The following is a 57,671-nucleotide window of genomic DNA, read 5'->3' as shown; positions in this document are numbered from 1 at the left end:
TTCTGAAACGGTTTTTGGTTAAAGTTTGCATACGATTCCCTCCATAAATGTAATGGTCTAGACTAAACGAAGATCAAAAATTCCGGATTACGTAGGCATCACCCCTCTCAAGAAGCAACGTTTACATCTCTTTACTCTGATATGCGAGAGTTCGACCTACGGAGCTGTTCCTTACGTTCCAGAGATGAGAGAGTACGAGAGTGAGGAGCAGAATCAGACAAAATGCGGCCAATATCCAGATCGTGTTCACTACAGGCCAAGCACTCATGCTCCATCCGGTTACATACTGCAGGATGGCGCCACCGATACCGCCTGATGCAATCAGGATGCTGGTTGTGCGCTCAGTCATGCCCGGGATCAGAATGTTGGCATAGACCAGTGCGATACAGAACAGTCCCGACATGAACAATCCGGTTCCGAAGATTAGAAGATATGTTGCCCATTGGCCTGTTACGAACACCATGGCAACGGCGAACAGAAGTGTACCTACCGTACTCCAGATCAGGAAAGGCATGTAGTTGACGGCCTCAGCAATTTTTCCGGAAAAAAGACGTCCGATAATCATGGCAATCCATAGGATGGATACGCTGAGTGAAGCGACAGACTCCTGTAATTGCAATCGTTCAACCAGGATGGAAGGCAAGAAGTTCATTAGGCCTAACTCGAGACCCATGTAAACGAAGAAAAAGATGACGAAGATTGTGAGCAGTCCCAGATATTTTCTGGAATACTGGGCCCTGCCCGTTGCATGGCCAACTGTGTTCTCACCAGCTTGTTTCAGATAAGAAGCAGCGGAGGTGGGCATGGTTACCCATAGCAGCATGAGAATAAGGGATAATGCGGAGACGGTATAAAACGTAAGATGCCAAAGATCCAGCCATATGTATAAGGCAGCGACTGCCGGAATGAGAAGTGCTCCTAGGGCAAAAAACACATCAAGCTTGGACATTGCGACTGCTTTCTGATTTTCCGTAAATTCTATCGTAAACGCACCTACGGATGGCTCAATGATGCCAGACCCAAACCCGACAATAATGGTTAGAAGAAGAACAACTGTCCAGGATGGCAAAAATCCGAGAATGGTATAGGCGGCCACAATACAGATCAGTGCGATGGTTAACATGGATTTTCTGCCGATGCGAGCAGTCATGGAAGGAGCAACGAGCACCCCGACAAGAAAACCGAGGAACTGCAAAAACAACAAAAACCCGCCATCACTATAACCACGCTCATAATGTGTCAATAAAACAGGTAAAAGAGCACCGAGTACAACGCTGGTTATGCCGATTAGTAGATAGAATCCGCAACTTAAGGCGAAAATTCTTCTCATGAGTTGCCCTCCTAATATGTGTATAAAATTTATATTATGTAAAAAAATGTTTCTTCCATATATAACTTATACCATAATTATGCAATTGTACATGCTTTTTATTGTGAAATAATGTTAGTTTTTGGCGGATGAATGATCTTCATTCTAATACGATTTCATGTCGAAGCTATACCTCCCTTTCCCTATATTTTTTTTGATTGTTGCTATACACTTTGATTTTGTTCTCAAAATTATAAATGCCTGTCAGTTTATCGAGTAATCAGAAAGTAGCTAAACCAGTAAGAAATAAATAAAAAAAGTCGCTAAAATAGCGACCTTCAATGGAACTATGTTCTTGTCCACCGACACCATTGTTCTAGCCTTACGTTCTTTGTATTTCATTCAATTAATAGCTATTGATTCCTGAATTAGTTGTGGTGTTATTTCTGGTCTTCCCTCGAAATTTTCCATTTATATCACTCCATTCTCTGAACGGTATACTTCCCAGTGTAACGTACTGAAATATTAGCAAAACTTGATGAACTATTGAAATACGCAATAGGATCCAAGAGAAAATGCCGACCAACACTGACGTCTCAGATTAAACACCCTCATTTTGAGTTTACTCTAATTAAATTCCTTTTTAACAAAGTCAATGAGCTTGGACTTTAATGCATCACCGTGCTCTCCCTTATGGTACATATCTGTTCCGTGATAACCGCTCTCATCCACAACTAGCTCTTTTTCAGTTGCTCCAGATGCTTGATATAATTTGCGCACTTCTTTTTCAATTGAGCCTCCATAATCACCAGGTGAAAAAACAAACAGGGATGGCGCTTTAATCTTTTTGACACCTGGAATTGCATCATGGGGCCCACATTGTGCAGGAGAAGAAAGAATGATTAGCCCCTCAATAGGCAGCTCTTGACGAACGCCTGCAATGATTGCTGTACTACCGCCACATGATGCTCCTGCCAAAAATACTTTCTTTGCACCCAATCGTTTGAGTTCGCTTAAGGCTGCATCTGCATCACGATCTATATGTTGATTATCCTCTTGAATATTCTGTGAGGCACCGTGATTACGATATTCAGGAATAACGACTAGATATCCACTGTCTGCCAGTTCAGTTCCCATGTCAAGAAAAGAGCAAATGTTATAGCCTTGCTCGTGTGCAAGCAAGATTCCTTTATCTCCGCTACCAAGCACAAGTGCCGACAGATACACCCCATCACTGGTTGTCAATGTAGTTGCTTTATCGCGTAGCTCACCTGGAACACAACTATTCACAAGATGCCCGTTAGAAGACCTCGCCGTTCGATCCGGCCAGGCAGGATCATACTCAACCGGTGGGTTTGATGGTATGTTCGTCACTTCGGCAAGTGGTGTTTCATTCCCGGTCTCGGTTGTGGGGGATGTATTTTGAGGTAGACTAGTTGAAGAATGATCTTCATTTGACGATACAGGCATTTCTGCGGAGCATCCTGTAATGGTTACTAACAAAACGAGCAAGACAAGTACCATTTTTGTTTCTTTAAAAGATACAATCATAGATTTTCCATACCTCCAACTTTCACTGAATTTACAACAGAGTGTTCTATTATCACTTTGAATTAACGTCTGGTTGTACTTCGATTGTGGGGATCGACACCGTTTCTTCCAGCTCGTTATAACAAAAATGTCTATCAACATACTTTCTCAGTACAGACTTTAGCAGAAGTTTTTTTGCGAGATAAGGATGCCAAGCCTCGGATGTTTATACTTTCTTCTACACGTTTAGAGTCTGGGAATGAACAGCGATTTTTCTTCTCCAAAACAATACGAAAATCAATTTTTAGTTTCATATATTTAATATAGTCCAGAGATATCATCGTTTATTGAACAAATTGTCAACAAATTGTCTCCGAGTTTCAATCAGTTAGATATTTATCTAATCGGTAATCGGACCATGTTCTTGCCCCTCGACAATAATTCCCCAACTGCAACTTCTCGTATCCTCTGGCTTAACTTGGAACTACTGCAGCGAAGCAACTGGCATGAAAAAGGAGAAGGTCAATTGACCCTCTCCTACGTAATCTAGACACCTTCTTCAAAATCGTCACCATCTTTTATGGAGATGACTTGAACATTTCCTCAGCTCCATCAAAGCACAGTCATCATTTTCCCCATCCACAACACAGTGGGGAAGTATTTATTACATGGAATCCATTCTCTCTAGAACCTGTCCACTGCCGTACTCCACAAATTCGTCCACGGTAACAATCTGGCCGGGCCAATACAATGCGGACGCCAGTTGACTTACAGGCGGGGCCTGGATATGGCTTTCCTGCATCAGCGCAGGCTGCCAAAAGATTTCTTTCGCGGTACTGTCCGAAAGGACATGTCCATTCGCCATGACAACAACCCGTTCGAAATGATTCGCCACATAAGTCATATCATGTGTAATCGTAATGACGGTTTTATCTTTTCCTGTCAGATAATCAATGATACGAGTCAGCCGGTCCAATGAACGGGCATCCTGCCCTGCTGTCGGCTCGTCCAGAATAATGACCTTGCTCTGCATTGCAATAACCGCTGCAATGGTCACAAACTTACGCATCGAATAAGGAAGACTGTAAGGATGCAGAGTCGCATATTCCGTCAGTTCTGTCAGTTCCAGTGCCGTGGCGATTATTTTCTTGGCCTCTGCAGCATCAACGTTGAGGTGCCGCGTGCTGAAAGCAACCTCTTCGTAAATGGTCTCATGGAACAGCTGATCATCGGGATTTTGAAAAACGTATCCGACCTTCGCAGAAATTTGAGCCGTTGTGTGCTCTTTCGTATCCCATCCATCAACGGTGACGGTCCCTAATGAAGGCTTCAAAAGTCCGTTCATCAGCTTCACGGCGGTTGTCTTGCCGGCTCCGTTTTGTCCAATAATGGCTGCCTTTTCCCCTGCCTGGAAGGACATCGAAATATGATCAACCGCGTTTGTACCGTTCGGATAACGGAAAGAAACCTGATCCAAGGTTAATATAGCCATTATTCAGTCCCCCCTTTTTTTAGCTGAGAAAATACATGTTCTGCTTGCTTCCGGGTAATGGGAACCTGATTGGTGCCCCCCTCCCCGAGCAGTCTCAGTCCCACCTCGGCATATTGAGGCAGTGAACCCCCGTGCTCCATGACTTTCGGATTGCTTAGGATCGACTGGGTGTCTCCCTGCATAACGACTTGTCCGTCTTCCATCACGATGATCTGATCTGCATATTCTGCAATCCATTCCATCTTATGCTCCACAAGAATGATGGTCTTTCCCCGTTGCTTCATAAGATCGATAATACGGAAGATTTCCTCGGTGCCCTGTGGATCAAGCTGAGATGTCGGTTCATCGATAATGATCACCTCAGGGTCCATGACGATCACAGAGGCAAAAGCCACCCGCTGCTTCTGCCCGCCGGATAGTTCCGTTGGATTAGACTCCGCGATCTTCTCCAGCTTCAGCAATGCAATCACGTCTTCAACTTTCTTGCGGATTTCAGCGGGTTCCACCCCTAAATTTTCCAACCCATAGGCAATTTCCTCGAACACTGTCTCTTTGGCGCCACTAATCTGTGTAAAGGGATTCTGAAATAGGTAGCCGATCCGGGAGGCAATGTCCGCCAACTCGTATTGCAGCAGATTTTTCCCGTAAAGCTGCACTTCCCCTTCCAGCTCTCCATTATAGAAATGGGGAATAAAACCTCTGAACACGCTGCACAGCGTCGTTTTCCCTGCTCCGTTTGCACCGATGACAGCGTAAAAAACGCCAGCTTCAATGTTCAGCGTCACCTGCTTCAAGGATTTCCAATTGTTAATGGGGTATCTGTACGATACATTTTTCATGGACAACAGGCTCATCCTATAACCCCCTTCCAGATGATCAATACAAGCATCAGCAGCAGCACGATCCTTACAATCGTATCCAGCGGCCCTTTGGGCAATACAGTAACATTCGTTTTTTTACGCTGGGTCGTAAACGCACGGGATTCCAGTGTAATTACGCGTTCCTGTGTATTCTCAAAAGACGAGATGATCAAGGTGCCAAGCACGGGGACGATGGCTTTGGCCCGGATCTTCAGGCTTCCTTCCGTCTCCACCCCGCGCGAACGTTGGGCATCCATAATGACATTCAGCTGTTTCCGCATCTGCGGAATGATTTGCAGAGTAGACATAATCACGTAAGTGACCTTCTTCGGCGTTCCCATTTTTTCCAGGGCGATAATCAGATCTTTCGTCTTTGTGATTTGGAAGAACAAGATAATCGAAGCTGTGATGGCAACGATCTTGGATGTTAATAGCAGACTGTAGTTCAAACCCTCCAGTTTCAGACTGAATATCCAGCCTGCCCAGAGAACCGTTTCACCAGGGTAGAAGAAGCCTTGAATAATAAAAATAAAGAGCACGATCAGTGTAACACCTTTAAAAAACAGACTGCAAAAGCCTTGGAAGACGCCAGCCAGCAAGGCAATGACCATACATATCGGAAGAATGGCATATTGATAAGCATACCCCGGTACGATCAGAATGGAGATGATTACAAAAAGTACACCCAGCAGCTTGGTTGTCGGATAGAGTTCAAGAATGGACTTTTTCACTTCACCTGATCTCCCTTCCGGTTCATTTTTTTGGAACGCATATAAATGTCGCCGTAATGCATCTTAGATAGGAACTGTGGAGTCATTTTATATACAATCAAGGAGCTTGCCAGGATAGCCAGCACTTTATCTACAACACCGAGCAGCAGAGTTTGCGAAAATACGGCGGTCCAAATCTGCTTGCCCGTGGCCAGCAATGTGGCCATCACGATATCACCACTTTGGCCCGTTACTCCTCCAAACAAAATGACTTGAATCGGACTGGACGTTGCCGAAGAGACGACGGCAATCAATAGGCCGGAAACGATGATTCTCCAGGGCTTGACTAGCATCCGATACTTGGACAGGTAACCTGCGGTCAATCCGATCGCCATCGATGTGATGGCAAAAGGGATCGACACCGGATTCAGCATCCCATTCACGACGTTGCCAAGTCCCCCTGTCACCAATCCCACCCACGGCCCTGCGACCATAGCTACAATACATGTCCCAATTACATCCAAATAAATCGGCATTTTCAAAATGGTCATTAACTGATAAGCCACAACATTAATCGCAACCCCAATAGGAATCATTGTAATCGCCAGCAGTGTAAAATCTTTTTTCAGACCCCGTTTCATAGTTACCCTTCTTTCTATCGTCTATTGGGATGGATGTGGTAATCGACATAAGCGGTTCGGCTGCTGTCCATCGTTATGAATCCAACTTGACCGCTCACATACGGGTTCTCATGGTCGGTATAGTCCAGCAGAAGTTCTCCGTCTACAGAAATGGAATAACGATTTCCTGCTGCGATGACTGAAATCCGATAATCTGCACCGTGCTGCCAAATGAAAGGAGCCTCCTGCAAAGGACGCCAATTCGTTCCTTCTTTTTTCATCAGAGCCAGCTGGCCTTGCTTGAGCACCGCTGCATAACTTCGAGCTGCCCCCTGAACCCGGAACAGTATCCCGTGGGACAAGCCGATGACCGGACGAATTGCAGCCTCATACGTGTAATCCCTAAAATAATGGGCCCCTGTGTAGGCTTCTGCAGATTCTCCAGCCCCGCTTCCCGTTAGAAGCCCGTTCTCCAATGTCCATAAGCCGCGGAGATGGGTCAGCTGTCTGACCTCCTGACGTAATGTCGGCCATACCTCCAGCTGTTCGGAAGCAAAAGAAATGTCGATCTCAGGCTCGCCCCATAATTGAACATCATCGATATAAGCCGTTAATGACTTCGGTTGCCCAAAAATTTCAGCCAGCGGAATCCATTCCACGCCAACCTCCGACAATATGGCCCCCGGGATCCGCGGAACCTTCCAGGTTAGCGTCGTCCATTTCTCAACTGGCAATACCGTCCGCTCCCCATATACCCGGGTTCCATCCTGAAGGTTGTGCGCATAAAGACGTACGGCGACCAGCTCCTCATCTCCCTGCGAAATGTACACACTCATGGAAACGCTTTGCCCTGGATAAAATACCGGTGTAAAGCTTGGGTCATAACGGCTGTCATTAAAATCCTCCGGTGTGTAGTACGTCTTGAGATAGGTCCGGTAGCTCTCTCCCCCTACTAACGAGCTTATAGTCACCTGAAGAGAACGTTTTCCACTGAAGGCGATCCTGTCCGTATTTTTACATACCATCGTCACAGGCAATCCTTGCGGATAATGATTACGGAAGGCATGCGTGGAGCCAGGAAGTTCGAAATCAAAATGCGCGTGTACCCCCGGCTTGTCCGGCAGTTCCTGTCCCAGAAAATACCTTTTGGAAATCGCAGCCGTCTGCCCGGCAACAGAAGCAATGTCCTGAATGTTTCGGGAGCCCACAACACTGGAAGCGCATACAAAGTCATTGATCGGTGCTGTCCACTGCTCACCAATACCGGTTAATCCCGTTAAAATTCCCACGATGGCTCCGACATTGCCGACATTGCAATCTGTGTCCCATCCGCACATGTTGGTGATATTTATAGAATTGGAAAAATCGCCATCCCCATATAGCAGCCCCAACACAACTACAGCTGTGTTCGGAATGATGTGGCATATGCCCGGATAACGATCATACCCGTAATGGCTTTGAATATAGCGGAAGCATGCCCGCCAGTCCTGAGGTTGTTCGTTATGAAAACGGATAATACCCTTGACAACCTCACTGTAACTGCTGTCTTCAGGAATCGCTGTGAGTGCCCGCTGAATGACTTCTTTTACCGAGGAAGACTCAAATGCTGCAGCACAGCAGGCTGCCACAAATCGCCCTCCATAAATCCCGTTGCGGTCATGGGATACGGATGACATCTTCTCGGCCAGATCCGCTGCTGCCTCTGTGTCACCCGGGGCCAGAAAACCCCAGATATCACTAAAAATTTGACCGCCGATCTGCTCCGCCACCGCTTGCGAATTCTGCTCCTGTGATCCCGATTGCGGAGCTGTCATTCCATGCTTCAAATTAAGGTAAGCGGTATGCTCTGTGGATATACCATAACCTCCCCACCAGAAAAAACCGTGACCATCCGCAATGTAGTTCAACCATACCTTGGCCATGTCCTCTGCGGTGACTTTTTGATGAAGAGGTAAATCTGCCAAAGCGTTCATAAAAAAAAGCGGTCCATTAATGTCATCGTCAGCCGCAAAATTTTTAAAATCATATAAATAATCCGTGATCTCTCCAAAAGCCCTTTCAATCCGTTCATACGTCCAATTTTCAATATTCGCACCATGACGTACGCCAATCACTTTACCAAGCCATCCTGCATACACGCGTTCTATATAATCCGCATGGTAAGCAACCATCCCCAAGCCCTCCTTGATCTTAAAAGTTTCATATCCTGCTACTGTTCGGTGAATGGTGGTTCCTATCACCATCATCCTTAGAATTATGATAGTAAAGCCTGTCTCCTTATTATAAGTAAGCGTTTTTATTTTGACTTCTCATTAGCGTCCCCTAACTTCTCAAAATCCTCACTTAAGCCGTTCATTTCTCGATATTCTTTCGGAGATGTACCCGTATTTGCATGAAAAGCACGATAAAACGAAGCCATACTCTGAAATCCGCAGTCAAAGCAAATATTCGCGATCAGATCATCGGTGGTGACTAGCCGTTTTTTTACCTCACTCAGCCGAAGCTGAGCGAGATAATCCCGCAAACTTTTTCCCGTGTACTCTCGAAATAAACGGGATGTCCGGGCCTGCGACCAACCTACTGTCTGTGCTACATCCGCAAGCTGAATATTACTGCCAAAATGCCGGTGCACAAATTCGAGCATCTGTCTCAGTTCCCGATACGAATGATTCATTCGTCTCCACTGCTCGCTTGAAATGGAGCCGATGTAATTTCTAAGCAGCAACACACTAATATCAATTAATATGCTGCGTGCCCTTGACAGGTAGCCAACATCCTGCTGTGACAGCTCTTCATGGATGGTCATGATGCGGGGCTGCAGCTGACAGGCAAGGCTTGTCTCCGCCGGAATATGATTCTGGAATTTCTCAGACTGATAGCTATAGGGGAGAAGCAGCTTTTCATCTTCAAGGAGCAGTATACTGGGGTCAAAATTAATGAAGATAAACGTACTGGGATCGACTTCATCGGATTGCGCGATATGCAGCTCCGTCTGGTTCACAATGAAAATATCTCCGGGGCGCACGGTATAGCATTTTTGCTCAAAGTAAAAAACACCGCTGCCTGAAATGCAGCAGCCGATTTCCAGGCTGGTATGCGTATGGAATGGCTCCAGCGTGGTTTCCGGTGTCCACTGGAACGCATCAATCGGAATATCATGGGGATAGTCAATATGTAATTTCAAGTTAGTCACCCTTTGGTTAAAGCTTATGTACGATTTTATTTAATATTTTACCGAATTATACCGTAGTTCTATTCTTTAGTGTAAGAAGAGTCTTAGACACTTTGTTCCACTAACCTGCCCGTTCGTTTAATGAAAGAGCTGTCGAATTTTAATTGGATATGTGTCTAATCGGTAATCGGATCAAGTTCTTGTCCATTACGGTAAATTGTACACGAAAATAAGGTTAAATAATCCCAACTTGTATACTTGTCAGTGAAATATATCAGCTTCATAACCAAAGGACATTCTAAAAACCTATAGGTACAAGTTCTTGTCCTCGACTCGGGACAAAAACTTGTACCGTTAAATCAAAGAAGCCGCTGAAATAGCGACTTTCAATGGGACAATCTTATTGCCCTGTACCTAGAGCTCCATTATATAGAAAGCTATCGGAAGGAAAAAAATAATAGTCTTTATTCCGTTAAAGGGCCATATTGTAGGGGCATGCTGAAGACGACACATATTTCCTCCGCGTTTTTTGCCCTACAGTACACACGTTAACTATACCCTACCAAGTTGGAAACAGAGATGCTTCTCGTGATATAAACGAAGCAGCCGACAAATGTTTGCCGGCTACATCTTGTGCACGTATATATTTGTCTGGCAGTGTCAAGCCACGGTGATCAGCCAGGCAGTTAACGAACGGGCGTGTAGCGGAGCACCACGACGCCGGAGCCGAAAGGTTTGGTCTCGGTCAGCTTCAGATTCAGTCGGTCACGAACTCCCCCCAATAATTGGGGGCCACGTCCGGCAACGATTGGCTGTACCAGGAAGTGATACTCATCCACCAAGCCTAGTTGTGCCAGGGTGGAACCGAGGCCGGGACCGCCGTTAACGACTAGGTTCTTCCCTTCTGCCGTAAGCTGTGGCACCTCCTCGGAAACAGGCCCCTTCAACAAGAAAGAGTTCTGCCACGACACGTGATCCAGCGTCCGCGAAAAGACGTACTTGGGTTTCCGATCGAGATTGCGTGCGAAGTCGACCAAGAACTGAGGTCCGTCGCCGCTACTGGCAATGGCTGGCCAAGTACTTTCCATCAACTGGTAGATTTCACGTCCAAAAAGCAGACCATCAGACTGGTCCATCAGGTCCACCGTATACTGGTGGAGATCCTCATCCGCAATCACCTGCGTGTGGTCACAGCAACCGTCAAGTGTCACATTCATCATCAGGATTATACGTCCCATATGCAGCCTCCTTTTGTCTACATTTTATCATCCAAAAGCAGGCCCAGTTTCTCATGGATTGCTAATGTGCACAGTCCAGGCCGGACCGAATACAAGCAATTTTTAATGCATCTTCTGGTTTGAACAGCCCTCTTCCGTTTGTTTCATAAGTATTTTGAAAATCATCAAGCTGATTCTTGCAGAATAAAAGACCATGTAGCTCTCTGAATATGGGCACTTACTTCATAACAATGCGTCTTCATGAAATGCAAGTACAAACGAGCACGGTATTAATTCTAGGACGAGGAATAACTTCAGACAATACTAACTGTGTTTCGTAAGGCAACGGGAGACGGTGCCAACCGGCAAACTGCTCCATGCCATTTTCATCTAACGTTACCCGTTAGTTTAATGAAAGGATGAATAAAACTACATAATAGAGACCTTCTTTAAGACAAGTGATTGAAAATGAGTGAACTATTTTTTATAGGATATAGCATTTAAATTAACCTATTCAGAAAACGATGTTTTAGCGTCGTTTAATCATACCGGGGTCTACTCTCCTTTTATTTGGCGGATTTGATGTATTGTTTCACTTGCTGCTCCAATATCGGAAAAGGCATATTACCGTTTCGAAGAAGAACGGAATGAAATGCCTTGATATCGAAGCGATCCCCGAGTTCGCTTTCCGCCTTCTCTCGAAGAGATTCAAATTGATCATATCCGATGGTGTAGGGAATTGTTTTTCCGGGAAAAGCAATGACACTGTCGATAAAAGCATCGTCCCCCCTTCCGATGACCCTCACCAGATACTCATTAGCCTGTTCTCTTGTCCACTTCAGCCCATGGATACCCGTATCTATCACGGTGTTTATGGAAAGATTCCCCAAACGGATTAGTACCGTGTTCCGATCAAGCACGCTCTTCTCCGCGCATAAGCTTTCCATATAGACCGCCCATCCCTCTACGTATCCAGGCGTCATCGTTATTTTGCGGATAAATGGAATGGTTGGTTGATCATATTGAATCGAAAATTGAAAGTGATGTCCTGGAATACCCTCATGCAACGCAAGCATTTTAACCATTTCTTCGGAAGTAGGGTTTTCGAGCGGAATGACAAATCTCCCGCTCCTATCACCATCTATAGATAAGGGGATATACATTCCACCTGCCGATGCGATAAGAGCCGAATACGACCGCACGTCCACTGGATGGTTCGGGATAAGCTCCTCTTCAAACCAATCGGACAAGTAGGGCGTGGCATCCGACAGACTGCTATTTAACGCTTGCAGCAATTCATCTCCGGTTAGGAATCTGGCTGCAGATGTAGTCTGTACTTGACCCGAAGCCCCGCTTCTTAGCTCCTTCACAATCTCTTCTACCTTGCGTTTAGCGATTTCGTGAATTTCCTGAGGACTGAGGTCCGTACCCGTAGTAAGTTTGAGCCTTGCAGAATAATACTCGCTGCCGCCCGGCTGACTCCAGATTCCTTGGCTCACGGATTCTTGCTTCAGAAGATCATTTTGGATCAAATCGGCAAGTTTGCCGTAAGAAGCCAGTACATGATCGGTTAGGGTTTGCGCTAACGCTTTTTTCAGCTTCTCATCTTCGGAGGGATCGAGTTTTAACTCGGTTAATTTCTCTGCATATAAACTGTACAAAATCGTTTCTTCCGGTTTCGTATTCCGCAAATTGCTGTAACTCGTAAGCATTTCCTTAAGAAATTCAGAAGCAGGGACAATACCTTTCTCCCGTCTGTCTTGAATTCTATCTATGACATGCGCGACTTTATCCGAAAACCCGTTCAGCGCAACGATATAATTTTTTGCATCTGCTTGATTGCGAATCGAATAATTGTTCGCGAAAAACGCCGGAAAAGTGGATAGAGAAAGGTAATCATTCATGTCCAGATCCCAATATTTATATACTTGCTGCTCCGCGCTTAGGTTCCATTTGAGGATATCGTAGGTGAGTTTGTCTTCCGGGGAAAGTTTGGCAGCATCATAGTCATTCAATTTTTTAAGAAAACCATTTCTCTTTTCGTTTAATTGTTCGTAATCGGCATCCGACAAGTCCGTAAGCTTAGTGGGATCCGATCGGATTCCCTCCACATTTTTCACACCGTAATAAAGCTGTTTCTCAGGGTCATTCTTAAGCGTAACAAACGCCATCTTCTGAAGCAATGTGTCGAAACTCTCAGACTGATGTTGGGTCTGCCATAACAAACCACATACAGTCAGCAAAACAAGTAGCCCTGCTGCCAATAAAATAGTCAATCTAGTGTTCTTAAACAGCTGTCTCTCAAGGTTCATGCATTAATCTCCCCTTTGAAAAACTACTCGTTTATTCTGAGTATGTAGCCCAAACCTCTTACGGTTTGGATATATTGATCGGCATGCCATGAAGACAGCTTCTTCCGAAGATAATGGACATAGAGCTCAACGATGCCAATTCCCGCTTCCGAATCTAGGCCCCAAATTCGGTAATAGAATAGCAATCGGGCCGTAGCTAATCTGCTCTTCTTGATTAACCTTGCCATAACGACGCAGCAGCACTTTAGCTCTGACGATCAGCTATGGAATCTCGAATGGCTTCACCACATAATCATCCGCTCCGAACGTTAACCCCTTTACCCGGTCGTCCATCCGTCTTTTGCCGTCAGACAAATAATCGGGGTATCCACTCTTTGCTTCCTCAGCTCTTGGATGAACGTAAATCCATCAACCTTAGGCAGCATAATATCCAAAATAATTAAATCGAACTCGCCATACAATGCGTGATGCAAGCCCTCTTCTCCGTTATGACACTCCGTAACCTTATGCCCTTCATCCTGCATAACTCTTGCATTTGTATACGATATCCCAATATCGTCCTCTACGATCAACAGCTTCATAAGTCTATCCATGGATGAACAAATATGGGATAGTATAACATATTTTGATAGGTTTGTGAGTCCGTCGTGGGTAATATCTCCATTTATACTTGCCGGTCTAGCAATCATATGCTTAGCCAGGAGTATTTTTTTCATATACAACTAGATAATACAAATAATTATTTCGAATACCATTAAAAGCAAGCAAACCATCACGAGCCCTTCTAATTATCCTGCCCGTTAGCTTAATTCATAGCTGTAAACTTCAGTAGATATTTATCTATAAGTTAGATATTTATCTAATCGGTAATCGGACCGTGTTTTTCCTTTTCGGCAATCGGGACAAGAACTTGTTCCGATAAAAAAAAGCTGCTAATTTAACGACTTTCAATGGGACCTTGTTCTTGTCCCTCGACATTGTCACATTATATGCTGTTTTTTCTTTCTTATAATTCTATGTGCCAGTAATGATAAAAACCGTCCCTTAAAAAGAACGGTTAACTGAGGATTTGGGAGCGCACGGCTTCTTGTTTGCATTTAGAAGGGTGGTGCGCTGTTTAGGAGATCCCTTGTACAAGTTGACTTAGGGCTTCGTTCGTTGGCGTTAATGGCCGGCCAAGCAGCTTATCGAAATCGTTGCTTTCCACCTCAAAAGCTCTTTCCCGTATACCTTGCTGAATCCCTACAAGAATCGGAATAACGAAGTCCGGTACGCCAGCCTTTTTCATGATGTCGGCATAGGTGGCATCATCTACTTGCTGGACGAGAACCTCTTTGCCCAAAACGGTTCCGAGTGCGGACGCCAGTTCTTCCTGCGCCAGCAGTTTTCCTGACAACTCATAGATTGTATTTTCATGTCCGTCGCCGGCAAGTACGGCCGCCGCCGCTTCCGCATATTCTTGCTGAAGGACCCCGCCTACCTTGCCGGATCCCGCAGATGTAACCCAAGGCGCTCCAGCCAGTACAGCTTGAATGCTTGCCATCTCGTTCTCCAAATACCAGTTATTACGCAGGAACGAGTAAGGAATGCCGGTTTCCAGAATCGCCTTCTCCGTCGCCTGATGCGTTGCTGCAAGGAATATCTTGCTTTCCATTGCATTCGGTGCACTTGTATAGGCGATGAATCCTACTTTCGCCCGTGCAGCGGCTTCCACCGCATTCGTATGTTGAAGAGTTCTCGTTTCATTGTCCCCATCCGTTGAAATGATCAATAACCGGTCAATCCCTGCAAATGCAGCATCCAGCGTTTCCGGGTGATCAAAATCCCCATACCGAACATCTACGCCGCGAGCGCGAAGGCTTTCCGCCTTCTCAGGTTTGCGGACACTTACAGCGAGTTGACTCGCAGGAACGGTTTTCAACAGCGCATCCAATACTTTTGACCCTAGTTTGCCAGTAGCGCCAGTAACTAAAATTTTCATTCTCGATTCCCCCATAATAATTGTATTGTTTCTTGTATAACACAAATAGTTACAACAAGAGATATAATAAAAGCTCAAATTCGAGCTTTTACTTATTTGAAGTATAGAAAAACGCTACTGACACCATTATGTCAGTAGCGTTTTAACGTTTTTTTCAGTTCGTTTCTAACCCGATGTCGGAAGGATTCCGGCTTCAGCACAACCACTCCGCCTCCTCAGCTGAGCACCCAATGCAGCAATTCCTCAGGCTGCCGAACACGTAAGCTCACCAGCAACCCTTCCGTATGATCCTCTATGGTTTCTATATAGAAGTTGTTCGATTCCCTTACTTATCGAGGACCGAATCTTTGTTGCCAACACAAAAACACCTCCAAGGTTATCCCCATATCTTACGACATGGTTTTGGTTTAGTTCTCTTGAAAGTGTTTTAATTTATCTCACGCTTTGGTGTCAGTCCCCTAAATCAGCAACGAGTTTTTAAAAATTCAAATTCTTAATCTAGAAATTGTATTTTTCAGGATTCGTAAAAAAATCAAGATAATTATATCTTCCAATAGGTTCAAAGGTCTTCCTGTCCTCATTGAACTCTAAAACAATTATATTTCCTCTCAGTCCAGAATTAGTTTCTGTTTCAACTATGGCTATTCTGTTCTCAGCTAGCTGTATAACTGACTCGCTGACGAATGATGGAACAGTATCATAATTACTAGGAGATGAGGGGACTGGCTTAAGAGCGATAATTATAAGACAAATTAAGATTCCAATCAAAATATTTGATTTTCTTTTTTCCTGCATTACTTCTCCTCCGAACTAAGATTTTTACGTATCTAAATATAAAAACACATTACATCAAATAAAGTTTGGTTTTTTATAGGGACGCTGGTCACTCAGGTTTTTCCAGACGGCAGTGATCGTTGTGGAGCATCGTGTAGTGACAGTTCCTCCCTCCCGTCATCATCAGCGTCAGCATTTGAGCAGCTAAAGGGATATAGAAACAGCGGCATTGTAGGACACAAATATCCTAGAATGCCGCTGTATGATTCAACTATAACGTTCCCCATTAGTATAATAATGCTTCATTTTTTCAGTTCCCGAAGGGGTTAATGTACAATGAGGACTGGGCAATTGGATAGCTGTGAAACCTTGTGGCTGACACTTCCAAGCATCATTTCTTTTATGCCCGTTAGCCCACGGCTTCCGATAATAATAAGTTGCTGCTCGGTATCCCTTGCATAATTTAATATTTCATGTGCAGGATCTCCCTTAAGATGAACGGTTTCCGAGTTAATCCCCGCAGATTTTAATTTAGATTTGGCTTGTTGCAGCAGTTCCAAACTCGCTTTCTCCATTTCGTTCAATATTTCTTCCAAGAAATTCTCTGGTACATATGTCATGCCATTCGACACATATTCCTGGCTGACATTAACCAAGATAACTTGAGTTTGTTTGTTTCGGGCTATTTCAATGGTTGCATCGAGGAGTTTGTTCGTTATTTCAGCTTTATCAATGGCCACCATAATTTTGTCAAACATATTTATCATCCTTTCCGTGGCAGCTCGTAGCTATTTCGGCTACCTATAAAACGATTTCTTGCTGCTCCCATACCGACTAAAGAGAGTAAGACCGAAGCGCCAAGCAGAATGAAAAGTGGCAGGTTCCAACTATTTGTCGCATCATGCAGATATCCTATAAGAGCAGGACCCACTGCGGCAAGAAGATATCCGATCGATTGTGCCATGCCAGACAGTTCCGCTGCTTGATGTGCATTTTCAGTACGTAACCCGAAAAACATCATGGCCAAACTAAAGGCGAAGCCTCCACCAATACCGAGCATGATGATCCACAACAGAATGATATTGGAGCTTCCGTAAAGAAGTCCAATCGTTCCCGTCAAAAGCAAAATAGTTGTGATGACCACTAACAACCGTTGGCTAGACATGCGCCCAGCAATAACGGGGACAATAAAGGTAAATGGAAGCATAGCTAACTGCATGATCGATAGGTACCATCCTGATTGATTTGAGTCAATTCCTTGCTGCTTTAAAATTTCAGGCAACCATGCGATCAACACATAGAAAACCATGGACTGTATACCCATAAACATGGTTACTTGCCAGGCAAGCGGGGATCTCCAAACATTCACATCGTTGCTGGCCATCTGTTGACTCGTCGTGGCTGTTTGCTTCGTTTGATTTCTTAATTGGGGTAACCAACAGAGGATCGATACAAAGCTTAGAATCCCCCATATTCCCAATGCTCCCTGCCATTTTAGACCTGCGTTCACGGCTAGAGGCACGCTGATTCCAGATGCGATTGCTCCACATAAATTCATTGAAATGGAGTAAACACCTGTCATGGAGCCAATTTTATTGGGGAAATCCCTTTTGATTATACTTGGCAATAATACATTACATACGGCAATTGCGAATCCAAGAATTGCTGTCCCAATAAACAGATTCGCTGCGCCAGATAAAGAACGTATTACAATACCTACAGTCAGAAAGATGAGGGCGATCATTATGATACGTTCAACCCCATACCTTCGTCCTAATCTTGGTACTAGAGGCGATAATAAAGCAAAGGCAAGCAAGGGTACCGTTGTGATCAGACCTGCTAATGTATTTGAAATATGAACGTCATCCCTTATAAGACTCACTAAAGGACCGACTGAGGTTAAGGGAGTACGTAAATTAGCTGCAATAAAAATAATGCCGAGAATGATCAACCCTATAGAGGATGGTACGGCTTTTTTATTTTGTTTATTCGGCATTCTCCATTTCTCCTTCCTGAATCCTTACGTATTATGTGCTTCCTGCTGATTGAAAAACTTTACTATAACATCCGCGCGAACAACAAAAGTATATTATAATATACTATTTTAAACAAGAAGTATTTTATATCATACTAAAACTCATATAAAAACAAAAATACAACTCTGAATCCCTGTCATGGAATTCGGAGTTGTATTTAATAAGTGGAATTTTCGACTTTTAGAAACCATATTTTAAGGATATATGGAGCACTGTTTCACTATTCGTATGATTGGTATAAGAGTGAGGACAATCTGCACGAAAACTGATCGTATCATATTGATTCAATGTGTAAATCTCTCCATTGACTTGTATCTCAATGGAACCAGTCATTACAGTCGCAATTTCAGTTGTATTCACATGATGACCTTCAGGGTAATAGGAGCTATTTGGCTGTAAGTATGCCCGACACATTTCAATATCGTTGCTTTTAAAGACTGGTTCAATGATCCAATTTTTTTCATCATTAGAAAACCGCAGTCCCTCGCCTGCTCGATACAAATTAACAGGGTCTTCTGATTTGAACAAAGCAAATAGCGGTAAAGATATGCCTTTTGAAATTTTCCATATAATCGCCAAAGTTGGATTTGTTTCACCACGTTCGATATTTCCCAGAGTAAGTTTGCTTACGCCCGTTAATTCCGATAAGTCGTCTAAGGTCATGTTTTTTTCTTTTCTGTACTTTTTCAATGCACCGCCGATTTGTAATACAATTTGTTTTGATTCATCGATTTCATCCATTTGATATTCACCTCAATAAAAAACTATATAGCTAGTATATTGTTTAGCTAGATTCTTTTCCATACGATACGACTTGTAAGCCCAGTGGATTTCAGAAAACAACGTTAGTTGAAACTTCACATATAATAAAAGGCTTGTCTCAATAATTTTGAGACGGTGAAATTTAGTTAGATATTTATCTAATCGGTAATGGGACCATTTTCTTGTCCCTCGACAATGCGTCACATTCCGTAAATCGTGATAATTACATACAACAGGAGCCTCACTAATTCCTTTTGTTCTACGAACATTAATAAATCCCCGTTTGGGGATTAACATAATTTTTTGCGGTCTTCAATACCTTGGTTTTAAATGTTCAATATTGTAGCAAGATCAATTGTTGTGCTCTCAATCCTTCCAACTATTTATTCTTCTGTTTTGCAACTTGCCTACCGCCGATGATAAGCATGATAATCCCAATTACTGCTAGAATAATCCGAACTAAGAATGGACTCAATGAAAACACAGTTTCACCTTGCCAGTGCAATCCGAACAACCTTTCATTCAGCCCCACAATCGCTAATAATGGCTTAAGAAACAAACTCAGCGCTACTAATACTATCCCCCAAATAATATTGCTATTCATTGATTCTAAACCTCTTTTCCAATTAAGATAGTTTGCTTGATTATATCCACAACAGGTCCATAATTCTCAGTAATAAAAAAGTGTTGACAATCTTAGTAGATAGAAATATGTAGCTTTATAGATTGTGTCACAACTAATGATCGACCCCATGGTGGGCGTACAAAATAAAGGGACAGTCGAGGTGAGATCTCAACTGCCCGTCCTTAAATTAAACTATCATGAGAATGACTTACACCATACAAACATATTCCCAAGTTCTTGGAAGCCAACCCTCGTGTAGACGTGCATCGCGGCATCCGGTTCAGGATCCAACGTCCACATTCCCCCATGATTAATGTAGAGCTTGCTGACGCCGAATTCTTTCAACCGGCGCATACATTCGTACAAGAGGTTTGTCGCTAATCCCCTTCTTCGATGCGTGGGAGCCGTTCCGAACGGCTCGATAATCGCGATGTTGTTCTCGTTATCGAGCCAGATATTTGCAAAGCCGACGACTTTATTCGCCTCGTCTAATATAACCAAGTCCAATTCCTGACTGTACGTTGGACAGGACATCAAACGACGGTAAATCTCCATATCCGGCGCAGTCAACCCAGCTGAACCTCTCATGATCATAACCTTTTGCGCAATATTACCAGTCTCAATCGGACGAACCCTGAACCCCTCGGGAAAATGAGGCTCGTGATTGGCAGTTTCCAAATCTATTACCCCGGAAAACATGTACCAAGTATGTTGCTCGTATCCCCTTGCCTTCAGCGTCTCTACTCGGGGATGATCCTCGACATAAGCCCAAATATAAACTTCCAGTCCACTCCGATCTTCAAGCGACGGACCGCAGTAGTGTCTTTCCGTCCAGGCGAATATTTCATCTTCCAGATGAACGTATTCAGGTCTGGTAAAGCAATAAATAATTCGATAATGCCCCGGCCAGATAGCACCGATGATCGTTCCGTCTTCGATTTCGCATACTGTCAGGCTTTGAAGGAACTTATCACCGCCGAAGGCGCGGTTGTAGTCAAAATCTCCAAGACTCGGATAAAACCGGCGGTTCGGATCGACAAACTTTTGGGTGATGACCTTGCGAAGAGTCATGTAATCGCTCTCATCCCTATATGGCCGAAATTGTACTGTCACGTCTTTACACTCTTCCTTTCTCCTTCTCTATAACCAGCCCCATGTTTTCGACATGTAATCAAATTTTGTTTATATAAAATGATTCGAATTCAGCAACAGAGTCGAACTGGTTTAAAGATACACCTTCTGTTCTAAGGTGATTCTCTAATTTTTCTATAAGCTGCAGAACTGCTATTCGCAACGGTTCGAGATCTTTGGGATCCAGAAACGCAGTGAGATCTGGGTACCCAAAGCGATGATAAAATTCCCGATACTCCCCCAAATCGAAAATACCAGGCCAGCGCCCTTTTTCGGCTGCGTACAAAATACGTGCCAAACCATCTTGTACACCTGTAGCAACGAAAAACGCTGTTTCATAGTGGCCATTTTCGCAAGCGGTTAGGAGTTTGTTAAGCATTCCTTTTTCCTCTTCGTAGTATCCCTTCATCCAATCTTGGTAAGAACGTAATCCTTTGAGCTTGTTTCTTCGTTCTGAAATTAGATCAAGAGTGTCTAAAGTCAGTTTCTCGCAAGCAGACTTGATTTCATCTTTAGAATGGCTGAACATCATGGTATCAAGGTAGAGATCCAGTTGGTCTGGCTTCATTGGGAGATTTTTGACTTGCTCGCGATAATGACCCCACATGCGTATATAGTACGTTTGGTTTAACAACGCAAGAGATCTAAAAATGTTAGCGGCAATTTCTTGCGCCAGTATCCGGCAAAAGGGTAAATCCATGGAGTCTTCGGCAAGTCGGAACTTCATCAAGCTAGTAAAACAATCTCGCACGACAACCTCAGCTCTGTTGATCAATGTTAGCGTGTTGGACGGCTCCCCCATGGAAGATATGGTCTCGCGGAGTTTCATGAATTTCGCTAGGTCTTCTTCTGAACGCACATACAGTAGTTCACAGTCCGCAATAATGGTCGTGCTCCAATCTTCAGAGGTTGACATCCTTTCAGCACGATCCCATCCGATAGGCCAGAAATCAAAACTAATACCGTCGATTATAAACTGTAATTCCACTTGATTTCCTCTAGGTGTGGCCGGAATGAAGAAAAAGTCTAAATCCGATCGTTCTGTCGCCCTCCCCTGCAAATATGATCCGTAATATCCGACAATCGCAACATCCTGGGGGTAATGGGTCTTAATATGCTTGACAATGATATCAACTACGGCAAAAACATCAACCATCATGGAACCTCCTTGTTCGTACGTCCTCTATGATTATGTGATAGGGAATACTAGTCATGGCATATGTTGATCGTATCGCTCATTCTAGCGGCTGTACTTTAAGATTAGGTTGTTATCCAGTAAGTGTAAATGGAAAAGATAATTATAAACAAATAGCCCTTGATGTTCTCATATGATATGCCCCGTACTCATCCATGTTCGCGACTCCCTTCGACTTCTTATACCTTTTGTACAAAATCTCAAGCTTAATTCTTCCCAAAGTATAGTGGCTTGATTGAACTAATTTGCCTGTTAGCATAATCAATTTAGAAGGATTTCATCGATTTACATATAGATTTTTCATATGGATTTCAACAATCTTTGAAAAGGCCCAAGAACATGCCAAAAAAGGCTGCTCCTTGGGCCCATAACATGCTCGCATGGACAAATTCTCAATGAGTCATAATACATATTGCTTCCACGCAGCTTCAAGCATTTCGGTTGATTTAACCAAATTCATGGTGTAACTGTCTCGCTCTCCCTCATCACGGAGGGAAGAGGCACGGAATTGCTCAACCTTCTCCCCTTCTTTCAAAACCAGAATATCCGTGCACAATCCAGGTACAAGCGATAGGTCATGAGTAATGAACAGTAGGGACAACCCTTCTTCCTTCTGAATGGACTTAAGCAGTTCAATGATCTGATGTTGTAATAACATATCAAGGTTGGAGACGATTTCATCGCAAATCAATAGTTTTGGATGAATGATCAATGCTTTTGCCAGACATGCCCTTTGATATTGCCCTCCGCTTAGCCTGCCTGGCCGATTTCTAAGTAGGTCCTCATGAAGGCCGACCTTACTCGAATACTCCAAAACTCTCTCTTTACGTTCCTGCTTTTTCAAGCTTGTAAAGTTTATTAATGGCTCTTCCAGGCACTGAAACAAGCTCATCGAAGGATTCAACGTTGAGGCTGAATTTTGAAAAACAATCTGAATGTCACGATACCATTCTTTATACGATTTGATTCGTTTGTTAGGCAAGCATCGCCCATTGAATAGGACTTGGCCTGATGTCGGCTGCTTCAATGCCATGATCAGTTGGGCCAGCGTAGATTTTCCACTACCGCTCTCACCTACAATGGCCAGAGAGCCTCCATCTTTTATAGTAAATTGGATGTCTTTCAGAATTTCCCTTCCATTGATTTCTTTATGCAACTGATACACTTCAAGCATGAGCTCACACGCCTCCTTTGCTAAGAAACCTCTGTGATTGATACATGCATAACCGTTGGGTATATTCATGCTCAGGTTGCCCCAGGACTTTATCCGGGCTTCCCTGCTCGATGATTTCACCGGCACGCATGACACCAATCCGATCCGCAAGATAACCGGCAAGGAGTAAGTCATGCGTAATAAACAGCATACTCATGTCCAGTTCTTGGACTAGAGAATTCATAAGAGATATGATTTCTGCTTGCGTTGTAACATCGAGCGCACTCGTGGGTTCATCGGCAATGATGACTTCGGGTTTTAACAACAGCGCCATCGCGATCATGACACGTTGATTCATTCCGCCGCTCAGTTCATGAGCACAACGTTTCATCACATGTGCCGGTTCTTTCAAGAGCACTTGAGATAGCATCTGCTCGGCTTGCTTCTCAGCTTCATGCCTTGATACGGGCAAGTGGCTCCGCATCAAATCGATCAATTGCCTTCCGATAGGAATAGAAGGGTGCAAGGCTTGTTCGGGATGCTGAAAAATGGCACCTACATGTCTACCCCTGATTCTCTGCCAGTTCCTCTTGGATAACCGATTCAGTTTTTGGCCGCGCAGCAGGACATCACCCGACATTTGTAGATTAGTGGAAAGCATCCCTAACATGGCTTTGCTAGTTAATGTTTTACCACTCCCGCTCTCTCCGATTAAGCAGTACGTCTTTCCCGATTCCAAAGAAAAGCTGATGTTACGCACCAGAGATAGGCCCTCCGCATTTCGAATGTTCAGATGGTTTACTTCGACTATGACCTCCATTTATTTCTCCCTCCTGAGCCGCTCGCCTATAATCTGGAAGGAGCAGGCTGTCAGAAAAATCATGAACCCCGGGAAGAAACCCATCCACGGTGCAACCTGCAAGTAATTTTTTCCATCTAACAGCATAACCCCCCATTCAGGTGACGGAGGTTGCGCGCCAATTCCTAGAAAGGACAAGCCCGATAAAGTCAATATCACCTTACTTACATCAAGGATCAGCATGGTTCCAATCTGAGGCGCGATATTCGGTATCATATGCCTTATCATCGTCCTCATTCCAAAGGATCCGCTTACCCTGCTTGCAATGATATACGGTTCCTTCTTAACGTCATGGATCAACCCCCGTATTAATCTCACGTACTTGGCCCACCAGGACAGTATCACGGCAAAATAGACATGTTCCATGCCGAAGCCAAGAAAACCGACAATCACGATCGTGAGCAGGATATTCGGCAATGCCGTAAATGTATCCGTCACGCTCATCATGAACATATCAAGTTTTTTTCCAAAAAAAGCGCTCGCCGTACCAACCAAAAGCCCGATCAGCATGACGATGCCGAGAACGATGAAAACAGGGAACACCGATTCACTGATGCCGTGGATCACGCGACTGAACAAGTCCCTTCCTAAATAATCCGTTCCAAAGGGATGAGCAAGGCTTGGAGGAACAAGCTTTTGCTCATGATTCGTATGGAGCGGGTCATAAGGTGAAACCCACGAGGCGGTGAGTCCTGTAATCATAAGTATCGAGATAAACAGCAGCGCTGCTGTCGGAAGTTTATTAGCCCGGATGAGTTGCATCATAGTTCCCACCTCTGCTTGTCCAGATGAATGCGTGGATCGGCAAAGAAATACAGCATATCGGTCACAAAATGAAACACAAAGATAAACGCAGCCACTAGAAGCGCACTCCCTTGAATGACTGGAAAATCACGGCGATATATAGCCTCAAGCATATATTTACTGAACCCAGGAAAACTAAAGATCGTTTCCGTTATGATCGAAGCCCCGAAAAAACTTGGCAGACTCGTCGTGATTAACGTCAGGATCGGTACGAGCATTGAGCGAAATAAATAGGATGGATATAAGATCGAGTTACGCAAACCTCTGGCCCTTGCAGCCTCGATATACGAGAATTTGCTGTACTGAACGGTATAGGAACGTACCATTCGAATAAAATAAACGCTTTGTACCAGCGAAATGGCCGTCACCGGAAGTACATAATGCAGCAAGGTAGAACTTCCAATAACCGGAAGGACGGGCCATATGACGCCAAACGCATACATTAGAAGAATAGCGAGCCAATATAAAGGAACGGACAATCCCAAGATGGTTAACGAGTATACGACTCGATCAGGAATCGAACCCTCATTTAGCCCCAACCATATCCCGACCGGTATGGAAATGATGATCGTTAGTACAAAAGAGCCTGCAATGAGTCTATACGTCGGCTCTAAACGACTTATAATTTCATGTAAAACCGGTTCCCCCGACATGAAGGAATGCCCCAGTTCTCCTTGAACAATCTGAAACACCCAGGCCATGTATTGCTGAAGGAACGATTGGTCGAGTCCCCATTGTTCCTGTAGATCAGCCACCAGCGACTGCTCCGGTACCGCTCCGATCTCTAACAGCATCATGGACGCCGGATCTCCCGGCGCCAGTCGCATCAATGCAAACACGAACAACGAAAACAGGACAAAGGTAATCATCAGCATCAGCAGACGATAGATCATAGAACGCAGCATTACTGGGCTTCCTTCTTCAAGCGATGCCATTTCAACGGATCGTCCTCGATTGCATTGAATGCAAAGCCAATCAGTTCGGTCGTATGAACAAAGGTTTGCTTGGTATAGTACATGGGTACAGACATAGCTTCCTCATGCATTCGAAGAAACACTTGGTCGAACAGGGCTTGCTGTTTCTCACCGGAAATCGTAGCCGCAATTTGATCCAGCAAATCCGACAAAGGGCGATCTTGAAAGGCAACCCCCGGCGTAGATGGCGAGCTGTAGAATAACGAGGATAAGAATCGATACGGCAGTTGAGCATCCGTATAGGTCCGGTACATCAGCAGGTCAAAATCCTTGCTGCCCCACAGCGTATCGTAGTATGCCGCCCTTTCCTGATTCACAATGCGGATTTGGATTCCGATCTGCTTCATGTTGTCTTGGAAAACCTCCGCCATCTCTTTCCATTCCGGATATTCTTCCGTTTGAATGACCAACCGCAGCTGCAGGACTTGCCCGCCTTTCTCGTAAAGACGCTTCTTTTCGTTCCATTCGTAGCCCGAGGCTTCGATCAGTTGTTTGGCCATCTCGGGATTGTAAGGATAGGAAGGCTGATTATCATCGGTTACAAACGCAACTTTCTCTTGAAACAATCCTCTGACGGCATCGCCGGTGCCATCGGCATATTTGCTCGTATCGTTTCCGTAATTGACGGCCTGGCGAATGTTCTTGTCCGATAGAAACGCATGGTTTTGGTTGATAACTAAAAAGTAGGACATCGTACTCGCTCCGGTCTCCACCACGTACTTTTCGTTATTGAGGAAAACACTTAGACTTTCTGCTGGAACATTACCAAGTTCCCCGCCTGCAAGATCGACCTCTCCGGATTGCAGCGCCATCACCCTTGCTTGAGGATCTGTAATCACTTTAAAAACGAGTGAATACCCTGACGGTTCCTCTAACCAATAATGTTCGTTTGCTACCAGTACGGTCTCCACCCCTTGTCGATAACTTCCTATTTTCCAAGGTCCCGTGCCGATCGCTTGCTGAAAGGTTCCGCTCACGTCTCCCGCTGGAGTTACCGAGTTTGGACTCATAATCCGAAACGGCCTTGCCTGGCTCAGCTCATACAGCACTTGTGTTGCGGTATGTTTAAAAGAAAGCACGACGGTGTTATCATCCGGTGTTTCAATGTTTGCAAGCAAACGGGATATTTCCAGCGTGGCATTCTCTCTCCTGCTGACCGCCCTCTCCAAGGAAAACTTAACCGCCGTTGAATCCAATGGGCTGCCGTCTGAGAATTGCACCTGATTCCTTAAATGAAAAGTGTACGTCTTACCGTCTTCGGAGACCTGCCAGAATTCAGCCAGACTGGGAACAAGCTTCCCTTCTCCTTCATATTCCACAAGCGCGTCATATACAGCGGCATGCGTATGTCTTGATCCATTGTAAGTCGAAGCATCGAGCTTATCTCCCTCAGCGTCCTGCGTTACGGCAACAACGATTTGCTTGTCTTCTGTTTTGCCAGGGAACGGGTCTGTTTCTTTCGAACACCCCACGAGCAAAGATAATGCAACAAGTCCTGCAACTCCGAATCTAAATCTCCCCAACATCCATGCTCCTCCTAATTCTCTTCTCGGTTGTTTGTGATTAAACAGCCGCTACGATCTTGACCGCTTGCATACTGAGTAATCTTTGTATATTATTAATCGTAATCATTACGATTTGCAACATTTTTTTTTAAAAAAAGGAGATCTGAATAATGACCGAGCATAAACTTGCGCAGCAATATCGTGACTATTGGGATAAAGGAGCTGCTGTCTATGATGAAATTGTAGATACCGAATTTGCAACCGATACCTATGAACAATGGAAAGCGATCTTGAATCATCTATTATCCGGAAAACGAAATTTGAAAATCCTCGATGTGGGAACAGGCCCCGGTTTCTTCGGGGTTTTGCTAAGTCGGATGGGTCATGAGGTTACCGCCATTGACTCCTCGGCTGAAATGGTGGCTAGAGCTAATAAAAATGCGCAAAAGCACAACTGCAATTTCAAAACAATAGAAACCGATATTATCGATTATAAGACGGAAGAAAGATATGATATCATCATTTCAAGAAACGTCACCTGGTTCCTATATAATCCTGTTGCCGCTTATCAAAATTGGCATGGCATGCTGAATGACGGCGGGCAAGTGATGATCTTCGATGCCAACTGGAATTTATTTTTGAGTAATCCCCAAGAGGCGGAGCTGTTCAGAAAAGCTAAAGAAGAGGCAATTGATCAAGGTTACTTGCCTTATCGCGAAGAGAAGGATATCGAAGAAGGGGATCAATTGGCGCTTACCTTGCCATTGACCTACGTAAGAAGGCCGGGATGGGACGCTGAAATGCTGCGATATATCGGATTCACCAAAATCCAAGTCCATGAAGGTTTCGATGCTGATTTTTATCGAGCTGGAGAAAAAATTCTCAATCGCCATAGGCCCATGTTTGCCATCGTTGCTGAAAAATAAGGATACGTCCAATAAAAGACAAGCAGCCAACCTTGATGAGAAGGCTGGCTGGACGTCACTACTAATTCAGCCTAGTCATAGTCTTGGTAAGGTATATTTACGTATCCGTTTCATATTGGAAGACAAGCTTAACCACAATATAATCGGAGATTTTCTAATAATCAAATGAATGATCTGTATTATAATATGTTAAAGTAGACCAGGATTTTGAATTTTCATGAGAGGATTTATTTTCAGGTTTTGTTTATCTTAAGGAAGGTGAAAAATAGCTATGCTGAAAAAAAATAGGAACGTAACAGGTATTGTATTGGCCGTAATTTATTGTATTGTCCTTTTTGAGATTTTAATTGATGCCCCCCCTGGTGAAGCTCCAAATAATCCGCCTTGGGCATACGCAATGATTCCACTTGGAGCTGTTATAATTACCTCTCTCTTTGATTATGTGATTAAGTTCGATTTGTTCGATTTCTTCAAAAAAAAGAAGTAGAAAAAAGGAAAAAATGACTAGACCTTAAATGTTTTCCTTTATCCAAGAACGTAACTTATTAGCATAGAAAGCGCGTTCATCTGGATCCGACTGAGAACCCTTAGTCAGATAAAGTTGATCATTCACATATCTAGGGTAAACGTGGAGATGATAATGCCACACGTCTTGATTACCAGCAGGCTCATTATGTTGCCGCGTAGAAATCCCATCACATCCATATGTACTTTTCATGGCAAACGCTGTAAGCTGAGCCGCGCGGTGAATTTCAACAGCGTGATCCGCAGGGAGTTCAAAGATGTTCTCGAAATGTTGATTGGGAACAATAAGAACATGACCTTTGTTGTTTGGCCACCATTTGCTCGATATAAATGCCGTTACCTTTTCATTCTGATAGATGATATCCCATTGTTTTGTTCCCTGATTAGGTTGCTCGATACCCCACACACGACAAAATGGACATTCGTATCCCTCGGGCTTGTGTGAAAATGATGCTGTCATCTTTCTCATTCAACTCCTTTCATATTTCTCCAACCAACTATTAGGACGCAGGCAACTTCTGTTCGTTGCGTTATTCTGCCCGTTAGTTGAACAAAGGCAGCCAATCACCTTGATCAGCTGCCTTCTTGTTTTTATAACAAGTAGTGGGCTCATTGTTGAGCATTTCCCATTCATTGATATGATTACCGATTGATATTTTGCATAATCGCGCTGTAAAGAAAATCTGCTAAATCCTCATTGCCGTATTGATTAAAGTAGCTTTTGAATCGTGCATCGAATTTGTAAGTATCGGCAATGCAAGCCAGTAACTCTGTATCACATGGCATGAATTGCATTAGATTTTTTTTCCACTCCTCGATTAATCGCTGAACTTCATCGGAGGAAGGATGCTGATCAACACAAGACGCAATTTGCTTGAATATTTCCTCCATCGATTGAAAACGTTCATCTTTTTCATCTACTGATAAATTTTCCATCGTTTCATTATACACTTTGTACGCCTCTGTTTCGCCATAAATGAATCTTGCCTCATTGGCATACTGTTCTTTCAATGGCAAAACGGAAGAACTGTTGAAGATTTGCAAATGACTAATATCATTCCCCGAAACGTATTCTTCGAGAGCAACCATGATGGTTTCTAGTCTTTGTTTTTTCGATAATAAGTTTTGACTTTGCTTCTTTAATATTTGTTTCTGTTCTTGCCTGGTCAGCTTTAAAATGTCCGCAATTTCTTTCAAAGAAAAATCCATTTCCTTTAAGAACAAAATCGTTTGAAGTTTTTCCAAACTGCTTTGATCATATAGGCGATACCCTTTTTCCGTTAGATGTGTCGGTTTAAATAAATCGATTTTATCGTAATAATGCAAGGTACGAGCTGTAATTCCTGTTATCTGAACAATATCTTTAACCGCTAATAATGATTTCTTCATCCCAAAATCCTTTTACTTCGTCTAGTATTTGAGCAGCAGGCGTTATGGTTGCCTCAAAGATCGTTCTTCCTGTTTTTCTTAAGTAATACTGGATTAAATAATATCCGCAAGCGTAGCCGGCGCTGTACGGCATATTGACCGGTTTAAAATTCTGAAGTTCTGCGAGCTCGTCACCGTAAAGATACGGGGCAAATTGATCAAACCCCGTTAATTGCAATTGCTCTCGGAGCACGGGCTTAATGTGCCTGTTAAGTGTTTCAGCATTTGTTTTCGTTACCCAAGGGCCGAGCCATTCTTCTCCAAACATGGACGCAGCGAAGTTTTCAGCTAATCCTTCACTTACGATGAGCTCACCCAAATTAACGGTGTGATCCCACTGAATAAATTGATATCGCACATTATGGTTGCACTCGTGCGCCAGCGCAGCCTTCATTCGAGGAATCGTGTACTCATTTGGCAAGAGTGTACCCCAGATAAACCCGGGAATGCCACCAAAGCCGCTATATCCTTCGTTTATTGTTAAGGCACGGTTTTCCGGATTCCCTAGTTGAATGGTAAATAAATATTCAGATACGGGGAGACTTATTTCATGTTCTATAAATAGACGGAGGCTTTTCCTTACAGCGTGCTCACACTCTAACCAAAAAGAATCTGACGAAATCAACTCTACCTCAGGTGAAATCTGATGGGTAATCTGATCAGGGGATCGATGCATCATACTATTAAACGTAATAACGTCAAAACCATTCGCTTCTTCAGCTCTAAAAGGGATTTGTTGAATTTGCCATTGTTTCATAAAGGGAGCCATCATTTCGTTTCTGAATAATTCAAGTTTTTCCTCGGGCGAAGCTTGGGCAACTTTTTGATAAATGTGGTCTGAACGCAATGTTATTATGTTCATATCTCTCACTCCTAGTCGTTTATAGTGAGAATTATGCACTATGACCTAACGTCAGAGTCAAGAACCTGAATCCAAATTAATTTACATGTTCTTAAAACTATCCTTCCCGTTAGCTTAATGAACGATCAAATTTCTTTAGCCTGGCTTATAGAGAATTAAGAAAAAAGAAGCAAGTCTATAAGACGTGCTTCCTCTGAGACGCTAGTTTGTTTTTGACTATTTGCCCCTGTGCTTCTTCTTCGCTTTTTGAACTCTAAGTTGATATTTTCTTTCATTTTCTTCCTGCTCAATCACACCAATCCAGTACTTACAACTTTCATCAAACAATACGGTAAGCTTCACACTTACTCCCCCTCTGTTTATACTGGAGTGATGGACATCCCGAGGGGGGAAGGTCACTGACACTAGAGCTAACCCTGTGCGACCGGACTACCAACCGATCCGTGTTTTTACACTCCTTTAAGGTTATATCACATTTTTCACAATGGTTAACCGTTCCACTAGGCCCGTTAGTAATATAAAACAGCATTAGAAACGGACTGGAAGGCTCACCAAAGATCGCAGCGTGCTGTAATGATATGTCAAGTCCTCCGGTTTAACGTCAAGACGCAGGTTGGGAAAACGCCGCAATAGAGAGCTGAACGCGATTTGCCCCTCCATGCGGGCAAGGGGCGCCCCCAAGCAAAGATGGATTCCTCTACCAAATGCCAAATGATCGGTCTCTTGTCTTGTGATGTCCAGCCGCTCCGGCGCGTCAAATCGGCTTGCATCCATATCCGCTCCGGCCAGTGATACCACAACCATTTCGCCTTTTCGAATTCGTGTGCCGTGGATCTCGATATCTTCGTCCGCGATCCGGCTCGTAATCATGACCGGACCCGCATACCGCAGCAGCTCTTCCACCGCTGCCGGCAAAAGAGCCGGATCCTCGCGAAGCAGCCGCATTTGTTCTGGATGCTGAAGCAACGCCAAGGTTCCGTTACCGATCAGATTCACGGTCGTTTCATGTCCTGCCGTAATGAGCAGCCATATGGTGGAGAGCAGCTCGTTCTCGTTGAGTTTATCGCCCTCGTCATAAGCCTGAAGCAAACCGCTGATAACATCGCTTCCGGGGCGTTTTCTCTTTTCGGAAATCAATGATTGAATGTAGTCGATAAACTCCTGAAGGGCTTCCTGAACCATATTGGCTTGGCCGGGGTTCAGCGCGGCTTCGGCCAGCTTGTGGGTCCACTCGCGAAAACGTGCCTGATGATGGCCGGGGATTCCCAGCATCTCCGATATCACGATGATAGGCAGCGGATAAGCAAAATCCGAAATCAGTTCCATCTTGCCCCGGGTGGCTACCTTCTCCAGCAGCTCGTCGGCAATTTGTTGGATTCGCGGACGAAGCTCTTCAATCATACGGGGCGTAAATGCTTTGGAGACCAAACGCCGCAGCCGGGTATGATCGGGAGGATCCACCGTGAGCATATTGGGCATATTCTTGAACCATTCAAGCAATTCATTGACGGAGCTGTTCTGGGGTGAGGCTTTTTGCTGTGAAGCGTACTTTCGCCGATCCGAGAGGAACCTGGGGTCCTTTAAAATTGCTGAGACATCCTCATACCGAAAGGCTACCCAAGTTTCGCCCATGCCAAAAAAGTCATCAAGCCGATAAAGTCCTTCCTGATGTTGGATCAGATTTTGGTAAAACGCATTAAAATCACGCATTGTATCCGGCGATACAAAATCGTTGCTTGTTATGCCTTTCACGGCTGATCACCTCTTTACTTTAGTTTTCCATACCGAATCGGATCATGTCACAAAAAGCGTCCAGTTCCTTCATAAGGCTGCGGGTATAGCTTTCATCAATATGGTTCATCCCGTTCGTCTCCTCCAGAAACTTCGTTTCGAAATGTTTGGTAACGGCCATGACGAGCTCGAATGCATGCTTGCGGTTTATGCCTTCGCGAAGCGGCACCTTATCGAAGAGCCTTACGAGCATCGCTTGACGGGTTTCACTGACCTGACCGTACTTAACTTCGACTTCCTCCTCCAAGCCATCGGGTGTGGCATAAAATGCCTCATATACTAACTTCCATTCATCCGAATGCTCTCGAAAATAGTCGAGCTTCGCATGGCTTAACTGAGAAATAGCTGTAAAAAAATCGGTGTGTTCCGTCCACTCATCGTAATGGATGCCAGTTCGGACTTTCTCGAAGCAGTGGTCAACTAAGCTAAGATACAGTTTCTTCTTACTCGTGAAATGATGAAAGATCAAAGCTTTGGAGATACCAGCAGCTTCCGCTAACATTTCCGTTGATGTGTTCTTGTAACCGTTGCGGGCAAACACGGATAAGCAGGCTTGCAAAATCTTCTCTCGTTCGTAGAGCTGTATCGGCAGATTCATCACCTCTTTTTGAATTTGCTGACCAATTGGTTAGTAAAATCATACAGGATGCTGACCTGTCGGTCAATATAAATGGAAAAAAATCCCCCTGCGGAGAGCAGAAGGATTTATTGAGGTTACGGTATCCTTCTTGTTTCTTTGTCTTTCACTTCACTTTTCTTAAGTAGAATTACGTATAATCAGCGAAGTCTTGTAGGTTTTCGCTATAGGAGCAGACCGCATCCCCTTCAATCTCCGGGTAAGACATTCTGTAACATCCCTGACCATATCGGGAATACAATTGGTTAATGTGGTCAGTTCCGGATTAGTCATCAATCCCACAGGATGGTTATCAAATCCGATGACGGACAATTCTTGAGGCACGGATATCCCCTTTTGCTTGGCTGCTTTCAATAAACCTGTAGCTACAAAGTCACTACCTGTTATCATTCCATCCGGCAATTGATCAGAAGTAAATAATTGTTCTCCCAGGGCATAACCATCTTCCATAGTCACCAGACCCGTATAACATTGTGATTTCGTACACGCAAGGCCGAATTGTTGGTGAGCCAGTTGAAACCCGTTCCATCTTTTCTCTTGCAATAGTGTCAGGTGATCCATACAGAAAAACAGATGACGGCGTCCCTTGGACAGCAAATAGGCTGTCGCTTGAAAGACCGCATCTTCTTCATCCAATCGAAAGACATCGAGAAACTCTCCGTCCATCGCTTCGTTGCATATGATTCCAATGTAAGAACCTATATATTCTTTAATTTCTCTCTCCGAGAAATGAGAATGAGCAATAACCACGGCATCCATTTCTCGACGTAACAATCGGGCATACACATCACGTTCATACTCGGGGGATAATTCGGTCTGATAGATGACAAGTTGATACCCCATTGAGCCTAAAGATCGACTTAATGCACTAACAAGCTGACTGAAATAGGGTTGCTCCACATCCGGGACAAGCACACCGATATGATTGCTTGCCTGTAGACGCAACTGAACCCCCTGCGTATTGCGGATATATCCCAGCTCCGTAATGGCTTTCTGTACTTTTTGTCTGCTTTCAACGGATACGTGAGGGTGGTCGTTTAACACACGTGATACCGTCGACTTGGAGAGACCACTTACACGAGAAATATCAATTATGGTGGGCAAAATTAACACCTCATCTAAAGTATTGACCTGGGAACGTTCCCTGCAACTATGATATTGTTAACAAACTGTAGGAGGAGTCACACTCATGGAAGTCATCTATACCCCCGCTGTAACCGAATATCTGATATTGTTTGATTTTGATGAAACATATTACCCGCATGAATGTTTGCCTGAACAACTCAACATGGTGTACGAACTGGAACAATACCTCCAGCAGCTTGCCAGAAATCATCAAGTAAAGATAGCTTGGGTCACCGGAAGCAGTGTTCAGCAAATACAAGCAAAAATGAAAATAGCCGGTATGACGCAGCTCCCCCATTTTATAGCGAGCAATCTGGGCACAGAAATGTGGGAAGTCGAGCCGGACGGACAACTGGTCACTGTTCCTTCATGGGCAAAGATTATAAGGGCATCCGGATTCTCTCGAAGAGATGTAGAAGATTTAATTAGCGAATTAAAATCAACATTCAACATTGTCCTTCACGAACAGACTCAATTTGGTCAATCCGGATATAAAATGAACTACTATTATTATCCGGTATCAGCAGGCAGAACCCAATATGATATTAGTATCATCAGGCACCTTGCTGCAAATCACGGGATCGGAATTAATATCAATATTTGCAATCCCAAGGCGGGTGATCCGGAGCACGCATATGATGTCGATTTTATCCCCGCAGGAACTGGAAAGAAAGCGGCTGTGCAATTCCTGATGGATTATAGTCAGGTACTCCTGTCCAAAACATTGGCCTTCGGTGACAGTGGAAATGACATTGAGATGCTTCGGACGGTTGCCCATGGATATCTTCTCCAGAACGCAACGGCAGAGGCAAAGTCATGCCACAACAACGTTGCCCCTTATCCTTACGCCGAGGGAATTTTGCATGTATGTAGAAATTTCTTTGAGGAGTAATTCATATTATGGCGTTTGCTCAGCTATTGTACAATACAAATACCGCCGCTTTCCTCTACGGAGAAGGGCGGTATTTACATATTGATGGCTTAACAAGCCTATCAACAGACCACCCATGGTCCCTTATAAAGCTCCGCCCCTGTATAAGAAACAATAGGACCCCAGCTATATTTAGCCGGTCTAAGTCCTGGTAATCGTGGGAACCGGCACTTCTTCAAGCACATCGCTAGATCTTGCACACGAACTCTTTTTCGATTCAATAACAAAATAGTAATAGCCATAAGACTTTCAAGATTCATGAATGATTCCACCGTTTCTCTTGCAAAATGTTCAATTTATACCTCTGCACTACTTGTATCTTTGCTCCTTAGTTCAGCAAGAAAAAGCTCCACGTCGAAGCAGCCGACAAATGTTTGCCGGCTACATCTTGTGCTTGTATATATTCGTCCGGCAGTGCCAAGCCGCGGTGATCAGCCAGGCAGTTAACGAACGGGCGTGTAGCGGAGCACCACGACGCCGGAGCCGAAGGGTTTGGTCTCGGTCAGCTTCAGATTCAGTCGATCCCGAACTCCCCCCAATAATTGGGGGCCGCGTCCGGCAACGATTGGCTGTACCAGGAAGTGATACTCGTCCACCAAGCCTAGTTGTGCCAGGGTGGAACCGAGGCCGGGACCGCCGTTAACCACTAGGTTCTTCCCTTCTGCCGTAAGCTGTGACACCTCCTCGGAAACAGGCCCTTTCAACAAGAAAGAGTTATGCCACGACACGTGATCCAGCGTCCGCGAAAAGACGTACTTGGGTTTCCGATCGAGATTACGTGCGAAGTCGACCAAGTATTGAGGTCCATCGCCGCTACTGGCAATGGCTGGCCAAGCACTTTCCATCAGCTGGTAGATTTTACGTCCGAAAAGCAGACCATCAGACTTGTCCATCAAGTCCACCGTATACTGGTGGAGATCCTCATCCGCAATCACCTGCGTGTGGTCACAGCAACCGTCCAGTGTCACATTCATCATCAAGATTATACGTCCCATATGCAGCCTCCTTATGTCTACATTTTATCATCCAGAATCAGGCCCAGTTTCTCATGCATTGCTAATGTGACAGTCCGGGCAACGAAACTTGAGGAGCCATTTTCCTTCTGGGCGTATAACGTAACATTGATCGCTCATACTTTATTTTTAACCGACTGTAACAGAAGTAGGCGCGGCCTCCGTCGATCGACCACCCTTAAATCCGGAAGCGAGCAGCAGCACCATAAATCCCCCGGAGACGCCCCACAATACAGAGGTGTTCGAAGAGGCCGCGTCCAGCCCGCCGAAGTACATCACTTCCCGCAGCCCTCCTGCTGCGAACCGCAATGGCGTCCACGAATAGATCCAATCTCGCGTCGTCTGTGGCAAGAACTCCGGAGCCATGTTCAGCAGCGGCATGGAGAAAAACATCAGCAGTACGAGCAGCGGCATAGCCCGGAATCCGATCCAATTCAGCAAGGAAGATTGCAGTAAGAAGAACGCCGCTCCGACCAGCCATAAGAACAACCAAGTTGCCCCTGCATCCGCCATTTCCATACCGTACCACGACGTGGCCATCCAAATAGTGAAGGCCGATGAAAAGCTTACGATCACAAGTCCCACGATCGCTTGCAGTGCACTGACCGTCCGTCTTCTTGAACCCGCGTCGACCGCTTTCCTGCCAGCCAGGAACAAGACTATTCCGGTCACCAGGCTGCCGATCCACATGATCTGAGTCAACAAAGCCGGCGCACTCCCTGACGCATTGTTCCCCCCCGGTGAATGCATGACTTCCTCCTGAACGTTCATTGGTGTGATAAAAGCCTTCGCCGTCTCAACCGGAATATGCTCATTTTTTTGCTCAATCTGCCCAAGCAGCTGATGCGACAGTTCTTCGTTGATCATTTTCAGCGCTTGCCCCAATGACTGTGTTACGACCGCCGAGGCTTGAGTGCTCATCCCCTCGTTGGTGATGAGCTTCACATTAGGGTGAATCGGCGAAGAAGTTGCTAACGAGAGCAATCCGGTGCTCAGATCAACCGGAAGCACTACCGCTCCGTAAAAATCGCGTTTATCCATCCCTTCCATTGCTTTTTCCTCGGAATCCACAACATACCATACGAACGGTAGCGCCGGATTCGAACCTAATGTCTCCTGAATTATCTCCCCTACCGCAAACGTTCCGCCAGTCGCCAGCTCCGCCGGCTGGTCAAGGACAACAAGAGCCACCGGAAGCTCCTTTGGCTTCGATCCGAGCACCGAACCCATCATAGCCAACCCGAATACGATCAACACGACCAGGACGATTGCCACTCCCAGCCACGTCATTTTTTGTTTCAGTATTCTCATGATCCGCTACTCCTCGTCTTTTTATAATGAACATATTGTTGATGATCAACCTTGCAATGTTCATCTGTAAAAGGCTCACCTTAAAGTATAGCTGCCCCACAAGTTCACTTCATCGCAATGGATATAAAGAAGTCAAAATTTATCACTCAAGTACTTCCACCATGCCAAAGACATCACCATAACTAAATTCAGTGATGTCTTTCTTGCGATTCAACTGCACTAAACTTAAAATCTGCTGTTCGAATTCTTTCGTTTTTCTGCCGGCAGTATGGCCTCGATGACGTCCCAATGTTCGGCGATCATTCCATTCTCCACGCGGAAAATGTCGTAGAAAGCAGTAGGTTGATTGTCGAAGAGACCTTCACTCACTGTAAGAACAAAATCACCTTGTCCAATCACCTGATGGAGATGAGTATATTCAAATTCAATGTTTTTCTTCTTCAGCGCTTGCAATGCAACATGGAGACCGGAAAGACCATCTGGTATATGTGGACTATGCTGAATGTAATTATCCCCATCAAAGTAATCAGCAAGCAGGCCAGGGTTCTTCCCAAGCAAGATGTTCACAACATAACTTTTAACAAATTCTTTGTTGGCATCCGTCTTGTCGATATCCTTTATCGAGACCGGTCCGTCAATCATCGTATGATTGCTGGGTGTCCTTTCCACCATCTCTTGCATATTGTCCCAATGTTCAACGATCAGTCCATTCTCAAAACGGAAAATATCAATGATTATTTTGGAGCCAAAAAACTCATATACGGAATGAAGTGCCACATAATCTCCGTCGACCAAAGCACGCTTAACACTTACCTTCGTACCAATTTCCTTTAAATGCCCAAGTGCACCAAGCATTGCCGCACGACCATCGGATAAGCCTTGGTTGTGCTGAATATATTGCTTTGGATGAACGTAAGCTGTAATTGCTTCAGGATTACCGCTCTCAAAACTGTCCAGAACCGCGATTGCCTTATGGACAAGCTCATTTTGGTTTTTTACTGTCATTTGTATATCCTCCTAAAATTTTATAGTCATTAGATAAATAATGAACGTTCTGTTGTTTATTTATCTACTGCTCATTATAATAGAGGGTAAATACCAAGCTCAATATTCAATATTTTTAGTTTTGAAGGATAACAGACATCTCAACAAATTTTGTCGCTTAACTGCTCTAAATAAATTGAAGGAGACAGAAAATAATGAATAAGAAAACCGACCTAAGAATACTTCGCACGAAACAATCGATTCGAAAGGCGTTTTATGAGCTTATTCAGGAAAAAGGTTATGAAGCGATAACGATTCAGGATATTGCCGATCGGGCCATGATCAATCGAAATACATTTTATCTTCACTACCAAAACAAACCCGATTTATTAGATACATGTATTAATGAATTATTGAGCGAATTAAAGGATGCGGTCGTCCTTTGTCCCATCAACATGAATCCGTTCAGTATTTCTATACTTGCGACAGTCATGCAAACTGTACTGGAACATATTTCTCTCAACACTACCTTTTACTACGCCATGTTAATTGAAGAGAAGAGAATCTATCAGTTTCGATCAAAAATGGAGAATATCATTAGAGATAAATTAAACGAGGGGTGGAATCCTGATAAGGTAAATGCTCCTTTAGCGATATCCAAGGAATTGCTGCTCGAATATCTCGTATCGGCTTTCATGGGGATTGTCATTTGGTGGATTAAAAACGATCAACCTCTTCCCGCAAATGAAGCTTCATCTCAGTTTAGTAGAATTGTTACCTATGGGCATTTGAAAGCTGCCGGCATCCCCGTCGAGGAATAAAATTAGCGAGGGGCGCTATTCTGCCCGTTAGTTGAACAAAAGCAGCCGATCACATTGATCGGCTGCATTCTTGTTTTTATTGAAGCTATCGTCTTCCGTTAGTTTAACCAACTGTGGTTTCAACTGTTAAAGATTTAATGGTTTTTCGCATCAGTTGAAACCTCATCCATATATAATTATTTTCTGCTTTTCATCTTGTATCATACCCTACCATAGTTCCACCCGCTTGAACGGAGCTTCTCCCCTAAATAAATGCACGAATTTAATAACTCATATCTCAAATCTAGATTTTTGCTGAATCAAGTTTTCCGTAGTGTTTCCGCACCAGCGAGTGATTCCTTCATTTATGGTTTGCATTGGATTCGGATCTGATAGAGAAACCGCCCAGGCAATATGTCCATCCGGCCGTATAAGTGCCGTGTGGACGTCGTTCCAATCCGCGTCTGCCTCAGCCAAAGATGCATGTACAACTTTAAGGTTGCTATACGTTTCCCATTGACCGTTATTCTGTTCATTAAAATGGAAGTGCAACAGAAGAAAAGTACCTCTGTGTAGGAACGGATAGGAGTTAGTCAATTGCCCGTCTTTCAGCTTTAAGCCTAGATCCTTGAAACGTTTCCCGTTTAAAGGATGGTGAGGCGCTTCGACGTCTGGAGCATAATGTACATCCATTGCGGAAACTTGTGCGGCGATTTGATAATTAGCTTCCGGTATTTGAATCAGATTAGCCAGCATGCTTCGCAGTTCCGTGATGGGAGGAGTCACATCCAGAAGCAGGGTTTGGACCTCGGTATTCCGGAGCAAGGCCGTATTCCATGGGAAACGTTCGGTATGATAACTGTCCAATAGCCAGTCCGGAGCCCAGCCTTTGATTGCTCCTGCAAGCTTCCAGCCTAAGTTCATCGCTTCTTGTAAGCCGACGTTCATTCCCTGTCCACCAGCAGGAAAATGAATGTGCGCCGAATCTCCCGCCAAAAACAATCGACCATTCCGATAGCGTCCCGCTTGCCGCGTTGCATTTCCGAAACGGGACATCCATTTCACATCGTTCAATCCCAGGTCGCTTCCGGTCGTACGGATGATTGATGAACGAAACTCTTCAAATGTAACGGTCTCATCCTTAGAGATGTTACGTCTCTCCATATCGATAATTAAGACCCGATACATATGATCATTGATCGGCATGATGCTGACCAGACCTTTTTCTGTAATCCGGGATATGACACTCATAGGAGCCAAATCAGATAGAACGGCATCCCCCAGAATAGCCGTGAAGGTCGCGTCTGTACCTTCAAATGATATATTTGCATGTTTGCGAACCATACTTCTGGCTCCGTCCGTACCTACCACGTAAGCAGATCTTAACGTTGTTTCTCCATTAGGTCCCGCGATCTTAACGTCGACCCCATCCTCATCCTGATGCACAGATAGAGCCTCAACCTCTCTCCAGACCTCCGCTCCAAGGCTAAGAGCCCATTCCTCCAGCACCTTCTCCGTCTCACTCTGCGGTAAAAAGAGAGTGTGATTGGAAGAAGAATCCAATACCGAGAAATCCAAAGGAGTTTCTAATCCGGCAAAATGCCCTCTTGAAAGTAAGCGGCCTTTACTGATTAATTTTGATTTCACTCCACGCATATCTAATATTTCAAGGGTTCGTGGATGTACTGTAAGCGCACGTGAATATGGGGTTGTCTCTTTTAATTGCTCAATGACGCAGACCTTTACACCGGCTAATGCCAATTCTCCAGCCAACATCATGCCGACAGGTCCGCCACCGATAAGGATGACTTCATATTTCATATAAATAACCTCTTTTCTTAAACATTATGGGAAGATCACGATAGCGTCTATTTCGATAAGCCATTCAGGATCGGCTAGTGCTTGAACGCCTATATAGGTACTTGCTGTCTTCGGCCAGTTAGGACCAAACACATGAAATCCGGCGTCAAAAATAACCGAAATCAATTCCGGCTTGTGGTTTACCACAAAAATATTCATTTTTGCAATGTACAATGGATCCGCTCGCACGGCTTCTAATGCATACTTTAGATTGGTGAACACTTGAATCGCTTGCGCGTAATAGTCCCCTGAACCGACCAATGCTCCTGTTTCATCTACAGAAACCTGACCTGAGATGAAGGCCAGTTTAGAGGCAGTAGTTACCACAACATGTGAAATTACAGATGTAACCTTATCCGTCAATGTCTTTGGATTCACGATTTCCATAGGCAAGCATGCTCCTCTATTTCCGTATTTATAAATCTTCTCTTGAAAAGTGGATAATTATTTCCGGAAGAACCTCCTTCATATATTATTGTTTCGTCTGAATCATTTTTAATCCTTGTTAAAAAAGACAAAAATAAAAATAACATATATATTTTGTTTCATACGAAACAAAAATATTGTACTGGGTCACTCCTTATCCTGTCAACCCCATGAATTTTTCGTTCAGTTTCTTCAGCAAAAAGAGCAATATGAAACCCGAATAACTGCAACATACCTCGAGGATATCCGGAAGCATATCGAACCGGACTTCAGATTGAACATGACGGAACTGCACACCATTGCGTGCATCGGAGAGCAGGAGCCGATCAATGTCACTTCCATCGCGGAAAGGATAAATTTAAGTAAAGGGAATACCTCCAAGATCGCAAATAAATTACTAAAGGCAGGTTGGGTGCGAAAAGCCCAGCTCAATGATAACAAAAAGGAAGTGTATTTTCGGTTAACGCCTGTCGGCAAAAAGCTATTTGCTGCTCATGATGAGCTCCATACGAAGGAAAAGCAAAGAATGTACGAATTTTTGTAAAGATACAACGAAAGCGAGCTTGAATTTATCAAACGGCTGTTTGGAGATATGGTTGACTTCTATCGCTAACTTGGCCTCTCCCAAATTTATCCTCTCGTTTTCATCAATAAACTCAATGCATGAGTTAAATTGCCCCTTTAGCTTTATAACCACAGAGTTTGAAGGTGAAGAAAAGTTCTTTGTGTCGGAAGGAGCCCCCTCCTATTCTGTAAGAACCAATTATTGTCCTAGAAAATAAAAAGAACCCCACCAACTCTTATCATGTAGGGTGCCAATCCTGTTCCTACCTAAATAGATGAGACATACAATAATATTCAAAAAAGGCTCTCAACAGCCTAAAGTTACATACTTGCCGGACGACAAGAACTTCTGTACAAAATGGTTTGATTAAGGATCCGCAAATAGTCTGCATTGCACCTTGTTTCTTCCGCAGCCATAGCGACAGGACCTATCTCAGCAGTTCTTTGGCTCCGTTCATCACTAAGTGCATACTCTGTTTAACGAATGATTCCGCACTTATTAGACGCCCCTCATTGTTCCAAACGTAAGCCGCCCCATACATCCCCCAACTTAACATGATAGAAGCTGTATTTATTAAGAATTCCGCGTTTGGACTCGATGGCATCTTGTCTTTGTCTATAAAGGAAAGAAGTATCGTTTGAATTTTTTCCTTTATTTGAATTTCGAACACAGCTCCAAGCGATGTATACCTTCTTTTGCACATAGTGCTGAGATCCTTGTGAAAATCGCATACACCCAGAAAAATACTCTGAATGGTTTCTTCATTTAATACTTCGTGACCGCTTATTCTACGATTTATGATTGTCATAAATGATTCCATTAGTCTGGCCTCAAGAATTTCGAATTTATCTACAAAGTGCGCATAAAAAGTCGCTCTGTTAACAGTAGCCCGCTCTGCAATATCCCTAACGGTTATCGATTCAAAGTCTTTTTCTTGAATTAATGAAGCAAAAGCGTCTTGAAGGAGTCGCCTTGTACGTATCACACGAGGATCAGCTTCATTCTTTTTAATTGTCATGGTTAAGATCTCCCCTAATAAAACGACATTATTGAAATGGTGTTGTCTATACAACGGTTTATGGATATTGATGATTGCGTACCATTCGGTTGTTATTATAACATACAAATACAACACGCGTTGTTCAAACAACTAATGTTGTATTGAATCAAAATTCAGAATACCGCTTTCCAAAAGGAGGAGAGAAAACGACGGTGAGCTAAGGTCCTTTACAGGTTATACGCATAAGATTCTAACAAGGCGTTGTAAATCTATATTAGAGCCAATCAACAAGCTGGGGGGCATCTTTGATTTGAAGAATACAAATAACTAATATATGAGAATTTGATCATATATGCACGAATTTCGAAATTTATTTAGGGTGTCCTTTTTTTGATAATTTTTTAAAAATAGTTATTTTAAACACATCAGGAGAGTGAATTATGAAGAGCACATGGAAAGTTTACGTTCTAGCCTTGGTCAGCTTTTTAGTTGGAACATCCAATTACATCATTTCCGGGATATTGGACCGGATCGCAGAGACGATGGGAACAAGCGTTGCGGCAGCAGGCCAGCTCATTACGGTTTATTCCCTGCCCTATGCAGTCGGCACGCCTATTTTGATGGCGCTGACGGCTAAAATGGACCGGCGTAAGCTCCTCCTTTATTCGCTGGGCCTCTTTATTGCCGCAAATCTGCTGACATTTATATTGTCCGGCTTCGGTCTCTTCATTGCCGCGAGAATCATTGCGGCGTTAGGCGCCGGGGTGGTAACCGTTAACGCGCTCAGCATCGCCTCCAAAATCGCTTCGCCAGGCAAGCAGGCTAGCGCCATCGCCAACGTCACCATGGGCATTACCGCATCGCTCATCATCGGCGTCCCCCTCGGCAGAATGGTAGCCTCGGCTTTTGGCTGGAAAGCGGTATTTCTGGCCATCGCAATTGTCGGGGTCATCACCATGCTTGTTATTGCTGCGGTTTTTCCACGTATACAGGGCGACAAGCCTGTCCCTTTGATCAAACAATTTGCTTTGTTAAAAAAACCTCAGGTTTTGGTTGCTTTAGCGATTACTTTTTTCTGGTTGGGAGGATATTCCCTCGCCTATACCTACATCTCCCCTTTTCTGTTAGAGGTGGCTCATTTAAATGAATCATTGATTAGCGCAGCTCTGTTCGTGTTCGGCATGGCCAGTTTGATTGGCTCGAAAGTCGGCGGCTACAGCGCGGATAAAAGGGGCATCAAATACACGCTCGTTTCAGGGATGGTGCTTCACGTCATTTCGTTGATTTTGCTATCCTTAGTCGGACAGTCGGTCATTGCCGTATTTGCCATTTTGATCCTCTGGTCTTTTGCCGCCTGGTCATCCGCTCCGGCGCAGCAATTTAACTTGGTTTCGCTTGTTCCTGAATCCTCAGGCGTCATGCTGAGCTTGAACAGTTCCATGATGCAACTTGCCATGGCTGTCGGCGCAGGAATCGGCGGGCTGATCGTTAACCGTGTTTCTTTGGCATCCATTACCTGGTTCGGGGTACTCGGCGTACTCATCGCCATCATTGCCGTGTTTGTATTGTCCAGCATGGCATCACGGCATTCGGCGGTGCAGTCAGCGGATTAAAGGTATGCTAAACATGGAATATTTGATAAAGGACTCTGCTCAGTAAGTTGATCTTTCGGATCTTATTCATTCTTAATAAAAAAGCAGACCGCAAATGAACTGCACCCCAATTGTTGGACGCAACAATGCGGTGTGGTTTTTTTGTTGTTTAGGAAAATGGGCCGATGAAAAAAATCTGTAACCCTGTTCGGAATACCCCAAGACAACCCGGATACGTCGCTTCTCGAAAACTGCAGATATGATGCATGCATCGTCATTACGGGTGATTATTCAATAGATGGTTCCATATGCTAATAACCCGCCCATAACATTAGACACTCATCTAATCGGATAAGCAACCAAGTTCTTCTTCATTACGGTAATAGGTACAAGTTCTTGTCCCTCGACAATTAAGAATTTATTATTTTTCATAACCTTATCCTGTTTCTAGGTGTTTACACTATTAGAGCCACAATTCATAAGGTTCAAAATACAACAATGGGAGGATTTATTATGTTAAAGAAAATCATGAGGATGGCTTTGACACCATTACTTGTTATGGGCCTTACTCTTAGCGGAGTTGGTATGGCATTCACAGCGCCTGAAGAAGAATTATCCGATCTTCAAATTCGAGAAAAGTTGGATGAAATTAACTCTCGTTATGAGGTCGGAGAAGAATTTAGTGAAGAGGATGCGCGTTTTGTAATGGAGCATGCTACTCCGATCTCTAAATAGTTCACAGCCTATGGCAGAAGGTCAGGTTAACTATAGAGGATTTTCAGATGGTAACTCAGTCCCTATGCACGCAAATGGAAATAAACATAAACAGACGAAAAATATGAAAAAAGGCGCCCATAGCCAGGGCGCCTTTTTTTTGCAAAGATAGCTCTTATTATTTTGGCCAAAAAATCGCGATTGAGAACGGAAACCTTCCCTATGAACGGTGGGAAAGCTATCTAAAACTTTCCTGCCCGTTAACTTAAGGAAAGCAGCTGATTACGTAGTGTGCTCAAGTGTGTCAGATTACACCTCAAATGGAAAACGGCCATCTCCGCCCAATCGGACGGAAATGGCCGTTATGACAGTACCGGGGTACCTGTGCTGTCAGCTCGCCTTCGCGAGTTTCGTGCTGCGAACCGATGCCGCAGCGTATACGACGAGCGCTGTCCAGATGAGCGCGAAGCCGACGAGCAGTACCGGCGAGACCGATTCCTTGAACACGAATATGCTCAGTAACAGCATGATCGTCGGCCCAATGTATTGTACGAAGCCTAGCGTGGACAGCGCCATCCGGGCGGCCGCCCGTGCAAAGAAAAGCAGCGGCAGCGCCGTTACCACGCCAGATAGAAGCAGTTCGACGAACATGGACGTAGGCAGCGTCCATGCCGTCGTCTTTCCCACGGCCGCCAAATAGATCCAGTAGCCGAGCGCAAGCGGAAGAATTACAGCCGTCTCCGAAAACAAGCCTACAGAAGCGTCTTGCACGATCTTCTTCTTCGCGAGGCCGTACAAGCCAAACGACACGGCCAGCGAGATCGCGATCCACGGGAATCGCCCGTAGTCGATGGCGATGATAAGCACCGCGGCGCCAGCGATGGCAATCGCCAGCCATTGGCCGCGGTTTGGCTTCTCACGAAGGAAGACAACCGCTAGCAGTACGTTCAGCAACGGGTTCAAATAATAGCCGAGACTTGTCTCGACAACGTGGCCGTTGTTGACCGCCCAGATGAAGATGAGCCAATTAGCAGCGATCAGCAGTCCGCTGGCGGCGAGTGACAGCAGGAGCGAGCGGCTAGCCACAATCCGCTTGATGTCACCCCAGCGGCGCTGGACGGCGACGAGAATACCCATGAAGACGAACGACCAGACAACCCGATGTGACAGAATTTCGCCTGCCGGCACACCGTCAAACAACTTCCAATAAAGCGGGAGAACCCCCCACATGATATAGGCGATAATAGCGTTAATCAACCCATTGTTCATAATTAATTCCCTCTTCTCACTCCGATGTCTGAACGAATTATACGCCCTGATCCTCGCTTAAGTAAAGGAAATAATTAGTCCGCTGGCAGGCAGTCACGCTCTTGCTCGGCTGCCGTTGTATTATGAGCTATCGTTTCCCGTTAGTTTAGTTGTATTTCTACAACATCTCCATCTCTTATCATATCGTAGTCTCTAAGCTTTACATCGGTAGCAATCTCAACAATCGTTCTGGGGTGGTCTTCATAATCTGTTGCATTTCTGTCAGTTATGACGTGTGCAGGTCCGCTTTCTTGGAAGTCCCCAAGAGTCACCCTCTACCACTGAACCGTTTGATCGCTTCCTCCGTCACCGGCTGGAAGAGGTTAATGAGGTTGCCGTCGGGATCACGGAACAACGTAGCACGGTTCCCCCACGGCATCGTGGTCGGTTCCTTTACCCACTCGTCGACAAACGGCTTCAAGCGCTCGTATTCGGCATCGACATCGTGGACGCGGAACTCGAGGATGACCGTGCGATTGTCGGCCGCCACTGCGGAACCAATGCCGAACAATGGCACCGTCTGGGAGTGACCGATCGCCAGGGTGCACGATGGCACAACGAGTTCGGCAAAGGCAGCCGCCGGACGTTCCGCCGAAACACCCATGACTTTCTCATAGAACTCAACAAGACGATCCACATCGTCGGTAATGATACGTACAGAAGCAAAATTCATAAAATACCATCCTTCCTATAATAAATGATACAGTACCATATCATTTTATGGGCAAGAACAAGCTCTCCACCCCATTATGTTTACTTTATCGATAATAAAATAACGCTACTGACAACGTTATGTCAGTAGCGTTTTAACATTTTCGGGTATTCTTTCTGCTAATGTTGATACCCGCCCCGTTGTCGCATGACCTGTTTTCGATACGAGCCCCAATTCATCCACCTGCAGACCGCTCTCTTTCAGACGTTAGGCCAATGATTGCCATTCCGCTTGACATGGAATTGCACATGTCCTTTCACCGGTAACTCCCTAAGATTCACCGTGTGGGTTCCGGCGGTGCCGCCTTCAGCGCTTCGTCGAACTTGGCCTGACATTTTTCAAAATCTTTTATGCAACACTAGTGAGTTTGTAATCAATTAGTTCTGAATCTCGGAAGTATGGCGAATTTCCGTTTTGTTCAGTAGTAACACCACGACGGGAATGAAGGCGATCAAGAAACAACAGGCGGCGAGAATGGGAAATATGGACATTTCCAAAACGGCGCGGCCGAGATACGTTTGCCAGCCGATTGCTACTAATCCAAGCAAGTAGGTGATACCTGTTAAATGGATAAATCGATGTCGGGCAGCGGTTACATGTCTTTTTTGTTCCGATAACCAAGCGACAAAAGGTACTACTTGTAGTGCGTGAAAACCAAGACCATGCAGCCACATCATGCTTCCGTGTTTCCCAATGATTCCTTCGATGGAAATCCAAATGCCTGCCGCAAACGATAGCATGACTGCAATCATCGCATAGCGGATGCCAAGTACCAGCTTAGGCTGTAAAGAATAAGCCTGTTTGCGGAAAAATGCGATCGCAATGAATACATAATATAAGATGAAGAGAAGAGCCACTACTGTAAAAATTGAACCGATTGCTACGTCAAAAGGTGTGCCATCCTTGACGAACCGCGGGTTCATCCCGCGAAAATTTTGCATGGTCTCTGCTACATAAGCAAAGAGAGAAAGCGCGATGTAAGACCAGCGTAAGAATGCCTTTCTTTTCGTTCCCAGACCAGAAAACGGAAGAATGGCTGCTGTGGACAATAAAAATATTCCGAGTGCAGCATTAAATGAAAACGCCTTTGAAACATCGCCATAAGGGGCTACGGGCCCTCCGTACAGCATAACCCAGTACGCGCATAGACCTGCAAGTAAAAAGCCAAGCAGTCCGGTATACACTAACCACTTCTCGCCTTGAAAAAACGGTAGAGCTACATTCCTACTAACAACAGATTGAATTTTCAATTGAGCTTCGCCCTCCTGTAATTTTTTGGTGCTGCAATTATTACTTGATGAAGTGATAGGCCATTTCATCCGGATCTCGCTGCTTTCCGCAGTAGAAGCAATTTGCGTGCGTGGGCTGCTCCATCCATCTATACACATTTTCATAAGCTATTCATACACGGCCACTCCTCTCTCTTCCCTCACCTGGGCGATAAACTATTGCTCCAGGGGGAGAGCCGGATTCGCTCGGAGACTCTGCCACTTTCCGGGCGCCTCGTACGAGAATGGCGACGAGCAGAAAGCCGACGGCGAGCATCGTGGTGAACACGAAGAGGGCTGGCACCAGGTGATGGCCGAAGTCATCCGGAGTGGCCACGGCGCCGCCCCTAGCGAATACGAGGCCGCCGATGGCGACGCCGAACACGCCGCCCAGCTCGCGGGCCATGTTGCTCAGACCACTCGCTTCTCCTGCCGCTTCATCCGACACCGAGCTAAGAAGCCCGTATGAGAGCGGAGTGAAGCTGAGGCCCATGCCGGCGCCGGCAGCCATCATGAACGGAGCCATGTACCCGAACGGGAAAATCGCTCCTTGGCTAAGGATGATCAAGGCAAATCCGGCCAATGCCACAGCCTGGAGGAATAAGCCGAGCAGCAGCACCCGCTTCGAGCCGAACCTTCCTGCGAGCGCGCCCGCTAGCGGAGCGGCGAGCATCGTGCAGCCGGTCCAAACCATCTCCCGGATGCCGGCGCCGAGAGCCGTATAGCCTTGGGCTTGCTGAAGGAACAACGTGAGTAAGAAGATCGCTCCGAAGATGCCGGCGTTCAGCCAGAACCCGGCCAACAAATACCCGCTGTAATTCCTATCCCGGAAAAGTTTGAACTGCACGATTGGCTGTACGCGGCTTCGCTCCCAAGCATAGAAGGCGAGCAGCAGCAACACGCCGCCTGCCATCGGTGCCCAGACGTTGAAGGCGCCCCAGCCTTCCTCGTTGCCGCGGACCATGCCAAAGATCAATCCGAACAAGCCGGCGCCAAGCAGTATAATGCCAAACGGATCGATCGGCTTTCGCTCCCCCTTCGTCTCCCTCAGCCAGCGCAAGCCGAACAGCAGCGCCAGCGCGCCGATTGGAACGTTGATCCAGAAGATCGCCTCCCACGGCGCCCCTTCGATAATCGCGCCGCCGACCAGCGGTCCGACGGACAGCCCCAGCCCGGAGATGCCGGACCAGATGCCGATCGCGGCCGCTCTCTTCTCGGGTGGATACGCGGCATTCACCAGCGTCAGGCTGATCGGCATGATTCCAGCGGCGCCGACGCCTTGCAAGGCACGAGCCAATATCAGCTGAATCGAGCTGTCGCTAAGCGCCGACGCGAGCGAGCCCAGCGTGAACAAGACGATGCCGGTCAGAAACATGCGCTTGCGGCCGAAACGCTCTCCAAGCGTGCTGAACGGGATGAGCAGCACCCCGAAGGCCAGTGTGTAAGCATTGAGGAACCATTGCAGGTCGGACATACTCGCATGCAGCGACAATTGAATGGACGGCAGCGCCACCCCGATAACCAAATTGTCCAGCATGGCCATAAAAAGTGTAATGCAGGTAATGACCATCATTCGGATTCGATCTGCGGCAGACATCATTTTCTAATGCACTCCTTTATATATTATTTATAGATAAATAAATAATTCCCCAAAAAAGAACGCCGACTGTTCGGCGTAAAAATCGGATGGTCTAAGCTGGAAGATTCGTACGGCGGGCTTGATGTCGTGTGGCGCAGTCGGTACCTGCAACTGCGGGAGACCGGCAACCGGTTTGACGCCGTACGATGCATTTCCAGAAGTCTCCTATAATCGCTATTACCTATTGCAATTCGAGCCTCCCAGATCTCCCAACTGCGGAAGCGCCAGCACTTCTGATAACGTGACCATCATTCCGCAGGCAAAGAACAAATTCGCTTGCTGGGCAGGGTCCGGGATTCCAGCATCGGCAAATCGTTTCGTGACGGTTCGGTGAAGCATCTCGAACTGCTTGCGCACGTACTCCCGAACGTTGGCTTCCGGCGTAGCAAACGACTGCACACACAATAAGATTTCATCTCGGTGCGTTTCCATCAGTTCGTTGTAGGCGTTCCCCATCCGGTCGGCCAACCGCTCCGGCGGCCCTTCGACGGCGCTAAACGCTTTGATCAATCGGTGGAACGCCCGATCCAACACCGCCAAGTACAGCTCTTCTTTGGTTTTGAAAAAATGAAACACATACGGCTGGGTAACACCGACTTCAGTAGCCACCATTGCCGTCGTCGTCTTGTAGAAGCCGTTGTTCGCGAACAGCGTCGCAGCGGCGTCCAAAATCTGATCTTTGCGATTGGAGGAACCGATGTCCTGATCTTTGAATTTGGTCATATCGAACTCCCTCTATTTATTTACCGATAAATTAACATGCAAAGGACCTTCTGTCAACCTTATTTTCCCTATTATTTTTCCCGTAAAACAAAAAAGCCCGCCCCCGGGTCTATTACTACCCCAAGAGACGACCCGTGTCATCCATCCGCTTCTTACTAAATGCCCAGGCCCCCAACCCCCAGCTTATGGACTTACCGATCGTTGAAAAACCATTTACATCGGGCATTCCGTCATAAAATGCATCCCATCGTAAACGAGCATAAAAAGGCTAGCCAGAATTTCCGGCTAACCTAATTATCCGTAATGCCCATTTATCGGAACTCTCCGAGTGCCGGTTCATCAACTAACTATCTATACATCGTTGCCAAGAAGATTTGTCCATCCTCTTCCTCGTAATGAAATGACAGCTTGCCTGAACCAAAGTTGTAAATCATGTCATACACGCCTTCAGCCTCATTGAAAAATTCATCATTCGGTTTGCCAAGCCACAATTTAACTGTTGACGGGTACAAATTTTGCTTTTCGACAAAAAGGTTGAATACCGTAAGTCTTGAGCTGGAATCCAGCTCATGGAGATAGGAATCGAAGCCTATCGCATAGTTCTGATAAACATAAAATGCACCCCATTCACCATTTTCCCGCTGTTTGGCTTTTTTAAGCGTACTTTGGAGCGATTTATGAGTCATGCCGAGCTTGATCCCTGGCTGGTCGGGAAGAATCCCTTTCTTTGCTGCAGCCTTCAGGCTTTCGAGATAAGCACGGTCACCAATTCCCGAGTTGGGCCAGGATGGATGATTATAATCCATGTATCGTGTGTCCGCCAAACGCAATTCCAGCTTGCTCACATTCAGTTTGAACGTATTTACGGCATACTTGGTAACAGCATTATTGTAAAACTTGAACTGCAACCGGGCATCTGACAGCATGCGAACACCGTCTCCCCGTCCTGCAGGATAGTAGTCATCTATTTTTTTACCATTGTGATTGACGAACTTCACGGACATCAGCGACCCCGAACGAATAATGAAGGGAGTAGCCAGATTAAAATTGGATGTCCCCCATTCCGTGATCATCAGAATATCCGGTGTCCCCTTTTCTTTGCTTTTAACCGTATAATGCCATGTTTGAGGCAGCGTAACCGCATGCAAGCCAAGGTTCACTCTTTGTAACGTTCCATATGTCGCTCCTTTTTTGACAAGTGCAGCTTTATATGTACCTGTGTAATTCTTATCACCTGGTTTATTTCCGGTCCAATAGTCCATTTCAGCCAAGGTTGAAGATTTTTCATCTTGAGCGAAAATATAAACCGTATAGGAGTTCTGATACGCATCCCGTAAAGTAAAAGACAATCTACTTATCTTTTTTAATTTTTCAACAGGCATGCTCTTCTGCTGCGCCTGTACGGAATCTGCTGACACGAATATGCAAAGCCCTGCCAAAAAAATCGTCAGCAGAAAGGCGCATAGCCATGTTTTGTTGCGAAAGTACTGAATCATCCTTCGATTTGCCCCTGTTAATTGAGATGCTATGTATTTTATGTCGTATTTAAGTGTATCATCCCCCTAGGGTATTTCACACCAAAAAAATGTCGATAATTCATTGTTAAAATAATAATTGGATTCAGTGAGGAACACTAGTTTCTTGACTTCTCTTCCCTGCTGTACTCAACCAACCATAAAGAAATTATTACAAGATGAACGATAGCACTATCTCCTCCAGCAAATCACATATTTAAGACTATCCAGATTGTTGAATTATTCTTGCAGTTTATTCTGCCTGCCCATAGTATAAAGACAGCTGATCGCGTCGCCGGCTGTCTACGTGTCTATTTCGTTATCGTTCCCAGTTAGCTTAATCGTCGAAGCTTTAGTATTAAGGAGATCGTTACTGGTTAATGTTAAGCTCGAAAAAATCTTTTAGATGAGGCAACAATGACTGAGGCTGTGTAGAAATATACGAAGCATGATCACCAGCCACTACTACAAGCTTGGTATGAAGCAACTTTGCCATATCATGAGCGTACTCAGGGCGAATAATATCATGATCTCCATTGATGAGTAGGACGGGCGCAGTAATTTGTTCTAGTTGTGTAGGTTCTAGAAAATCCTCTTTACTGACGTTGTTTGCCATTTCTGCACCTTTGGCAATCAGTTTGGACCAGTTTTCAGGGTATGGAGCTACCCGTTCGTATTCTTGCTTCATCTGGGGTGGGAAAGCTGTGGCGGAAGCTTGTTTGAGTCCTTTGACAATAAAAGGAAAGTAGCCATCCATACTATATATGGTCGAGGCTAGTGCCAGTTTACGGATCAGGTGGGGATTCGTCTTGGTCAACTGCAATGCGACTGTTCCGCCAGAACTATATCCGAACACATCGGCTTCATAGATCCCCAATTGATTTAATAATTCAGCGGTATCACGGCCCATTTGAGCAAAACTTAACGGACGGTCAACGTCTGCCGTATGGCCATGTCCTTGCTGTTCAATTAATACGACTTGACGGTGGTCAGCCAGCTCCGGCAATATCGGATCGAACATACGGGCAGTTGCAAACTGACCATGGAGCAAAATTAACGGTTCTCCACTCCCATGGATTTCATAATACATATTCAATCCATGTACATTCTTGTAACCGCTTTTTGTGTCACTCATGCTTAAGCCTCCTCTGCGTCCAAATATAATAAAAAGACTTCAACCCTCGGAAGATCGACATTATCATTTCAATAATAGTACAATCCATGTTTTTAAGTTTCTTTTGAATTGCTGTCTTTAATGTTCAGCAAGAATTATCAAACATGTTGCTCAATTAAACTGCCCGTTCGTTTAACAAAGGCAGCCGATCACAATGATCAGCTACCTTCTTATTTTGATTGAGCTATCGTTTCCCGTTATCTTAGCTTAATGGATCACATTTGTAGTCTTAGTGCTACCCACCACTTATTCCATTAATCTCCCTTTATTCATTATCGTTCGGAATTAATTCATACAAGGCACGAACATCACAACCGATGGAATCGGCGATCGATATGGCAATTTTGAGTGGCATCACTCTTTTATTTTCAATAAAGTCGTAAACTCGTTCCGGTTTAAAAAGCAAGTCTTTTGCCAGCCATTCCGCTGACTTTCCGGATTCCATCAATCGTTCATTCAGTAAGCAACGTCCTAGTTCAAATTTCAAGAAGCGATGACCTCCCGCATTAGATAATAATTACCCTTAAGCGTTGTCCATTGACTGCATGAATATACTTCATAAAGGGCCCCATAACGATGAAGTTAAAACTACATTATTTAGATATTTATCTAATCGGTAATCGGAACATGTCCTTGTCTCTCGACCATACAATATCCAACCCATTTAAATCCATAATAACCCTCCATTCATTAACCATAAATAACAAACACGAGCCTTCGTTTCTTATCCAATCAAACAACGTGTTGTTTAAATATGCGATTTTCTTTATAATTTCATGTAAACAGTCAACAATCATCAGAATCGTCCGTTGTGCCAGATATCGGCACTTTTATCAAGCGTATACATTTTTTCATAAAAGGAGTTGCCTTAAGAATGCGAGAACCGAGCAAAGATTTGCGAATTATTCGAACGAAAGAGCTTATCCGTGAAGCCTTGATTGACTTAATTGAGGAAAAAGGATTCGAATCCATTACAGTTAAGGACATTACAACGAAGGCCAGAATTAATCGCGGAACCTTTTATGCGCATTATCAGGATAAATTTGATTTAATGGCCCGATGCCAAGAAGAGTTTATGGACAAAATGAGGGACATCGTTAAAGAAAAAGTTACGGACATTAATGTAGATGCAGATTCGAATGTTCCCCCAACGCTGCCCTTTAATGTCATGGTTTCCATGTTTGAGTATTTGGATCAGAACCGAAAGTTTATGAGAGCCGTATCCGGTCCCAACGGCGGCCTATCCTTCCAAACGAAAATGAAGGAGTTCTTGTGGAATACATTGTTTGTCAGAAAAGAATTCCCTCTAGTAAAGCAAGAGAAATTGCTTGTTCCCAGCGAGTACTTAATCGCCTATTTGGTTTCGGCACATATCGGTGTCATCGAGCAATGGCTGAATGGCAACGGAACCGAATCTCCTGAAGAGATGGCTCGCATTCTTGCAACAATCACGGTGAAAGGCCCATTCACGGCAGCCGGATTGAAAAATTAAAAAAGGCCACATTTTATGCGGCCTTCCTAGTGTATATATTCTTGTCGTCTGGCACTAATCCATTCACATCGGCTGCCGGCGGCGTGATTCATGATGAATCGCTTAGATCATCGGAGTCTGTAATATGGATAATAAAAGCATACGAGGTGAATCCTGTCTCCCAGTCCGAATCAACTAAAATCGTATAAAATCCCTGTTCTGTTGGCAGCTGTACTCGATTATTATCCGGCATCATATGAATATACTGCTCTGTGCCATTGCCCAAATCAAGGACTTTAGATATTTTCAAGCTGTCAGGCTCCAATCCAGTCGGATAAGTTATGACAAGATTTGATCCAGGCTTCACGCGAACCGGCGGATACCCGGCTTCAGACACCCATTGTACTACCGGATCGTTCATTTCCAGGCATCCATTCCAGCAAGAGTTTCCCTGCAGCAGCGGAATCTCCTGCATCCATACGCTACCATCCTTATACTCGTGCTCATAAGCAATGGATGGGACAGGTGCCTCTATTTGTTCATCGAATGCTAAGCTATGCTGTTTGATCGAGATTAATTCCTTGTTCTCATCATAATAAACTTCGGAATGCATTTCTTCCCCCACAAGGCGAAGCGGAACGTAGACGTTTCCGTTATAGTTAATTACAGGAAGACTGACGTTTTTACCGTTAATCTCAAATTTCCCGGATGACTGGAAGTCAATCGAGGAGCTTGCGCCATAAGCGGCCAAGCCGATAACAGCTAATAAACCGAACCATACCCATGCCCATACATATTTCCGCAAATCTCCTCCCCGCCCCCTTTCATAGTCAGTCCTACCATTTTTTATTCAGGTATCTGCATGCCTCGCGGCAGCCGTACTTCAAAAGCTGTACGAATCAAGCTGCTGTCGACCGTAATCGTTCCATGATGCTGCATCACGATATTTTTCGAGATAAATAAGCCGAGGCCTGTGCTGCCCTCCCGAAGACTCCGGGATTTATCGCCGGTATAAAACATGTCGAATAGATGCGGCAGTTCGTTCGGATGGATGCGGTCGCCAAAGTTAATCACCTGAACTACCGCTACTTCTGCTTCGAGGAAAGCATGAATATCGACAAACTGACCATCGTTGCCGTACCGAATCGCATTGGTCAGCAAATTTTCAAACACGCGTGCCAGCAAGTCACCATCACCCGAAATGATCAGATGCGGTGTAACAAACAATCGGGCTTTCAGTTTGTTTTTCTCAAAAACCGGAAGTAGTTCTTCGCTTAACTGCGTCAGCAGCTCGCTTAAATCGATGGGTCGTTTTTCGACCGGCAGCATACCGTAATTCATTCTCGTGATTTCGAACAATTCATCGATCAGCTTCTCCAGGCGCTTCGACTTCGCGAAAGCAATGCCTGTATAATGCCGAACCTGTTCCGGGGTCAATAACTCGTCCCTGAGAATGAAATCCAGATAACCGATAACGGAAGTGAGCGGCGTACGCAAATCATGGGCCAAATTCAGGATCAGCTGATCTTTGCTGCTCTCGGCAAAATCTCCTCTCGCCACCGCTTGCTTGAGCATCTCACCGGTCAGATTGATATCCGCCGCGATATCCCCGAATTCGTCCCGGGACGCAATCGAAACCCGCTTGTCAAAATCGCCGTTGGCGAGATGCCGAATCCCCGCTGAAATTTCATTAAAATAAGCCACATAAGGCTTCGTAAGCAGTAAGAAAAAAAAGACCGCCAACGGGATAAAAAATATCAGAAAAAAATTAATGTCCCCGACCGTTCTTATGAACAAGCGGACATAAGCCAGCGGATCCTCGAATTTGACCTGAGTTCGGTAATAATATTGCAGAATTTTGTATAATGCGAACATGATGATGCCGGATATAAGCATGCTTAAGCCGAAGAGCACAATCATTTTGGAACGGAAGCTTCGTATCAAGTTAGCCATTGAACGTATAGCCTACCCCCCAAACCGTTTTGATCAGCTTGTTTTTGTTTGTATCTTCATGCAGCTTTTTCCGCAATGTCCGAATATGCACCATAACCGTATTGCTTGTTTCAAAGTAGGCCTCGCCCCATACGTGCTGGAATATATTTTCTGTACTAAACACCTTTTTTGGGTAACTGGCCAGTAAGTGCAATATGTCAAATTCTTTGGGCGTCAGCTCGATCGTTTCGCCGTACAGGGTCACAATCCGCTGATCGGGGTAAATGACCACCCCTCCCGCTTCCAGCGCGGGTTTGCCGGAAGTCGTCGGTTGACTCATTTGCATATAACGGCGAAGGTGGGCATTCACGCGCGCAATCAGCTCCATCGGGTTGAAGGGCTTGGTCATATAATCGTCT

General features: G+C 44.9%; 58 protein-coding genes and 1 pseudogene (2 of these 59 cut by a window edge). 9 read left to right on the top strand and 50 right to left on the bottom strand.

Annotated elements, in window-relative coordinates; all coding sequences use genetic code 11:
- From ABEW73_RS10865 to ABEW73_RS10740, 26 genes are all read right to left on the bottom strand, one after another.
- Positions 1-31: the 5' end (the start) of an aspartate aminotransferase family protein gene (locus ABEW73_RS10865; RefSeq protein WP_430167534.1), read on the bottom strand. The gene continues 1,208 nt to the left of window position 1, outside the view; 31 of the gene's 1,239 nt are visible here — the first part of the coding sequence; its start codon is at positions 29-31; the stop codon falls past the left edge of the window.
- Positions 32-121: 90 nt separating this feature from the next.
- Positions 122-1,330: an MFS transporter gene (locus ABEW73_RS10860; RefSeq protein WP_430167531.1), complete on the bottom strand. Its 1,209-nt coding sequence runs from the start codon at positions 1,328-1,330 to the stop codon at positions 122-124.
- Between the two features lie 606 nt (positions 1,331-1,936).
- Positions 1,937-2,860, bottom strand: coding sequence for an alpha/beta hydrolase (locus ABEW73_RS10855; RefSeq protein ID WP_430167528.1), 924 nt, complete (start codon positions 2,858-2,860; stop codon positions 1,937-1,939).
- A gap of 643 nt (positions 2,861-3,503) precedes the next feature.
- Positions 3,504-4,331, bottom strand: a complete 828-nt coding sequence (locus tag ABEW73_RS10850) for an energy-coupling factor ABC transporter ATP-binding protein (RefSeq protein ID WP_430167525.1) — start codon at positions 4,329-4,331, stop codon at positions 3,504-3,506.
- Positions 4,331-5,185, bottom strand: a complete 855-nt coding sequence (locus ABEW73_RS10845) for an energy-coupling factor ABC transporter ATP-binding protein (RefSeq protein ID WP_430167523.1) — start codon at positions 5,183-5,185, stop codon at positions 4,331-4,333. Before ABEW73_RS10845 ends, ABEW73_RS10850 begins: the two co-directional genes overlap by 1 nt.
- Positions 5,182-5,922 (bottom strand): energy-coupling factor transporter transmembrane component T, encoded by a 741-nt coding sequence (locus ABEW73_RS10840; protein ID WP_430167521.1) that lies wholly within the window; start codon positions 5,920-5,922, stop codon positions 5,182-5,184. Before ABEW73_RS10840 ends, ABEW73_RS10845 begins: the two co-directional genes overlap by 4 nt.
- A complete protein-coding gene (locus ABEW73_RS10835; RefSeq protein WP_007432050.1) occupies positions 5,919-6,542 on the bottom strand; it encodes an ECF transporter S component in 624 nt (207 codons plus the stop codon). Before ABEW73_RS10835 ends, ABEW73_RS10840 begins: the two co-directional genes overlap by 4 nt.
- A 14-nt stretch (positions 6,543-6,556) precedes the next feature.
- Entirely contained in the window at positions 6,557-8,692 is a 2,136-nt protein-coding gene (locus ABEW73_RS10830) for an ADP-ribosylglycohydrolase family protein (protein ID WP_430167518.1), read from the bottom strand.
- Between the two features lie 125 nt (positions 8,693-8,817).
- Positions 8,818-9,714 carry a helix-turn-helix domain-containing protein gene (locus ABEW73_RS10825; RefSeq protein ID WP_430167515.1) on the bottom strand — a complete coding sequence of 299 codons (897 nt, stop codon included), beginning with the start codon at positions 9,712-9,714 and terminating at the stop codon, positions 8,818-8,820.
- 665 nt (positions 9,715-10,379) lie between these two features.
- A complete protein-coding gene (locus ABEW73_RS10820; RefSeq protein WP_430167512.1) occupies positions 10,380-10,931 on the bottom strand; it encodes a dihydrofolate reductase family protein in 552 nt (183 codons plus the stop codon).
- Between the two features lie 545 nt (positions 10,932-11,476).
- Complete coding sequence (locus ABEW73_RS10815) at positions 11,477-13,222, bottom strand: DUF885 domain-containing protein (RefSeq protein WP_430167510.1); 1,746 nt, start codon at positions 13,220-13,222, stop codon at positions 11,477-11,479.
- A 23-nt stretch (positions 13,223-13,245) separates the two neighbouring features.
- On the bottom strand, positions 13,246-13,449 hold the full coding sequence (locus ABEW73_RS10810; protein WP_430167508.1) for a winged helix-turn-helix domain-containing protein: 204 nt from the start codon (positions 13,447-13,449) through the stop codon (positions 13,246-13,248).
- A 90-nt stretch (positions 13,450-13,539) separates the two neighbouring features.
- On the bottom strand, positions 13,540-13,803 hold the full coding sequence (locus ABEW73_RS10805; RefSeq protein WP_430167506.1) for a response regulator: 264 nt from the start codon (positions 13,801-13,803) through the stop codon (positions 13,540-13,542).
- 536 nt (positions 13,804-14,339) lie between these two features.
- Positions 14,340-15,203 (bottom strand): SDR family oxidoreductase, encoded by an 864-nt coding sequence (locus tag ABEW73_RS10800; RefSeq protein WP_430167503.1) that lies wholly within the window; start codon positions 15,201-15,203, stop codon positions 14,340-14,342.
- Positions 15,204-15,701: 498 nt separating this feature from the next.
- Positions 15,702-15,998 carry a hypothetical protein gene (locus ABEW73_RS10795; protein WP_430167501.1) on the bottom strand — a complete coding sequence of 99 codons (297 nt, stop codon included), beginning with the start codon at positions 15,996-15,998 and terminating at the stop codon, positions 15,702-15,704.
- A 305-nt stretch (positions 15,999-16,303) separates the two neighbouring features.
- Positions 16,304-16,735 carry a universal stress protein gene (locus ABEW73_RS10790; protein WP_430167499.1) on the bottom strand — a complete coding sequence of 144 codons (432 nt, stop codon included), beginning with the start codon at positions 16,733-16,735 and terminating at the stop codon, positions 16,304-16,306.
- Between the two features lie 5 nt (positions 16,736-16,740).
- On the bottom strand, positions 16,741-17,973 hold the full coding sequence (locus ABEW73_RS10785) for a CynX/NimT family MFS transporter (protein WP_430167496.1): 1,233 nt from the start codon (positions 17,971-17,973) through the stop codon (positions 16,741-16,743).
- Positions 17,974-18,193: 220 nt separating this feature from the next.
- Complete coding sequence (locus ABEW73_RS10780; RefSeq protein ID WP_430167493.1) at positions 18,194-18,754, bottom strand: helix-turn-helix domain-containing protein; 561 nt, start codon at positions 18,752-18,754, stop codon at positions 18,194-18,196.
- Positions 18,755-19,154: 400 nt separating this feature from the next.
- Positions 19,155-19,379: a hypothetical protein gene (locus ABEW73_RS10775; protein WP_430167491.1), complete on the bottom strand. Its 225-nt coding sequence runs from the start codon at positions 19,377-19,379 to the stop codon at positions 19,155-19,157.
- A 216-nt stretch (positions 19,380-19,595) separates the two neighbouring features.
- Positions 19,596-20,513, bottom strand: coding sequence for a GNAT family N-acetyltransferase (locus tag ABEW73_RS10770; protein WP_430167489.1), 918 nt, complete (start codon positions 20,511-20,513; stop codon positions 19,596-19,598).
- 58 nt (positions 20,514-20,571) lie between these two features.
- Positions 20,572-21,690, bottom strand: a complete 1,119-nt coding sequence (locus tag ABEW73_RS10765) for a hypothetical protein (RefSeq protein ID WP_430167486.1) — start codon at positions 21,688-21,690, stop codon at positions 20,572-20,574.
- 436 nt (positions 21,691-22,126) lie between these two features.
- A complete protein-coding gene (locus ABEW73_RS10760) occupies positions 22,127-22,900 on the bottom strand; it encodes an ABC transporter ATP-binding protein (RefSeq protein WP_430167484.1) in 774 nt (257 codons plus the stop codon).
- A gap of 4 nt (positions 22,901-22,904) precedes the next feature.
- A complete protein-coding gene (locus tag ABEW73_RS10755; protein WP_430167481.1) occupies positions 22,905-23,699 on the bottom strand; it encodes an ABC transporter ATP-binding protein in 795 nt (264 codons plus the stop codon).
- Positions 23,700-24,503 carry an ABC transporter permease gene (locus tag ABEW73_RS10750; RefSeq protein ID WP_430167479.1) on the bottom strand — a complete coding sequence of 268 codons (804 nt, stop codon included), beginning with the start codon at positions 24,501-24,503 and terminating at the stop codon, positions 23,700-23,702.
- Positions 24,500-25,447: an ABC transporter permease gene (locus ABEW73_RS10745; protein ID WP_430167476.1), complete on the bottom strand. Its 948-nt coding sequence runs from the start codon at positions 25,445-25,447 to the stop codon at positions 24,500-24,502. Before ABEW73_RS10745 ends, ABEW73_RS10750 begins: the two co-directional genes overlap by 4 nt.
- Complete coding sequence (locus tag ABEW73_RS10740) at positions 25,447-27,042, bottom strand: ABC transporter substrate-binding protein (RefSeq protein WP_430167473.1); 1,596 nt, start codon at positions 27,040-27,042, stop codon at positions 25,447-25,449. The genes ABEW73_RS10745 and ABEW73_RS10740 overlap by 1 nt, the downstream gene beginning before the upstream one ends.
- Positions 27,043-27,191: 149 nt before the next feature.
- On the opposite strand from ABEW73_RS10740, the gene ABEW73_RS10735 reads away from it, so the two are divergent.
- Positions 27,192-27,947 (top strand): class I SAM-dependent methyltransferase, encoded by a 756-nt coding sequence (locus tag ABEW73_RS10735; protein WP_430167471.1) that lies wholly within the window; start codon positions 27,192-27,194, stop codon positions 27,945-27,947.
- A 271-nt stretch (positions 27,948-28,218) separates the two neighbouring features.
- On the top strand, positions 28,219-28,434 hold the full coding sequence (locus ABEW73_RS10730; protein ID WP_430167468.1) for a hypothetical protein: 216 nt from the start codon (positions 28,219-28,221) through the stop codon (positions 28,432-28,434).
- 24 nt (positions 28,435-28,458) lie between these two features.
- On the opposite strand, the gene ABEW73_RS10725 is transcribed toward ABEW73_RS10730, so the two are convergent.
- The 7 genes from ABEW73_RS10725 to ABEW73_RS10695 form a co-directional block, all read right to left on the bottom strand.
- A complete protein-coding gene (locus ABEW73_RS10725; protein WP_430167465.1) occupies positions 28,459-28,932 on the bottom strand; it encodes an HIT family protein in 474 nt (157 codons plus the stop codon).
- A 182-nt stretch (positions 28,933-29,114) separates the two neighbouring features.
- Positions 29,115-29,861 carry a MerR family transcriptional regulator gene (locus ABEW73_RS10720; protein ID WP_430167462.1) on the bottom strand — a complete coding sequence of 249 codons (747 nt, stop codon included), beginning with the start codon at positions 29,859-29,861 and terminating at the stop codon, positions 29,115-29,117.
- Entirely contained in the window at positions 29,836-30,762 is a 927-nt protein-coding gene (locus tag ABEW73_RS10715; RefSeq protein WP_430167459.1) for a DUF2268 domain-containing protein, read from the bottom strand. Before ABEW73_RS10715 ends, ABEW73_RS10720 begins: the two co-directional genes overlap by 26 nt.
- 216 nt (positions 30,763-30,978) lie before the next feature.
- Positions 30,979-31,104 (bottom strand): hypothetical protein, encoded by a 126-nt coding sequence (locus ABEW73_RS10710; protein WP_430167457.1) that lies wholly within the window; start codon positions 31,102-31,104, stop codon positions 30,979-30,981.
- 186 nt (positions 31,105-31,290) lie between these two features.
- Positions 31,291-32,514: a cytochrome P450 family protein gene (locus ABEW73_RS10705; RefSeq protein WP_430167454.1), complete on the bottom strand. Its 1,224-nt coding sequence runs from the start codon at positions 32,512-32,514 to the stop codon at positions 31,291-31,293.
- A 19-nt stretch (positions 32,515-32,533) separates the two neighbouring features.
- On the bottom strand, positions 32,534-33,151 hold the full coding sequence (locus tag ABEW73_RS10700; protein ID WP_430167451.1) for a TetR/AcrR family transcriptional regulator: 618 nt from the start codon (positions 33,149-33,151) through the stop codon (positions 32,534-32,536).
- 159 nt (positions 33,152-33,310) lie between these two features.
- On the bottom strand, positions 33,311-34,303 hold the full coding sequence (locus ABEW73_RS10695; protein WP_430167449.1) for a LacI family DNA-binding transcriptional regulator: 993 nt from the start codon (positions 34,301-34,303) through the stop codon (positions 33,311-33,313).
- A gap of 76 nt (positions 34,304-34,379) precedes the next feature.
- Here ABEW73_RS10695 and ABEW73_RS10690 point away from each other — a divergent pair, with 76 nt between their 5' ends.
- Positions 34,380-35,207 carry an HAD-IIB family hydrolase gene (locus ABEW73_RS10690; protein WP_430167446.1) on the top strand — a complete coding sequence of 276 codons (828 nt, stop codon included), beginning with the start codon at positions 34,380-34,382 and terminating at the stop codon, positions 35,205-35,207.
- A gap of 482 nt (positions 35,208-35,689) precedes the next feature.
- Here ABEW73_RS10690 and ABEW73_RS10685 read toward each other — a convergent pair whose 3' ends face one another.
- The 3 genes from ABEW73_RS10685 to ABEW73_RS10675 all read right to left on the bottom strand — a co-directional run bounded on the left by ABEW73_RS10685 (position 35,690) and on the right by ABEW73_RS10675 (position 38,575).
- Entirely contained in the window at positions 35,690-36,241 is a 552-nt protein-coding gene (locus ABEW73_RS10685; RefSeq protein WP_430167443.1) for a dihydrofolate reductase family protein, read from the bottom strand.
- Between the two features lie 147 nt (positions 36,242-36,388).
- Positions 36,389-37,570: a YhgE/Pip domain-containing protein gene (locus tag ABEW73_RS10680; RefSeq protein WP_430167440.1), complete on the bottom strand. Its 1,182-nt coding sequence runs from the start codon at positions 37,568-37,570 to the stop codon at positions 36,389-36,391.
- Positions 37,571-37,795: 225 nt separating this feature from the next.
- The gene (locus tag ABEW73_RS10675) at positions 37,796-38,575 is read right to left on the bottom strand and encodes a nuclear transport factor 2 family protein (protein ID WP_430167437.1); all 780 of its coding nucleotides are present in this window, start codon (positions 38,573-38,575) and stop codon (positions 37,796-37,798) included.
- 194 nt (positions 38,576-38,769) lie between these two features.
- Here ABEW73_RS10675 and ABEW73_RS10670 point away from each other — a divergent pair, with 194 nt between their 5' ends.
- The gene (locus ABEW73_RS10670) at positions 38,770-39,375 is read left to right on the top strand and encodes a TetR/AcrR family transcriptional regulator (RefSeq protein WP_430167434.1); all 606 of its coding nucleotides are present in this window, start codon (positions 38,770-38,772) and stop codon (positions 39,373-39,375) included.
- A gap of 270 nt (positions 39,376-39,645) precedes the next feature.
- Here the strand turns inward: ABEW73_RS10670 and ABEW73_RS10665 are convergent, their stop codons facing one another.
- Both ABEW73_RS10665 and ABEW73_RS10660 read right to left on the bottom strand, forming a co-directional pair.
- Complete coding sequence (locus ABEW73_RS10665) at positions 39,646-41,175, bottom strand: monooxygenase (RefSeq protein ID WP_430167431.1); 1,530 nt, start codon at positions 41,173-41,175, stop codon at positions 39,646-39,648.
- A 24-nt stretch (positions 41,176-41,199) separates the two neighbouring features.
- On the bottom strand, positions 41,200-41,601 hold the full coding sequence (locus ABEW73_RS10660; protein WP_430167428.1) for a RidA family protein: 402 nt from the start codon (positions 41,599-41,601) through the stop codon (positions 41,200-41,202).
- 319 nt (positions 41,602-41,920) lie between these two features.
- Between ABEW73_RS10660 and ABEW73_RS10655 the strand changes: the two genes are divergently transcribed.
- The gene (locus tag ABEW73_RS10655; protein ID WP_430167425.1) at positions 41,921-42,184 is read left to right on the top strand and encodes a MarR family transcriptional regulator; all 264 of its coding nucleotides are present in this window, start codon (positions 41,921-41,923) and stop codon (positions 42,182-42,184) included.
- A 448-nt stretch (positions 42,185-42,632) separates the two neighbouring features.
- Here ABEW73_RS10655 and ABEW73_RS10650 read toward each other — a convergent pair whose 3' ends face one another.
- Positions 42,633-43,223, bottom strand: coding sequence for a TetR/AcrR family transcriptional regulator (locus ABEW73_RS10650; RefSeq protein ID WP_430167422.1), 591 nt, complete (start codon positions 43,221-43,223; stop codon positions 42,633-42,635).
- A gap of 422 nt (positions 43,224-43,645) precedes the next feature.
- On the opposite strand from ABEW73_RS10650, the gene ABEW73_RS10645 reads away from it, so the two are divergent.
- The 3 genes and pseudogenes from ABEW73_RS10645 (at position 43,646) to ABEW73_RS10635 (ending at position 45,532) form a co-directional block, all read left to right on the top strand.
- Positions 43,646-44,818: an MFS transporter gene (locus ABEW73_RS10645; RefSeq protein WP_430167419.1), complete on the top strand. Its 1,173-nt coding sequence runs from the start codon at positions 43,646-43,648 to the stop codon at positions 44,816-44,818.
- Between the two features lie 171 nt (positions 44,819-44,989).
- A pseudogene (locus tag ABEW73_RS10640) lies at positions 44,990-45,106 on the top strand (DNA gyrase inhibitor); the annotation flags it as partial.
- 204 nt (positions 45,107-45,310) lie between these two features.
- Positions 45,311-45,532 carry a hypothetical protein gene (locus ABEW73_RS10635; protein ID WP_430167416.1) on the top strand — a complete coding sequence of 74 codons (222 nt, stop codon included), beginning with the start codon at positions 45,311-45,313 and terminating at the stop codon, positions 45,530-45,532.
- A 369-nt stretch (positions 45,533-45,901) separates the two neighbouring features.
- Here the strand turns inward: ABEW73_RS10635 and rarD are convergent, their stop codons facing one another.
- From rarD to ABEW73_RS10595, 8 genes are all read right to left on the bottom strand, one after another.
- Positions 45,902-46,780, bottom strand: coding sequence for an EamA family transporter RarD (rarD, locus tag ABEW73_RS10630; protein WP_430167414.1), 879 nt, complete (start codon positions 46,778-46,780; stop codon positions 45,902-45,904).
- Between the two features lie 307 nt (positions 46,781-47,087).
- Positions 47,088-47,492, bottom strand: coding sequence for a VOC family protein (locus ABEW73_RS10625; RefSeq protein ID WP_430167411.1), 405 nt, complete (start codon positions 47,490-47,492; stop codon positions 47,088-47,090).
- 416 nt (positions 47,493-47,908) lie between these two features.
- Positions 47,909-48,850: a hypothetical protein gene (locus tag ABEW73_RS10620; protein WP_430206384.1), complete on the bottom strand. Its 942-nt coding sequence runs from the start codon at positions 48,848-48,850 to the stop codon at positions 47,909-47,911.
- Between the two features lie 82 nt (positions 48,851-48,932).
- Complete coding sequence (locus ABEW73_RS10615; protein ID WP_430167556.1) at positions 48,933-50,336, bottom strand: MFS transporter; 1,404 nt, start codon at positions 50,334-50,336, stop codon at positions 48,933-48,935.
- 279 nt (positions 50,337-50,615) lie between these two features.
- Complete coding sequence (locus ABEW73_RS10610) at positions 50,616-51,161, bottom strand: TetR/AcrR family transcriptional regulator (protein ID WP_430167405.1); 546 nt, start codon at positions 51,159-51,161, stop codon at positions 50,616-50,618.
- 347 nt (positions 51,162-51,508) lie between these two features.
- Positions 51,509-52,657, bottom strand: coding sequence for a hypothetical protein (locus ABEW73_RS10605; protein WP_430167402.1), 1,149 nt, complete (start codon positions 52,655-52,657; stop codon positions 51,509-51,511).
- Positions 52,658-53,045: 388 nt separating this feature from the next.
- Entirely contained in the window at positions 53,046-53,810 is a 765-nt protein-coding gene (locus tag ABEW73_RS10600) for an alpha/beta fold hydrolase (protein ID WP_430167400.1), read from the bottom strand.
- 304 nt (positions 53,811-54,114) lie between these two features.
- A complete protein-coding gene (locus tag ABEW73_RS10595) occupies positions 54,115-54,336 on the bottom strand; it encodes an XRE family transcriptional regulator (RefSeq protein ID WP_430167398.1) in 222 nt (73 codons plus the stop codon).
- Between the two features lie 387 nt (positions 54,337-54,723).
- Here ABEW73_RS10595 and ABEW73_RS10590 point away from each other — a divergent pair, with 387 nt between their 5' ends.
- The gene (locus tag ABEW73_RS10590; RefSeq protein ID WP_430167396.1) at positions 54,724-55,341 is read left to right on the top strand and encodes a TetR/AcrR family transcriptional regulator; all 618 of its coding nucleotides are present in this window, start codon (positions 54,724-54,726) and stop codon (positions 55,339-55,341) included.
- A gap of 88 nt (positions 55,342-55,429) precedes the next feature.
- Here the strand turns inward: ABEW73_RS10590 and ABEW73_RS10585 are convergent, their stop codons facing one another.
- The 3 genes in view from ABEW73_RS10585 to ABEW73_RS10575 are tightly spaced (at most 41 nt apart) and all read right to left on the bottom strand, a layout consistent with a single transcriptional unit that may run on beyond the window.
- On the bottom strand, positions 55,430-56,125 hold the full coding sequence (locus ABEW73_RS10585; protein WP_430167393.1) for a stalk domain-containing protein: 696 nt from the start codon (positions 56,123-56,125) through the stop codon (positions 55,430-55,432).
- 41 nt (positions 56,126-56,166) lie between these two features.
- The gene (locus tag ABEW73_RS10580) at positions 56,167-57,273 is read right to left on the bottom strand and encodes a sensor histidine kinase (protein WP_430167390.1); all 1,107 of its coding nucleotides are present in this window, start codon (positions 57,271-57,273) and stop codon (positions 56,167-56,169) included.
- Positions 57,266-57,671 carry the 3' portion of a response regulator transcription factor gene (locus ABEW73_RS10575; protein WP_430167387.1) on the bottom strand. It continues 290 nt past the right edge of the window, so the window shows 406 of its 696 coding nt (coding positions 291-696); its start codon lies off the right edge, out of view; its stop codon occupies positions 57,266-57,268. The genes ABEW73_RS10580 and ABEW73_RS10575 overlap by 8 nt, the downstream gene beginning before the upstream one ends.

This window comes from Paenibacillus lautus, assembly GCF_050482385.1.
GTDB lineage: Bacteria > Bacillota > Bacilli > Paenibacillales > Paenibacillaceae > Paenibacillus_AQ > Paenibacillus_AQ lautus_B.
This window is presented reverse-complemented; position numbering and strand designations above follow the sequence as displayed.

Coding starts and splice junctions, on each gene's coding strand:
- ABEW73_RS10855 (WP_430167528.1), bottom strand. CDS start 2,860: ATGATTGTATCTTTTAAAGAAACAAAAATGGTACTTGTCTTGCTCGTT.
- ABEW73_RS10745 (WP_430167476.1), bottom strand. CDS start 25,447: ATGCTGCGTTCTATGATCTATCGTCTGCTGATGCTGATGATTACCTTT.
- ABEW73_RS10750 (WP_430167479.1), bottom strand. CDS start 24,503: ATGATGCAACTCATCCGGGCTAATAAACTTCCGACAGCAGCGCTGCTG.
- ABEW73_RS10780 (WP_430167493.1), bottom strand. CDS start 18,754: ATGGATGAAATCGATGAATCAAAACAAATTGTATTACAAATCGGCGGT.
- ABEW73_RS10755 (WP_430167481.1), bottom strand. CDS start 23,699: ATGGAGGTCATAGTCGAAGTAAACCATCTGAACATTCGAAATGCGGAG.
- ABEW73_RS10795 (WP_430167501.1), bottom strand. CDS start 15,998: ATGCAGGAAAAAAGAAAATCAAATATTTTGATTGGAATCTTAATTTGT.
- ABEW73_RS10580 (WP_430167390.1), bottom strand. CDS start 57,273: ATGGCTAACTTGATACGAAGCTTCCGTTCCAAAATGATTGTGCTCTTC.
- ABEW73_RS10690 (WP_430167446.1), top strand. CDS start 34,380: ATGGAAGTCATCTATACCCCCGCTGTAACCGAATATCTGATATTGTTT.
- ABEW73_RS10790 (WP_430167499.1), bottom strand. CDS start 16,735: ATGTTTGACAAAATTATGGTGGCCATTGATAAAGCTGAAATAACGAAC.
- ABEW73_RS10815 (WP_430167510.1), bottom strand. CDS start 13,222: ATGAACCTTGAGAGACAGCTGTTTAAGAACACTAGATTGACTATTTTA.
- ABEW73_RS10740 (WP_430167473.1), bottom strand. CDS start 27,042: ATGTTGGGGAGATTTAGATTCGGAGTTGCAGGACTTGTTGCATTATCT.
- ABEW73_RS10735 (WP_430167471.1), top strand. CDS start 27,192: ATGACCGAGCATAAACTTGCGCAGCAATATCGTGACTATTGGGATAAA.
- ABEW73_RS10645 (WP_430167419.1), top strand. CDS start 43,646: ATGAAGAGCACATGGAAAGTTTACGTTCTAGCCTTGGTCAGCTTTTTA.
- ABEW73_RS10655 (WP_430167425.1), top strand. CDS start 41,921: ATGACGGAACTGCACACCATTGCGTGCATCGGAGAGCAGGAGCCGATC.
- ABEW73_RS10685 (WP_430167443.1), bottom strand. CDS start 36,241: ATGGGACGTATAATCTTGATGATGAATGTGACACTGGACGGTTGCTGT.
- ABEW73_RS10625 (WP_430167411.1), bottom strand. CDS start 47,492: ATGAATTTTGCTTCTGTACGTATCATTACCGACGATGTGGATCGTCTT.
- ABEW73_RS10650 (WP_430167422.1), bottom strand. CDS start 43,223: ATGACAATTAAAAAGAATGAAGCTGATCCTCGTGTGATACGTACAAGG.
- ABEW73_RS10670 (WP_430167434.1), top strand. CDS start 38,770: ATGAATAAGAAAACCGACCTAAGAATACTTCGCACGAAACAATCGATT.
- ABEW73_RS10635 (WP_430167416.1), top strand. CDS start 45,311: ATGTTAAAGAAAATCATGAGGATGGCTTTGACACCATTACTTGTTATG.
- ABEW73_RS10715 (WP_430167459.1), bottom strand. CDS start 30,762: ATGAACATAATAACATTGCGTTCAGACCACATTTATCAAAAAGTTGCC.
- ABEW73_RS10805 (WP_430167506.1), bottom strand. CDS start 13,803: ATGAAGCTGTTGATCGTAGAGGACGATATTGGGATATCGTATACAAAT.
- ABEW73_RS10675 (WP_430167437.1), bottom strand. CDS start 38,575: ATGACAGTAAAAAACCAAAATGAGCTTGTCCATAAGGCAATCGCGGTT.
- ABEW73_RS10590 (WP_430167396.1), top strand. CDS start 54,724: ATGCGAGAACCGAGCAAAGATTTGCGAATTATTCGAACGAAAGAGCTT.
- ABEW73_RS10605 (WP_430167402.1), bottom strand. CDS start 52,657: ATGATTCAGTACTTTCGCAACAAAACATGGCTATGCGCCTTTCTGCTG.
- ABEW73_RS10830 (WP_430167518.1), bottom strand. CDS start 8,692: ATGGTTGCTTACCATGCGGATTATATAGAACGCGTGTATGCAGGATGG.
- ABEW73_RS10660 (WP_430167428.1), bottom strand. CDS start 41,601: ATGGAAATCGTGAATCCAAAGACATTGACGGATAAGGTTACATCTGTA.
- ABEW73_RS10720 (WP_430167462.1), bottom strand. CDS start 29,861: ATGAAGAAATCATTATTAGCGGTTAAAGATATTGTTCAGATAACAGGA.
- ABEW73_RS10600 (WP_430167400.1), bottom strand. CDS start 53,810: ATGAGTGACACAAAAAGCGGTTACAAGAATGTACATGGATTGAATATG.
- ABEW73_RS10665 (WP_430167431.1), bottom strand. CDS start 41,175: ATGAAATATGAAGTCATCCTTATCGGTGGCGGACCTGTCGGCATGATG.
- ABEW73_RS10700 (WP_430167451.1), bottom strand. CDS start 33,151: ATGAATCTGCCGATACAGCTCTACGAACGAGAGAAGATTTTGCAAGCC.
- ABEW73_RS10845 (WP_430167523.1), bottom strand. CDS start 5,185: ATGAGCCTGTTGTCCATGAAAAATGTATCGTACAGATACCCCATTAAC.
- ABEW73_RS10680 (WP_430167440.1), bottom strand. CDS start 37,570: ATGAGAATACTGAAACAAAAAATGACGTGGCTGGGAGTGGCAATCGTC.
- ABEW73_RS10730 (WP_430167468.1), top strand. CDS start 28,219: ATGCTGAAAAAAAATAGGAACGTAACAGGTATTGTATTGGCCGTAATT.
- ABEW73_RS10850 (WP_430167525.1), bottom strand. CDS start 4,331: ATGGCTATATTAACCTTGGATCAGGTTTCTTTCCGTTATCCGAACGGT.
- ABEW73_RS10620 (WP_430206384.1), bottom strand. CDS start 48,850: ATGAAATGGCCTATCACTTCATCAAGTAATAATTGCAGCACCAAAAAA.
- ABEW73_RS10760 (WP_430167484.1), bottom strand. CDS start 22,900: ATGCTTGAAGTGTATCAGTTGCATAAAGAAATCAATGGAAGGGAAATT.
- ABEW73_RS10775 (WP_430167491.1), bottom strand. CDS start 19,379: ATGAATAGCAATATTATTTGGGGGATAGTATTAGTAGCGCTGAGTTTG.
- rarD (WP_430167414.1), bottom strand. CDS start 46,780: ATGAACAATGGGTTGATTAACGCTATTATCGCCTATATCATGTGGGGG.
- ABEW73_RS10800 (WP_430167503.1), bottom strand. CDS start 15,203: ATGAAAATTTTAGTTACTGGCGCTACTGGCAAACTAGGGTCAAAAGTA.
- ABEW73_RS10810 (WP_430167508.1), bottom strand. CDS start 13,449: ATGGCAAGGTTAATCAAGAAGAGCAGATTAGCTACGGCCCGATTGCTA.
- ABEW73_RS10615 (WP_430167556.1), bottom strand. CDS start 50,336: ATGCTGGACAATTTGGTTATCGGGGTGGCGCTGCCGTCCATTCAATTG.
- ABEW73_RS10860 (WP_430167531.1), bottom strand. CDS start 1,330: ATGAGAAGAATTTTCGCCTTAAGTTGCGGATTCTATCTACTAATCGGC.
- ABEW73_RS10785 (WP_430167496.1), bottom strand. CDS start 17,973: ATGCCGAATAAACAAAATAAAAAAGCCGTACCATCCTCTATAGGGTTG.
- ABEW73_RS10765 (WP_430167486.1), bottom strand. CDS start 21,690: ATGATGGTTGATGTTTTTGCCGTAGTTGATATCATTGTCAAGCATATT.
- ABEW73_RS10725 (WP_430167465.1), bottom strand. CDS start 28,932: ATGACAGCATCATTTTCACACAAGCCCGAGGGATACGAATGTCCATTT.
- ABEW73_RS10820 (WP_430167512.1), bottom strand. CDS start 10,931: ATGGGACGTATAATCCTGATGATGAATGTGACACTTGACGGTTGCTGT.
- ABEW73_RS10835 (WP_007432050.1), bottom strand. CDS start 6,542: ATGAAACGGGGTCTGAAAAAAGATTTTACACTGCTGGCGATTACAATG.
- ABEW73_RS10610 (WP_430167405.1), bottom strand. CDS start 51,161: ATGACCAAATTCAAAGATCAGGACATCGGTTCCTCCAATCGCAAAGAT.